Consider the following 51237-nt stretch of genomic DNA (forward strand, 5'->3'; position numbering starts at 1 on the left):
AACGAATTCATAGTAGCATTGGTTATAAAACTCCTCAAGCAATAGAAGATCTAGCTAAAAAGGTAGCTTAGATTTAACTTTTTTGTGTCCAAAATATTGACTCAAATCCACAACTACTGGTTGAAATTCATGAATAGAATATTTAATTGGTACTCCAAAATCTCTTTGTAGTCTATCTACAAAAGAATCAATCCTAGTTTTATCTTTTAAAGAAATTATATAATTTCCCCCAATTGATTTATCTTTAGGAAACGCTCTTAATGGTTTAATACTAAAATTAATATCTTTTGTATAAGAGAATATTTTTCCTGTTATCATTTTATTTTGTATTGTAGAAAGATTAAACTCATCTACTTTATTATTATTAGGTAAATCCCCAACTAATAAAGGGAAATGTGAAAAGTAAGATTCTTCATCATATGTTAAATAAATATATTCTGTTGAATTATTATCAGAATATATTAGCTTAAAAATATTAGCTTTATAATCATCAGCTGCAATGAACAATAAAGATAAAAACTTCTCAGAATTAATTTTTAAAGAAGTTTCATTAATAGTTATATTAAAACTATTATCTTTTCCCGCTCGTTTCATTGAATCCTCTTGTTTACCTGAAACCAAATCAACAAATACAAAACAAGAAAATGAAAAAATTATTATGTACAAAAAGAATAATATTTTCTTCATATACTCTCTCTTTCTTTAATTTAATAGTCATAAATGTATATAATGTAATTCAAAATATAAAATTATTTTTCCTAAATTTAAAAATTCTATGTCAAATCTATAATAAAACAAAAGAGAGAGTAAAAAATCACTATAAAAAATAGGACTTTTACACACTCTCTTCTGCTTATAATTAATTAATTTTCCAAATAATCACTTCACATCATAATAAGATTTATAAGAAGACAGCGAGTAAAAATATGGTGAAGTCGTATAAGCTTGAACTCCTGGATCTTTCCACTTACCATAAGTAGTCTTTCCATTTGCCATAGCTGACGCCTTATATACACGAGAACCATGATCATATTGAGAATATTGTGCCCAATCTCCCCTCCAACCCATAGTTTGACCTTTACACCATCTTCCACCTTCTATATTATCAAAACACTGTCCAGCACCGATTCTAGGAACTTCCTTACCTTGAATAACATGCTGAGGTCCAGACTCAACATTTGTATAACCAAATTCTGTATAAATCATTTCTGGCCCAGAAGATACATTATTTTCTGCTGCAAAACTCGTTACAGGGGCAGCTAATAAAGTACCAAAAGCCCTAATGATAAAACTCCTTTAGTTAAAACCCCTTTACTTAACATAAAATTCCCTCATTTCCCTAAAGTATTTTTTACTAGTTTAACTAGCACAAAAATAAATTATCATTATTTGTTATAAAAGTCGAATTTTTACAAAAAATGATAATGATAATATATAACATACATCATAATAAGTTATACATATGTTTTTTGTCATATGTTGTCGAAAAAACAAAAGAGGAATCATATGATCCCTCTTTTGTTAAGGCATAAATGACAAGTATGGAGACAGCTAACTTTTTCAAAAGTTTATTAGGGGTAGTAATTTGAAAAAGAAAGTCTTTTCAAATTCAATGTAACACCAATGGAAGATATAGTAAATTGATAATATTTATACGGAAGATTGCTAATGTTTAGTATAGATATTTATTCCTATTCTTACAGTGAAAACCAATAGCATCCTTAGTCTAAAATTAAAAAAAGCCCCTCTTATCGAGATGCTCCTTTCTCTATTTGTACCTCGTCCTATAAAACAGAATGAGTTGACAAGAGACCTAAGCTAACTAACCTATCAAGAACCATTCTGCTTTATCGTGCATCTACAAATCCAAGTTTTTTCTCTTCCTCCCATTTTTCACTTTATTTTAAGTGAAACTTTAATCAGTGGACGTTTTCTTCATCCCCCACTGATTATGAGCCCTCACCTATCTTCCTTGCTTCTCTCTGGATCTTGAAGTGGGAGTCTTATTACCCTAACTAAAATAGCGGGATAAATAGAAAAGACACTCCGTAGAGTGTCCCAAACCATTTTACTTTTAATATATCGCTTTGAATACATTGTATCATATTATTCCATACTATTTATTGAGAAAATTCTAAATCCTCTTTTTTCTAAGGACTCTCTTTTTCATCATGTAATATAATCTTTGTGATAAAGTGAAACTTTAATCAGTGGGGGTTTTCTTCATCCCCCACTGATTATGATCCCTCACCAATCGGGCTGTTACGGGCAGCCCTACTCCCACCTATCTTCCTTGCTTCTCTCTAAATCTTGAGGTGGGAGTCTTACTGCCCTAAAATAGCGAGATAAAGTGGAGCTTTCTTCATCCTCACTGATTATGGTCCCTCATCAATGATGGTTACCATGAAATAGCGGATCAATTCACACAAAGATTATAAAAAATGAGGTGTATATTACTTGATTATTTTTGGGATGATTCCTCTTATTTTATTCATTATTTTTCTTTATTCTTATTTAAAAGATCCAAGAAAAATAATAAATGGCTTTTTATTTAATACGTTTTTCTGTTCATTTCTCGTTTTTTGTCTTATTGTCGCTTTTCAATTTGATAATGAAAAAATACATTGGATTATTGCGATACCTTTTTTAGCTTTTATACTGATGTTACCTTTCGGCATAATTGCTTTAGTAATAGGATTATTTCTTAATGCAAAAACATTAATGAAAAAAGAAGGACGACGCTTTTCTAATTGTTTAACACTCTTTTTAGGTATATTCATTTTACTATGGATACTACTGGCTATTTTTGACCCAACAAGCTTGTTTTCTTCTCATTTTCAACCTATATTCGGCGCAATTTCGCTTATTATTTTGTACTTTTTTATACATGTTTTAAATTTCTTCACTGCCTATCTTCTTTATCAATTTAATAGGCCAAAATGCAATCAAGATTTCATTATCGTTCTCGGCAGTGGTTTAATTCGTGATAAAGTTCCGCCACTACTAGCAAGTCGTATTCATAAAGCAATTGATTTCTATCATAAGCAAGCTGCAGTTGCTTCACCACCTACAATTATTTTCTCCGGTGGACAAGGACCTGATGAAAACCTTCCTGAAGCTGAAGCAATGCAAAAATATGCTGTGGAACAAGGAATTCCAATTGAACATACAGTACAAGAAAATCGATCAGTTAATACGTATCAAAACATGCTTTTCTCAAAACAAATTATGGATTCATTAAAACCAGATGGAAATTACAACAGCATCTTTGCAACAAATAACTTCCACCTATTTCGCGCTGGTTTATATGCCAAACAAGCTGGTCTAAATAGCCAAGGAATTGGTTCAAAAACGGCATTTTATTATTGGCCAAACGCAATGATTCGTGAATATATCGCAATTGTTGTCATGGGGAAAAAGCGCCACATGACAGTTGTAGGGGGTATTTTAGGATTTGCGATATTCTTAACTGTTCTAAGTTTTATATTTAATTAATATACAGCCAAGGCCATTCTTAAAAGCATAAGAATGGCCTTGGCTTCTTTATTGCTATGTAATCTTATGAAGTGACCGATAATTGATTACACGTAAAAAAAGCCTCAATTATCGGTACCCTTTCTTTAAAAGCTAAATGAATATGACGATATTGTTTCTGCCTTAATCTTTTTATTTCAATGTCCTTATGCGATTTAAAAAACAACTCAGGTCCCATTGTAATTCCAATATTTTGTGAAACCATATTCACAATCGTTTCGCAATTTAGTACTTCTAATATAATATTTGGATGCACTTGATGATCATCTAAATTTTTTATCACTAACGACTGATAGGGCCCTTTCGGCATTATAAAGTCCATTCCATCGATTTGTTGAATATCTACTATTTTTTCATTCATCAACGAATGATTCTTTGGTAATCCTAATACAATTTCATCTTTGCTAACTGGAATTGATTGGATTTTTTTATTTACATTTGATTCTAAAACGAACCCTATGTCCACTGTTCCATTATCAATCCATTCTCTAACTTCCTCATATGTACCCTCAAATAATAAAATTTTAATACCAGGGAAACTTTGTTTAAGCTGCAATAACATAGACGGTAATATTTGTGCTGCCGCGCTTGTAAACGCCCCAATTTTGAGTGTACCTGTCAATCTCTTATTTTGCATAGATACTTCTTGCTTAATTGCCGATTCACTCTTTAATACATTTTGAATATGTGGAAAAATACGATTTGCAAACTCAGTTCTTCTAATTTCAGCTTGCTTATTTCTATGTAATAAAGGATGACCAAACTCTTTTTCTAAACTAGCAATCGCATGACTTACAGCTGATTGTGTCATATTTAATTGCTCTGCTGCTCTCGTGAAATTTCCTAACTCCACTACTTTTTGAAGCACTTCATATCTCGCTATCGTCATGAGTTTTACTCATACCTCCTATTCAAAATATGAATTTCACTAATCTCATTATACCTTTTACGATAACAATAGACCAATTTACCAAAAGGAGGATTCACCTTGAATAAAATATTATTATTAACACTTGGAATGTTTGCATTAGGAATAGATGCTTATATAATGGCAGGGATTTTGCCACAAATTGCGAATGATTTTCATATTTCCATTGGAACAGCTGGGCAAACCGTCAGCATATTCACAATCTGCTATGCCTTTACTGCACCTCTATTCGCTACATTTATGAAAAAGACAAATGTAAAACATACATTATTAGCCGCTTTATTTCTTTTTACAATTGCTAACTTTATAACCGCTGTAACTCATCATTTTATCATTCTATTCATTTCTAGAGGTCTAGCAGGAATAGGTGCTGGTCTATATTCACCATTAGCATCATCTGCTGCTGTTACATTCGTTTCTGAAAAAAGAAGAGGAAGAGCTTTAAGCACTGTTTTACTTGGAATGAGCGCTGGCACTGTAATTGGTGTTCCACTTAGTATCTATATTGCTTCCTTGTATGAATGGCGCCTAGCAATCTGGCTTATTGTTATCATTGGAATGATTGGGATATGTGCTCTCTTCACGAAATTTCCTATAGTAGAATCCAGCCCTTTGCCAACATTAAAAGAGCGACTAAGTATGTTCAAAAACAAACAAGTTTCTCTTGTCATGCTGATTACAATGATCTTGAGCTTTTGTAGTTTAGGTTTGTATACGTACTTATATTCCATCATTACAGCATATGGTTTCCACAAGTTTATCGTATTTATTTGGATGTGGGGAATCGGCGGAATTGCCGGAAGTTTTCTCATCGGGTTTATCATAGATTTCTATAGAAAGCCAAAGGTCCTATTACTGTATGTAATAGGAATTATGTTTCTCTCATTTATATGCATGGGGATTTTCCATAAATCTGCATTATTAGTAGCTATCTGCTTAATTCTTTGGGGGAGTACAGGATGGGCAACACTCGCTATCCAACAAAAAACGCTTGTAGAAATTAGCCCAAAACATGCTACCATTTCAATTGCTTTGCTTAGCTCTATTAATTATTTTTCTGGTTCGATCGGGACAATGGTAAACGGAATTCTTTTAGAAAAAGGAATCTCCCCGATTACCTTACCTTATGTAACAGCTGTTATGTTGCTGTTAGCTATAGGAGGACAGATTTTTTTTATCAGCAAGAGAACTGTAATCTCACATCAGTCTCATTGAATTATTGTTTCCAAAACGAAAGCCCTATCTTCTAAGAGAAGTACTTTTCTCTATCCCGCATGCCTCTAATATAAAAATTCCGCTTCAACATTCGAAGCTATCGTTATATTTATAAAGTGAAATTGCCCTAAAATAGCGGAATAAACAAGCTACTGAATAATCCAAGAAATAACACGAAATCTTTTATAAATTGTAATTGACCGCTTCCTTCTTATACAAAAAAGCCCAAGAAGCCGCTAACACTCTTCTTGGGCCTTTCTCACTATCTTCTTTTCGTAATTTTCCCTGCACCACCAACCCGTGTTTTAGGGGGAGATGTATTCTTTGGCGGAGTTTTAATGGATGATTTTGGCTTCACATCTGAGCTATTACCGCCTGGCGATTTTGTAATTGTTCCTTTCTTTCCTGTAGATGGTGGAACTTTCTTACTCTCTTTTTTCGTAATACTTCCTTGATCTCCTACAGATGGTTTGGAATCAATTTTATCACTTCTTTTAATAATCGATCCTTTTCCCTCTTTTGTAATAGGCGGTGGTGTTTTCTTTTCCTCTTTTGTAGGTGGTCTTTCCGGGATAACTGGCTTATGATTTTGTCTATCATTATATCCGCGATAATCACCACGCGACGATTTATACGAACCAAATATATCATTTAAAATACTTCCGACAATATACCCTTGTAAAAAAGATGGTTGATAATTTTGGCGAACAAATTCTTTATTGCTAATTTCAACCAGTGTATCCGATGGTTTTTCTTTATCTTTTTGAAGGTTATAAAGCTTATCAGAATACACAAGAAACATTTGATTTTCGTCTTCTTTTGACACTTGCTTTGGCTCTTTTTCATCCATCAATTCCTTTGCAACTTGAGGAACTGTTTTATTGGCAGCCCTGTATACATATGATTCTTGCTTACCATCTTTTGCAACTGATTCTAATGGGTAGCGGTCTTGAATGGACTGTTCATTTCCCGCTCCCAATAATATGTAGCCAGCAACTATAAGTATTCCAATAATTACAAAAGTAGCAATACCGAGCGATTTAATCATGGTAAACAATCGGTTTGACATGATTATCGCCTCCTTATGTTGCCCTTATAATTTGTACATCCGCAGAAAGAATCGCTTCTCCCTCATACATCATTGTGCGTCCATCTTGCCATTCGATACGAAGTAAATTTCGATTATCCGATTGAAATTCCCATACATATTGCTCATCTGAAACAGCAAACGGTGTTTTTCCCATGACAACAACACGTCCACTATAGCGCTCTTCTAGATGATACTCGATACCATCCATTTCAATTGTTGTTGGAATCTCATCTATCGAATCTAAACGTCCATCAATCGGTGTATATAATTTATAATGCGTACTTTCACGATTTTCAATTTTTAAATAACGAATTGTTTTCCCATCTTGCAAAGTTAGTACAATTTCATTACGAGAATGCATGCTTGTTTTTCCAATTAACTCATACATCATTAATGAAACTTCAATCATATCTCCAGGTGCTAACGTTAATAACGATCGTTCTGGTTTAGCAGGTTCTGGACTTTTTATTATATTTTTAATTCGTTTAAATAAACTCATACTTTCTTCCTCCTCTTTCCGTTATAGACATGCTGCTAAAATAAGTGCGCCAACAATATGTAATGAACCCGCTAATAAAGCATGCGCAACATGCCCTTGCTTTGTTCCTTCTTCTAAATCTAATCCGATTATTTTTCTTAAAATGAATTCAATCAACATTTCTACAACTAATAAAATGACAAATGATACAACTGAGGCTAAAAGCGCTTGCCATAAATCATTCGATTTTGTAATCGATTGTGACAAAATATATCCTTGTGCAAATAATTTCATAATAAAGCGTGTTGTCACAGCTATATTTCCTTTTTTCATTTCTGCTACGTCGTTATATTTTGTAAAAATAGAATCAATCCACATCAGTACAAATAAAAGAATAGCGCTTGCTCCTGTCCAAACAAACATCGCTAACACATTCATCCACGTCATACAAAAACCTCCTCTAAGAACATAATAAGAAAACCGACATGATTACTTTTCATGTCATGTCGGTTCTTTTATCTTTATATCTATGTTCATTCCCTGTATCGAAATACAAATAAAATAAATTACTTTTTTACAGCATGAAATGCTGCGTCTATATAAAGCTAAACACTCTTTCTCCTAAAAAAGAAAGATTTTTCTTCTATATTATTTCTCGTACTGCTTCATAATACGCGCTAATTCGTCCTCTACAGCTGAGTTTTTATTTAAAGCTGCAAATTCCTCATCTAGCGACTTTTCTTTTTTATAAATTTCACCGCTTGCCTCTGCTTCTGCTTCTAATTGAAGAGCTTTTTCTTCCATGCGGTTAAGCCCTGCCTTTGCAGTATTAGCATCGAATCCAGACATTGCTTGATTGATACTTTTTTGTGCTTTTGCTGCATTTACACGCGCAACAAGTGTTTCACGTTTATTTTTCAATTCTGTTAATTGCTTGCGCATTTCTTCTAATTTAGCACGAAGGTTATCCGCAGCCGCTTTATTTTGTTCATAACTTGCTTTATATTCATTCATTTTTTGCTCTGCATTTTGCTTCTCTTCTAAAGCGCGACGCGCAAGGTCAATATTGTTTGCTTGAACAGCCATATGCGCTTGTTCTTCACGTTTTTTAACAAGTGCTTCTTGCTCTTCAAATAATAATTTAAACTTTTTCTCAAGCGCAATTTGAGCTGCTACACTTTTCTCAGCTTCTTGTACATCCTCTTGCATATCGCGTAAATATTGATCCGTCATCTTAACTGGATCTTCCGCTTTCTCAATGAGTGCATACACGTTTGACATCGTTAAATCTCTTAATCGCTTAAATAAAGACATTTCAATTCCTCCTATATATTAAACCATATTTCAAATCCCCTACTTAGAAACCTTAAAAATCTCCCTTTACAGTAAAAATATTCATTTTTATACCCTTGTGTACATTATATCAAACCCAACATGCCCTTACATCTTATTTTTCAAATATACAAGCAATAATCTGACATTCTTATTACAACATATGTATACAATCTCTTATGTTCGATTTTCCCACTCCTTCTTTTTGTTACTCCATTACATATTTGTCATGTTGCTGTAAGAAAAATCGATCGTTCATATAAAGTTATTCTTATAAAATGAAATCAGAAGTTCAGATTACATTTTATAAGAGAAGTTTGCTTCTTATAATCGGGACTTTATACAATAGATTTTTATTTTTCTACAATCACATCATATTGAATATAAAAAGGAGATAGGAAACATGAAAAAATTAATCGGAATTGGATTGGCTACAGCAATATCTTTTGGAGCATTATCAGGTTGTTCATTATTGGGAGAAAAAGCAAATGGTTTCATATTATATGGTACTGAACAACAAGTTCAACAAATAGCAGACAAAAATAAAAAAGATGTAACGGAAAAAGATGTTTATAAAATGAAACTTGTAACATTAGAAGGAAAGAAAGTACTTGTAATGGATAAAAAAACAGGTGAAGCGCTAGTAAAAAAAGAATTGCTAAAGAAAGTTGAAAAAGATGATGAAACAAAGGCACTTGATACATTACCAACTGTAACGGCAGAACAAGGTGTATTATTTGCGAAAGAAAAGATAGAGAATACGAGCATTGATCATATAAAACTAAAATATGAAGGAAACACAATTATTGGTGATGGCCGCAGCTATGCAGATATGTTTGCAATTGTAGAGAATGCTGCATATGACAACGTAAAAGGGGAAGAAAAAACTGTAGGTGTGCTGAAATTTGATAAAGACCCTAGCAAAGAGTTTCCAGGAAGAAATGGAGTAGACGCGGCGCAGCTTGTTAAAATGAAATAATAAATAAAAAGCTTTGCGATTTTCGCAAAGCTTTTTATTTATTCACAGTATGATTTCTATTCGGACTACAAGTTTTCGACTGACACGATTGATTTAAGGAACATGCTGCACATTTTCCTTTTTTACTTCGCTTTACAAAATGAAATAACGTATATCCTGCATAACCAAAAATGACAGCTCCAATAACAAGATTGACTACCATTATGATACATCCCCTTCTAGAATCCGAGTAAAGACCCAACTTGGTATATGACAAATGTTAATACATAAGCAACAATAAGTGGATACACAACAGAGAAAATCGTCCATTTTACAGAACCTGTTTCACGACGAATCACGGCTACTGTTGCTAAACATGGAACGTATAATAAAATAAAAAACATAAACGCATAAGCTGATAACGCAGTATAGTGTGCTCCCATTACATTTCCTAGTACATCTTCTTTTACCGCATAAATAATCGCCATCGTCGACACAACAACTTCTTTTGCTAAAAATCCAGTTAGAAGTGATGCTGCTGCTTGCCACGTTCCAAAACCGAGCGGTGCTAACAGCGGTGCAACGACTCCACCAATCATCGCTAAGAAACTATCTCCCATATCAACGCCAAACCCAGATGGACCAGCATAATTTAATAACCAAATCATAACCGATCCACCAAAAATAAACGTACCCGCTTTACGGACAAAGCCTTTTCCTTTTTCCCATGTGCTAAGCCATAATGTTTTCGCTTGCGGCATGCGATAAGGTGGCAATTCCACAACAAAAATAGACTTTTCTTCTTTTAAAATCGTCATGGACATGATTTTCGTAACAAGTAATGCAAGTATAATACCGGCGATGTATAAAGAAAACACAACAGTCGCCTGGCTGTGAGGAAAGAAAACCCCTGCAAATAATGCATATACAGGTAGACGCGCTGAACAAGACATAAATGGTGTTACGAAGACCGTTAACAGTCGTTCTTTTTCTTGTTCAATTGTTCTTGCTGCCATAATTCCTGGAACATTACAACCAAAACCGATAATCATTGGAATAAACGCTTTTCCGTTTAAACCAAAGAACTCCATAATGCGGTCCATTACAACCGCTATTCGCGCCATATATCCAGAGTCTTCTAATAATGAAATAAAAAAGAATAAAGCAAAGATTTGTGGAACAAATACTAATACAGCACCAACACCAGCAATAATTCCTTCTGTAACGAGAGCTTGAATAAATTCAGATGCGCCAATACTTGTTAAACCCGCTGTTACCCAATCCGTAAGCTTTCCAGCGAAAATTTCATCAAGTATATCTGACAAAGGCGTTCCAATCCACGTAAACGTAACCTGAAAAATAAAAAACATAACCGCTAAAAAAATGGGAAGTCCAAACACTTTATGTGTGATTAACTTGTCTATTTTTTCTGAAAAAGGAATTTTCCCTTCCTGTTCATGTTGAATGACACATGTTTTTAACTTTTCAATATACGCTGCACGTGTGTTATACATATGCGTTTCTAACGTACAATCCAGTTTTTTCTCTAACTGAGAACGCATTGTTACTAATTCATGATAAATGGGCAATCCCATTACCTCTTGTTCCACCACTTCGTTATTGCTCAAAAATTGAAGCGCTAGCCATCTTGGATGCTCATAATTTTCTTTCACCAAAAGTGTCATTATATTTGCAATTGCTGCGTCTACTTGTTCACCATATGAAAGAATAAATGACTTCATTTCCTTATTACTACTTTCATGAAGAGTAGCTAGTAATTCATCACAGCCTTTGCCACTTCTTGCAACAACAGGAACAACTGTTACTCCTAATATTTCTGATAATCTTTTTACATCAATCACAATTCCGCGTTGCTTTGCCACATCAATCATATTTAAACCAATAGAAACGGGCTTACCAAATTCTAAAAGCTGTAATGTTAAATGCATATTGCGTTCAAATTGAGAAGAATCGACTATATTTAACATATAATGAAATTCCTCTGTTAATAAGAAGTGAGTCACTACTCCCTCATCTCGAGAAACAGGATTTAAATCATATACACCTGGTAGATCAATTAATGTCCCTTGTTTCCCTTTCAATTTCCCAATCTTTTTTTCCACCGTTACTCCGCTCCAGTTTCCTACATATTCATAAGAACCTGTTAACGCATTAAATAACGATGTTTTTCCTGTATTCGGATTCCCTAGCAAAGCAACCTTATTCACACTAATTCCACCTTTATCATTTTCGCATCGCAATGACGAATACTAATGAATTGTCCGCGGCACTCTAGTGTAAACGGTCCTTTGAACATCGCCTTTTGTTTCACACGCAATTCACTTCCTTCCGAAAGACCAAATGCAGCTAATCTCCGTTTTAACAATTTATCTAATGCCTGCATACTTTTCACTAATACTTTTTCACCGATTTGAATGTCAACCAAACTCATAATCTTCCTCCTTAAAAGAGAATGATAATTATTTTCAAACAAATTATAGCATACTGTATAAATCGTACACTATAGCTTTTTCTATTCTATTTGTTAACATTTTCGTACACTTATATTGAAATAGTAGCAATACAAGATTCATTTGCCATTCTCATCCATTTCGATTAAAATAAATCTAACAAATAAAGAATTTCGTTATCACAGGGGGAGCTATATTGCTGAGAGGGAACAATTTGTTCCGACCCTTAGAACCTGTTAGTTAATGCTAATGTAGGGATTGTGCAAACGTTAAAATACATATGCCTCAGCATCTTCTTCATTACGTATTTTATATCTCCCTATGATAATAATTCTTTTTTGTGCAACTTGGATTTAGGGGGAATGACAACATGCGTAACACCAATTTACAAGCGATGATTGAATCTGCAATTCTCGCAGCCTTCGCCTTAATCATCGACATTTTACCATTATCAATTAAAATCCCAACAGGCGGTTCTGTTTCATTTGCTATGATTCCTATTTTTATTATTGCGTATCGCTGGGGATTCAAAATGGCTTTTTTAGGAGGGCTTATTTGGGGGTTATTACAAATTGTCGTCGGAGATGCCTATATTTTAACGCCAATACAAGCATGTATTGAATACTTCATTGCTTTTGCTTTTATTGGATTTGCTGGTTTATTTTATCGCCCGGTGCAAAAAGCTATTGCAAATAACCAAGGAAAAAAAGCTCTCTTGTATATAATCCTTGGAACATTTATCGGCAGTTTTGCACGCTATTTTTGCCATTTTATTGCGGGAATTATTTTCTGGGGACAATACGCACCAAAAGGACAATCAGCCTTTCTGTACTCTTTCATTGTAAACGGTAGTACAATGCTTGCTTCTTTTGCATTATGTACAGTATTGCTATTACTTCTATATACAACGTCACCACGGTTATTCCAAAGCATTCGTGCTTATCATAGTAATTCAAAAAATAAGAGCGCCTAAATGATATTCTTTAGGTTGTAGGGAAAGCATTCTCTACAACCTTTTTTATTAACAAAATGGAAAAGGCACTGTAGATTTTCTCTATAGTGCCTTTTCGTGTCTCAGTACTTACTTGTTACTTTCATGTGATTCTAGAATAGGAGAATCCGAAGAAAATTGTCTCGGCTCAGTTTTCTTTAAGTGATTTTTGACGTTACACTTATGATATTGAACACTCCATGCTTCAATCGGGTTAGTAAAGATGAGTCTTTGCTCTTGATTAGGGGTCCCTTCTTCCAAATTACAATGTTCGCCCCATTTACACCACCTCATTGTAAATGTTGAAGAAGAATCATCATCTGATTGATCAAATAAGTGAGAAAGAGTCATCTCTCCATCTAGTATGATAGTATTACTAGTAGATAGAAAAGCAAAAGTTGTCCAACGTTTCTTCATTCCCTCCTACTCCTTTTCGCATAGAATGCCTAAAACTACATTTACCTAAAATGAGTTTGTCTTTTTCTTTACACTTTCTATGGTACCTGAAATAATATCACTCAACTATCGATTATTCTTACAAATTACCTTACATTTTTGTAAGAAATGCAAAAAGCCTCCATCTCTTATAAATGAAGGCTTTACATTATACTTTATTTTTTATTATCATTTAATCCCGCTTCATATAATTGACGCATCATTCCATGAGAAATAGCTCCAAGAATTAAAGTCATTCCAATTAACGAAACTCGAAGCACAGGAATATCAATTATATAAGCTAGCAACCCAAGAACAATTGTTAGAAATAATGCTTTTATAAATGTAACACTTGTGTACTGTTTCTTTTTCATGACTCTCACCTTTCATGAAAACGTTTTCTTTATTGTTATTATATCATATCATCAGACCTTTTGCGGAGGATTTTGTTAAAAAATATTGAATTTTCACTTCTTATCATCATTTTTTGACTTTTCTTTCTCTATCCTTTACAGTCGAAATGTTCATAAGTTTTATAACGCAGGAGGCTTCTCATGAATATAAAAATAAAAGATACATTAATCTCCGAAGAAACACTACAGGCAAAAGTCAAAGAATTAGCACACCAAATCGAACGTGATTTTGCTGGAGAAGAAATCATTATTATTGCTGTATTAAAAGGTTCTTTCGTCTTTGCCGCTGATTTAATTCGTCATATTAAAAATGACGTAACCATTGACTTTATCTCTGCATCTAGTTATGGAAACCAAACGGAAACAACTGGTAAAGTTAAATTATTAAAGGATATCGATGTAAATATTACCGAAAAAAATGTCATCGTTGTAGAAGATATTATTGATTCTGGTTTAACACTTCACTTCTTAAAAGATCATTTCTTCATGCATAAACCAAAAGCATTGAAATTCTGTACATTACTGGATAAACCAGAACGTCGTAAAGTAGACTTACAAGCAGAATATGTAGGATTCCAAATCCCTGATGAATTCATCGTTGGATATGGTATTGACTGTGCAGAGAAATATCGTAACTTGCCATACATCGCATCAGTTGTAACAGAGAAATAGGTTGAAAGCTTATTCATATCATTCACTACTGTGAAAGTAACAAAGGGAGAGATACAAATGAACAAGACAGAGTTTGAAAAAGTTCTACTCATTGTCAATCCAAAAGCAGGACAAGGTGATTTACATACAAATCTAGAAAAAATTGTCCCGCCACTAGCAGCTACTTTTCCCGACTTACGAATCCTTCATACAAAAGAGCAAGGAGATGCGACGAAATATTGTAGAGAATTTGCAAGTGAAGTTGATTTAATCATTGTCTTTGGTGGTGATGGAACCGTTTTTGAATGTACAAATGGACTGGCTCCTCTTGAAATAAGACCAACTCTCGCCATTATTCCAGGAGGAACTTGTAATGACTTCTCTCGTACACTTGGCATTCCACAAAATATTGCTCATGCAGCAAATATGATTGTAAAAGGAGATACAAAGCCAGTTGATGTGGCAAAAGCAAATGACCAATACTTCTTAAATTTTTGGGGAATTGGACTTGTTTCGGAAGTATCTCATAACATTGACGCAGAGGAAAAAGCAAAACTTGGGAAAATTGGTTACTATTTAAGTACACTTCGTACCGTTAAAAATGCTGATACTTTCTCTGTCAAGATTACGTATGATGGACAAGTATACGAGGATGAAGCTGTCTTAGTAATGATAGGAAATGGAGAATATCTTGGTGGAATTCCTTCCTTCATTCCGAATGTACAATGCGATGATGGTTTCCTTGATATTTTTGCTGTAAAATCAACAGGTTTCCAAGCATTTAGAGATTATATTAACAAGAAACTCTTTGAAGACACTGATGAAAATGATATTTTTCATGCAAAAGCAAAATCTATTCGCATTGAAACGAAAGAGGAAAAAGAAGTTGATACAGATGGAGAAAGTGCCCTGCACACACCATGCCATATTGAATTGTTACCTGGACATTTTACAATGATATATAACCCTAATACAGTGCGATAAAGTGAAACTTTTATCAGTGGGGATTTTCTTTATTCCCCACTCATTATGAACCCTCATCAATCGGACTGTTACGAGCAGCAAGACGCCCACCTATCTTCTTATCTTGAGGTGGGCGTCTCATTCCTATTTATTTACTACCGTACTTTTTTTCTGTATGCACAAATACGAAATACTAGCAATGATAAACATGATACCACTAAAATAGATTCCATACTTCGTCGTCATTTCTACAATTGTTTCAATATGTTTTCCAAACAAAGAACCCAGTATAAAGTAAAATAGTGTCCAAACAAATCCTGTCGTATAAGAATATAAGACATATATTTTAAATGGCATATGATTCATCCCAACTAAATAAGGTACGATATGTCTAACAACAGGTATAAAATAACTTATTACTAATGCATAATGTCCATACCTTCCAACCATGTCTTTTGATTGGAAAATGTATTTCGTTTGTTTCTTTTTCAAGAACTTATCAAGTACTTTTGTGCCAAATATCTTTCCTAGCACATACCCTAAAGAAAGGCCCGAAACAACGCCTAAATAGGTTATCAAAAAAGCAGAAATGATATGTAATATCCCCAGTGACGATGCAAACCCACCGCTCATCACAATCATTTCGTCTGGAATCGGCATTCCAACAATCCCAAGCCATAAACAAAAGAAAAGCGCCACATAACCATACTGCTCTATATAAGATATGAATTCATGTAACTCCATGACTTGTTTCCCCCCTCATTCCCTTTCGACAATTGAAGACATGAGCTGGCGGAAGATTTAGCCAAACTTTTTTAAATGAAATTTCTTGAAAAAAGTTTTGAATAAAAGCTTTCTTTGCAAGTGTATATTGAAATGTTATAAACTCACCATCTTCACGTAACGATTCCATTACACTTGATAAAATGCGAGATGACACATCTATTGGTAAAGACGTAAAGGGCAACCCTGATAATATGTAATCAACTTTCTCTATTTGTAACTCTTCCATATATTTTTTTATATTTTCAGCTGATCCATGTATAACGAAAACATTTGAGACATTTTTAAACTGCTTTTGCAAATTTTCATAAAAAGCTTCATTAATTTCAATCAAAATAAATATTGTATGTTCTTTTTTTCGTTTTATAATCTCTTTCGTAAATGCACCTGTCCCAGGTCCTAGTTCTAGAATGTATTTAGCTTCTTCAAAATTAATTGTACCTACCATTTTTTTGGCTAATCGATTTGAGCTAGGCGCAATTGCTCCAACATTTTTCGGATGCTTTATAAATTCGGTTAAGAATGTAATAAATTTCATTTTCAACCTCTCCCGTTCCTTCAATATCATTTCATATAGCCAAAGTGTATCAATCATTTTTTAAAAAATAGCATCGAAAATTCTTAAGATTTTATGAAGAAGTAAAAAAGACTTTGCGCACACCCGCAAAGTCTTTCTCCATTTATAAACATTTAATTGTATGAATCAACTGAATCAAAACAGAATGATCATATTTATTCATTCCTTTAAATTTCCGCTATATGTTACAAGGGTGACGCTAAATAATGTCACGGGCCGATCCTCCAGAAATAGCAGACATTACATCTACAACTTGTTGAAAAAATTGTTTACGCTCTAACTCACCACGGTGTAATTCTTTATATAATTGTCCATCCTTCATGAAGATAACACGTTTACAGTAACTTGCCGCAAAGGCATCATGCGTCACCATTAAAATTGTTGCATGATCATATTCATTCAATGATTTCATACTTTCTAATAAATCAGTCGCTGATTTTGAATCAAGCGCTCCTGTTGGCTCATCACCCAAAATCATACTTGGATTTGTAACAATGGCACGAGAGGCTGCGCAGCGTTGCTTTTGTCCGCCAGATATTTGATAAGGAAATTGATGTAAAATATGATCAATTCCAAACTTCTTCGCAATTTCAAGCACGCGTCGGTCAATTTCACTTGCTTTTATCTTCGATAATGCAAGTGGTAACGCAATATTCTCTTTTACCGTTAACGAATCTAGTAAATTGTACTCTTGGAAAATGAACCCTAAATGATTGCGGCGAAATAAAGCCAATGTATCATCATTCATCTTTACAATATCGTTTCCATCAATGAAAATCTCACCGCTCGTCGCATGATCAATTGTAGAAAGAACATTTAAAAGAGTCGTCTTACCGGAACCAGATGGTCCCATAATTCCAACGAACTCCCCTTCTTTTACTTCCAAATGAATGCCCTTTAACGCTTCAAATTGATTTCCACCTGTATCATATATTTTTTTTATATTTCTTGCTTCTAGCACTGTTTTCATCTATCATCCCTCTTCTCTTCTTTCTTTCCACTCTATCTACTCTCTACTTTTGCCACTATCGATGTTTCGTACAAAAAGAGGTCAGTTATGTAACGGCTTTTAGTAGAAGAAAACGAAATGTAACTTTGTAAAATGACTACTTTACCACTGTAACATCCGGGATCAGGAACCATCCATTCATTCTTCTTACAGGAATATTACATTTCTGTAAGATTAAAAAATCCGGTACTGATGATTCAGCACCGGATTCCTTATGAAAAAGTAATATGAGTGATATACTTGCGACCTGTTGACGAAGCTATATAGCAACTAACTCCTGTGCTTGATTTTGAAGACCTCACTCTCGAAATTCGCCATTCTTTCCAAAGTTATTCTTTTACAGGAATAACTGCACCTTTATATTCCTTATTAATAAAATCTTCCATTTCTTTCGAATGCAATACTTCTACAAGTGCTTTCATTTCTTTCTTATCTTTATCGCCTTTACGAACCGCGACTACGTTTACATATGGAGAATCATTCCCTTCAATCGCGATTGCATCTTTCCTTGGATTTAATTTTGCATCCATTGCATAGTTAGCGTTAATTAAAATCGCATCGCCTTCTTTATTGTTATACATTTGTGCTAATAAACCAGGCTCAATGTCCGTTTTAAATTTCAAATTTTTTGGGTTTTCTGCAATATCATTTACGGTTGCTTTTACAGGTTCTATACCATCTTTAATTTTCAAAATACCTTCTTTTTGTAAAATCGCTAAGCCACGTCCATGATCGGTAATTACATTACTCATAATAATTGTTGCTCCATCTGGAAACTCTTTTAGATTTTTATATTTTTGAGAATATATACCGATTGGTTCGATATGGATTTTCCCAGCTACTTCAAAATCATATTTTTTATCTTTCATTTCCTTCTCTAAGTATGGAAGTCCTTGGAAATAGTTTGCATCTAATTCTTTATTCGCTAATGATTTATTTGGTAATACGTAGTCTTGGAATTTTTCAATTTCTAGTTTGACACCTTTTTTCTCAAGTAACGGTTTTGCTTTTTCTAAAATAACTGCATGCGGTACATTAGAAGCACCAACAACAAGCTTATTTTCACTTTCCCCTCCACAAGCAGCTAAACCAAAGACTGCCGTTGTAATAAGTGCTGATAGTAATCGTTTTTTCATGTTGGAAACACCCTTCTTTTTTTATGTATGTTTGATCAATTCATGTTGAAACGAAATCACAAATCCATCGCCTATATCAATCGCTCTGTTTTCTTACAGACTTTCCTTCCCTCTCATTCGAACAACAAAAAACCTTTCCGCTTTTAGAATGAGCAGAAAGGTTTCTATGCATATATCAACATAATCCTTCCTCTCATCTCTCAAAGCACTTGCTTTGCAGGAATTAGCACCATTTCAACGTAAAAGTTGATGGTTGCCGGGCTTCATAGGGCACAGTCCCTCCACCTCTCTGGATAAGAGAAATCAGATTTAATTTTCATCCGATTTTAAATTTATGGAATTATCTACATTTTATAAATCGAATTCTATCAATATACACTTGTTATGTCAATAGGAATTTTCGTCAAACACAAACCTTCAAATACACTCCCTATACTTTTAGTGTTTTCCGTCTAACTCTATTTCTTCTTTATAAATCGAATATGATTTTATTGTGGAGATAATAACACATAATAATATAGATCCAACTGCACTAAGTATATTAATAGGATTAGGAAATGCTGCAGTAACATACATGAATATTGCCCCAATTACAAATACCTTTGAAGCAAATCGGTGCGTTTTACGCCATACTTCTGGATTTTCTAATGTCCAGTACATTCGAATTCCTACAAAACCATTTGGCTTTGTCTGCTGCATATAGTTACCTAGGACAAGAAATATCGTTCCTAACCCAAAATTAAATGCTACTGAGCCTGAAATAATATATCCAGATGAAGCTAATAATGAAAATATATTACATCCGAAAACCACAAAAAGAATAGCATGATTTGTCATAGACAATACTTTAGCATGTTGTTTATGATTCCTCTTCGTTAAGTCGATTTTCCCTATAAATATCCATATCACATAGAACAATATCATGCTTCCCATTGAAACAGAGGTCGCTTCTACTTTAGAAAAATATCCGTCTACCTCACCAGACGCATTATAATGACGCGGGATTTGCTCTGGTAAATGCGGCCAAACAATATACCAACCAATTGCAACCGCAATAATGAAAATCCACGGTAATAAATGCTTCCTCATTTTCCCTCTCCCCCTTTATTCGTAAACGTAAACACCCACGCTAATAAATCTTGAAATACAGTCGTGTTTAAAGAGTAAACAACGAATTGTCCTCTTTTTTCATCTTGAATAAGCTCAGCATTTTTAAGTGCATTTAAGTGATGCGAAATACTTGGTTTTGTCATATTGAAGTGTTCGGCAATTTCCCCAGCTGTTAAATCACCTTCTTTTAATAAGTCTAATATTTTTCGTCTTGTTGGATCTGCTAATGCTTTAAATGCTTGGTTCAATGTCTTTCTTCCTTTCAATAATTAGACATTTAGATATTTATCTAAATATTAAACCAATACTAAATAATTGTCAATTATTTACATGAACCTTTTTGCTTTTTCCACTTTTGTCCTATACTGTTGATTAGCACTTATTGCAACATAATGAAAAGACAAGAAACACATGTTACACTATAGCTACAATGGCTTTTGAAGGAGGAATATACATATGTATAAAGTTTTAATCGTTGAAGACGATCCAAATATTTCATCTTTGCTTCAATCTCATATTCAAAAATATGGTTATGAAGCTGTTATTGCGGAAAATTTCGATGATATTCTAGAATCGTTTAACGCTGTCAATCCACATCTTGTCTTACTTGATGTTAATTTACCAAAATTCGATGGTTTTTACTGGTGTCGTCAAATTCGTCATGAATCAACTTGCCCTATTATTTTCATCTCTGCTCGTGCAGGTGAGATGGAACAAATTATGGCAATTGAAAGCGGTGCGGATGATTACATTACAAAACCATTTCACTATGACGTTGTGATGGCAAAAATAAAAGGACAATTACGACGGATTTATGGCGATTATGCACCAAATATTTCTGAGCGAATCGTTGAAGTAGAAGGTTTAAAATTATTCCCGGAACGACCAGAAATGCACTTTAAAGCTGAGCAAGTTCTTCTTACAAAAAAAGAGGCCATTTTGGCAGAAATGCTTCTAACGAAGTTCCCACGCACAGCAAGCCGCGAAGATTTACTAGCTGCTCTTTGGGATGATGAAAGCTTCGTGGAAGAAAATACATTAAACGTAAATATTACACGCCTTCGTAAGAAGTTTAATGAACTTGGCATTGAAAATGGAATTGAAACGGTGCGCGGATTAGGATATCGCTTAAATGCAACTTGGAGTGAATAAGCATGAAGTTATTTTTACGTGATCATTTTGCATTTTTTCTACTATATGCTTTAAATTTCGGTATCATTTTCATATTATATGATGCTGTCGATGGATTTCAAAATAACAAATTTTATTTTATCGTATTAAGTTTATATTTATTTATTTGCTTCCTTGCTTATCGCTATGTTCGCAATCGGAGAATGTATCATCGGTTAAGTGAACCACCCGATAAACTGGAAGATGCATTTATTGAAAGAGCAACGGCTCCTATGCCTCATAGTGTAAACGAGCTTGTTCGCACACAATATCGTTTGTTTCAAAAAGAACTGCAAACGTATGAAGTAAAACAACAAGAACATCAATTATTTATTAATCACTGGGTACATCAAATGAAAACGCCCGTTTCTGTCATGCAGCTTATGGTTCTAGAAATGGAAGATGAACACTTAATTCCTAAGTTTAAAAAGGAACTCGATAGATTAAATCAAGGTCTTGATATGGCTTTATATATGGCAAGATTAAATAACTTCCACGAAGACTTCCATGTTGAAACCATATCATTGAAAGAGCTTGTAACGAAAAATATTAATGGATTAAAAGAGCTATTTATTCGCAATGGAGTCTTCCCCGTGTTAGAAGTGCACTCTGATCTTAAAGTTGCTTCTGACGCGAAATGGCTAAATTTCATCATTTATCAATTAATGACAAATGCTGTGCGCTATTCGGGCGAGCATGGGAAAAAAGTTTTCTTATCTGCCTATCCTAATGGAACAGACATTGTTTTAGAAGTGCGCGATGAAGGTGTCGGTATTCCAAAAGAAGATATTCGCAGAGTATTCGAACCATTTTATACCGGAAAAAATGGTCGTACATTCGGAGAGTCTACCGGTATGGGCCTTTATATTGTAAGCAAAATTTGTGATTATTTAGGCCACTCTGTAACACTCGATTCTGAAGTAGGCAAAGGTACTTCTATTAAAATTATTTTCCATCATGCTGGAAATAACGTATCTGATGAAAACGAGACGGTGAGGAGTACATGACAATAGCATATTCCACAAAAATGTATGAGGACTCATTCTCATACATTTTTTACAGCAAGATTGTTTGTTCTTTTATGAGGAGGTATACAGCATGACATTTTGGCAATTCGCATTAAAGAATGTAACGCGTAACTCAAGAGCTTATTTCGCTTATTTTGTAAGCAGTGCATTTTCCATTGCCACGTTCTTTTCATTTGCAGTGTATTTATTTCATCCTCGATTACAAAATCTGAGTACATTAGATGAAGTGACAGGCTTAATGATTTTATCAGAAGTGATTATTGTCGGTTTCTCATTTTTATTCCTGCTTTATTCAGTCGGTACTTTTTTAAAAGTCCGCAAGAAACAGTTTGGTATTTTAACCGTCTTAGGAATCTCACAAAGACAATTAAAGCGGCTTGTATTTATGGAAAATATGCTAATTGGAGTATTGTCTATCTTTTTTGGGATACAATTCGGACTCGTTTTTTCACAATTTTTCTTGCTTGTAACAGCTAAAATCACACACGCATCTGGGCTATATTTATATTGGCCCACCGGTGCGATTCTTTTAACAATAATAATCTTTCTTAGTCTCTTTATTGTTGTCTCAGCTTTTACTCCTATGCTTATTCGAACAAGAAAAGCAGTACGCTTACTAAAAGAAGGAAATATGAAACAGAAGGAACGTAAGCCTTCTATATTGATTTCTCTTTTTGGTATGACTTGTTTACTTTTCGGATATATATTAGCTGGCAATCCAAAATACTTTCTATCACTTAGCTTAGAAATCGGGACCATATACATTGCTTCTAGCATTTTTGTTATTCCAGCACTCGTGACGATTGGAACATATCTTTTCTTTTCTCAAATTAGTTTCCTACTAATTCGCATATTAAAAAAACAAAGAACATTTTATATGAAACGGATTAATATGCTGTGGATTTCTGATTTAGCAAGTCGTATTCGAACAAATATTAATATGCTCTTTATTGTAGCGATGCTCTCTACTCTTGCATTTACAATGATTACATTCATATATGGATTAGGAAAATTTATGAAATTTGATGTAGCAAACAATAAACCATTTCCTTTCACCTATATTTCATATGACGCCAATCCATTTGCCTCACAGCATATGAATTGGCTAGAAAAACGACTGCATGAAGAGCAATTTTCCTATAAGAAATTGAAAACGGATCTATATGAAACTTCATTGCAAAAAGACGAAACGATCCCATACGACCGGACCGCATACGTTCTAAAAGAAAGTGATTATAATAAACTGGCAGATGCTTTAGGCTTGCAACATCTTTTTGTAAAAGACAATGAAACATATATACTACCTGGATATGGTTATCAAAATGTATTAAGTCCTCTGCAAGAAGAGCTCAAGCAAAAAAACGTTACGCTGTCTCAAGCTTCACTTACATTACAAATAAAAGGATATAAAAATTTCAATGTAATCCCTACTGGATTCACATCACAATTACTCATTTTATCTGATGATACGGTACATGCCTTATCCACCCGTATAACGCATATGACACTATACAACTTTACTGTACAAGATTGGGAAAGGACACACGTAATTGCTGGGGAATATCTTCATAAATTAAGAGCAGATCGAAAAAGTATTGCATCAGAAGAGCCTTTATATAAGATGGAAGAAGCCAGTGATACATTATATCAAATTAAATTAGGTGCTGCTTCCTTCTTCTTAATTGGTACGTTCCTTGGTGTCATTTTCTTTATTGGAGCTGGAAGTGTTCTTTATTTCCGTATGTACACCGATTTAGCAAATGAACATGAAAAATATATTACCATTACTAAAATTGGTCTAACCGAATTAGAGATGCAGCAATCGGCTACGATTCAACTTGCTATCTTGTTTTTTGTTCCTTATATTATGGCTTCCATCCATACAATGTTTGCAACGAAAATGCTACAAGAAGTGATAAACTTATCATTATTTACTGAAGTTACAGTTGTGCTCATTATATTTGGAACGGTCGAGATTCTCTTTTTCTTCTTAATTCGTTCCTTGTATATGCAAAAGTTATCACAGCACATTAAGCTTTAAAAAATAGAAAGGTGAATTCTTATGGAAGAAGTATTGCATATTAAAAATGTCTCAAAAGTGTATGAGGGTAAAGTCCCTCATACTGCTTTAAAAAATATTAATTTACATGTAGATAAAGGAGAATTTGTTGCCATTATGGGGCCTTCTGGGAGTGGAAAGTCCACTTTCTTAAATGTAATTTCAACGATTGATTCTCCTACTGCTGGTGAAGTATTTATTAATAGCAAACAGCCGCATACGTTCCGGCGTGAAAAGCTTGCTGTATTCCGCCGTCAAGAATTAGGGTTTGTCTTTCAAAACTTTAATCTTCTAGACACATTAACAATTGGAGAAAATATTGTCTTACCATTAACGTTAGACAATGTTCCTTTAAAAGAAATGGATGAAAAACTTGATAGTATTTCAAAGAAACTGGGAATTGATCATATTTTAAATAAACGAATTTTTGAGGTTTCTGGTGGACAAGCACAGCGAACCGCAGTAGCTCGTGCGGTCATTCATCATCCATCTCTTCTACTTGCAGATGAACCGACGGGAAACCTAGATTCAAAAGCAGCCATCGATGTTATGGAATTGTTTACAAAACTCAATAAAGAAGAAAAGGCTACAATTTTAATGGTAACGCATGATCCTTTTGCAGCAAGTTATTGCAATCGCGTTATCTTCATTAAAGACGGAGAGCTTTATAATGAATTACATCGCGGATTGTATCGCGAGAAGTTCTATCAAGAAATATTAGATGTATTAGCATTACTTGGAGGAAGACGTAGATGACGTTTTTGCAATTTGCATTTAAAAATGTAACGCGCAATTCGAGAGCTTATTTTGCTTACTTTGTAAGCAGTGCATTTTCCATTGCGATTTTCTTTTCATTTGCTGTGTATTTATTTCATCCAAAACTTAAAAATAGTGAACTCAATCACGCTCTTAACATCTTGATAGCTATTTCCGAAGTTGTCATTGTCTTCTTTTCCTTTTTCTTTTTGCTATATTCTATTGGTACCTTTTTAAAAGTGCGCAAGAAACAATTTGGTATCTTAACCGTTTTAGGAATATCACAAAAACAATTAAAACGGCTTATATTTATGGAAAATATGTTGATTGGTGCTTTATCTATTTTTTTCGGAATGCAATTAGGACTTGTATTTTCACAATTCTTTTTATTACTTACTTCTAAAATTACTCATATACCAGGTCTTTATTTATATTGGCCAACGAAGGCTATTATGTTAACTATAATCGTTTTCCTTGTCCTCTTTATCATTGTATCGTCTTTTACGCCGATGTTAATTCGCACAAGGAAAGTGATCCGATTATTAAAAGAAGGAACTATGAAACAAAAAGAACGAAAACCGTCCATGCTCATTTCTTTATTCGGTGCCTATTGTTTGCTATCTGGATATGCTTTAGCTGTAAGCTCTAAAGTCTTTATATCTTTCGGTGGTTTTGTTGTGATTTTTTATATTATTTCTAGCATTTTCATCATTCCACCACTTGTTGCAATCGGAACCTATTTTTTCTTTTCACAAATTAGCTTCTTGCTAATTCGCATTTTAAAAAGTAGACGGAAGTTTTATATGAAACGAATTAATATGCTATGGATATCCGATTTAGCAAGCCGTATACGGGCGAATATTAATATGCTCTTTATTGTAACGATGCTCTCTACGCTTGCCTTCACAATGATTACCTTTTTATATGGATATGGGAAATTTAACAAGTTTCATGTTGTACAAAAAGATCCATTTCCATTTTCATATTTATCACACGATGAAAATACGTTCTCTTCTCAACATTTAAAATGGTTGGAACAACGACTACATGAAGAACAATTTCAGTATCAAAAGTTTACAGTACATTTATTTGAAGTATTTGAAAGCGGACAAGAATCCACCCCTTATTACGCTATAAAGCAAAGTGAATATAACAAACTTGCTACTGCACTCGGACGAGAAAATTTATTTGTCGACCATAATGAAGCGTATATGTTTTTAGGATATTTACGGGAAGGAATCTTTGGAACGATTGATGAACGATTAAAACGAAAGACCATTACACTCACCCAAAACTCATTACAATTGCAAGTAAAGGGTTACAAAAGTGATAATGTAACACCATCTAGTCTCATTCCGTATTTACTTGTGTTATCTGATCAAGATGTATCTCATTTACCAAAAAATGCAAAGCATATGACATTGTATAGTTATCGCGTTCAAAATTGGGAAAAAGCTAACAATATTGGAGCTGCATACATGAAAAACGTCCAGCATGATCTCGAATCGGTTCAGACGGAGCATCCTCCATTTCATGCTACTGAGGCCAGTAATTCACTGTATCAAACCAAATTAGGAGTTGCCTCTTTTTTCTTAATTGGTACATTCCTTGGTGTGATCTTTTTCATCGGTGCTGGAAGTGTTCTTTATTTCCGTATGTACACCGATTTAGCAACTGAACATGAAAAATATATTACCATTACCAAAATCGGTTTAACAGAATACGAGATGCAACAATCTGCTACCATTCAGCTTGCCATCTTATTCTTTGTTCCATATATTATGGCTTCTATTCATACATTTGTTGCAACGAAGATGCTGCAAGATGTATTAGGCTTATCCTTATCTGCTGAAATCACAGTTGTGCTAACGATTTTTGGATCGGTCGAAATTCTCTTTTTCTTTTTAATTCGCTCTCTATATATGCAAAAATTATCAAATCATATTAGATTATGAATAAAATAGCCTTGTGCGTCACACACAAGGCTATTTTTAATAGTTTTTGTTAGCAACCGTAACCATATCCACAATAACCACCGTAGCCACCACCGCCGAAGCAGCTAGCTCCGATAATAATTAATAGGATAAACAATACAATTAGAAGCGCAAAGCCGCCTCCGCAACCATGATGTCCATGACCATGTCCATGTCTGTTATCGCACTTTTCACTCATTTGCTCTATTCCTCCTTTAATATCATTCGTAGCAAGATCTCCAATCTTGCTCTAAATGAGGGGATTCAATTTATATTATGTTTTTGGGGCAAATGGGAAGCTTGTTTGGTACAAAAACGGGCTTGTACTCTTATATATAAAGAAAAAGAGGATTCGCTACAATGAATCCTCTTTTTATCTCTTATATATAATATGCTGCTTTGTTATTTCCTCTAATCTCTCGCGATCAACAGCATATCCAAATCCAGCAGCTTTCGGAACGATCACTTTTCCATTCTGAAGCGTTACTTCTGGCAAAATAATATCCTTCTCCCAATGTCTATTAGAAGCAGAAATATCCCCTGGAATCGTAAAGTTTGCAAGCGATGCTAATGCAATATTTTGCGCGCGTGAAATTCCCATTTCAACCATACCCCCGCACCAAACTGGAATGTTATGCTTCATACAATAATCATGAATTTGAATGGATTCCGTAAGCCCTCCAACTCGGCCCGGTTTAATATTCATAATGCGACAACTTCCAAGTGTAATTGCTACTCTTGCATCTTCCAAGCTATGAATACTTTCATCTAAACAAATTGGGGTTTCCATTTGTTTTTGAAGCTTAGCGTGATCCAGAAAATCGTTATCCGCTAACGGCTGCTCAATCATCATTAATTGAAATTCATCAAGCCTTTTTAACCGCTCAATATCCGCTAACGTATACGCAGAATTCGCATCTACCATGAGTGGTATCTTTGGAAAAGCTCTTCGTATTTCCTTTAGCAATTCATAATCAAGTTCCGGCTTAATTTTCACTTTAAAGCGCTGATACCCTTCTTCTGCATACATTTCAATTCGTTTTAACATATTGGGAACTGTATCTAATCCAACTACAACCCCTACTTCAATTTCTGACTGTGTTCCTCCAAGTAAAGTTGCTAATGACTGATTATCGCGTTTCGCATATAAGTCCCATACAGCTCCTTCTATTCCCGCTTTCGCCATATGGTTCCGTTTTATATGTTGAAAGAGGCTAGGAATTTCATTTGGGTGCATCATTTCAAGCTTTAGCAAATCTGGCAATAAAAAATCTCGAAGCATATGAAGTGCTGTTGTTATTGTTTCTTCCGTGTACCATGGTTCTGAAAAGGCAACAACCTCTCCAAAACCGATATATCCGTCCGTATCCTCCAGTTCAACTACAATACTTTCCCGTCTTTCATATGTGCCATAACTCGCAGCAAAAGGAATAACAAGCGGCATTTCTGTTACATAGAGCGTTGCCTTGTTAATTCTCATTTATCTCTCCTCCAAAAGCTGCCTTAGTTCACGTCTTAATAATTTCTTTGAAGCATTACGCGGTAGCTCATGTAAAAAACAAACCGCTTTTGGCACCTTATACTTTGCCAATTTCTCTTCACAAAAACGAATCATTTCTTCCTCGGTAACATGCCCCGCTTTTACAACAAATGCAGCTGGTACTTGTCCCCACTTTTCATCAGACTTTCCAACAACACCTGCTTCTAAAACGAGCGGATGAGAAAGTAATACCTCTTCAATTTGCGCTGGATAAATGTTTTCTCCGCCTGAAATAATTAAATCACTGCGGCGATCTAATACATATAAAAATCCTTCTTCGTCTAAATAACCAAGATCACCCGTATGAAGCCAGCCATCTACAATTGTTTCACGCGTTGCATCTTCACGTTTAAAATATCCTCGCGTGACGTTAGGACCTTTCACAACAATTTCTCCTTCTACATTTGCAGGCATAACCTTACCATCCTTCTCAATACGAAGTTGACACGGGAAAAGAGGTTTCCCTGCAGAACCAACTTTTGTTAACATATAATCAGCAGAAAGCGTACAAATTTGTGAAGATGTTTCTGTCATTCCATATGTTTGATATACGGGAATTTCCTTCTCTACACATGCTTCTAAAAGGGGCTTTGGTGCTGGTCCCCCGCCTAATAACATGCAGCGTAAAGAGCTTGGATATGTTTCATTTCCTAGTCTTTCTAACAAATCTGTCAACATCTTTGCAACAACTGATATAATTGTTACCCCTTTTGTTTGAATGGCTTGATGAATAAAATCCGGGTCATATTTTGGAACTAGCAATACTCGCATACCGTACATAATGTTTTTCATTAAAAGAGATAATCCGCCTACATGAAACATTGGCATACATGCTAACCAACAATCATCATCGCGAAGCCCTAAATTCAGCGAAGAGCCTATAGCACTTGCCCAATGGTTCCCATATGTTAAAATAACTCCTTTTGGCTTGCCAGTTGTTCCAGATGTATAAATGATTGTCATTGCCTCTGCTAAAGAAAATTCCTCTTGAATCACCACAGATTGCTTTGGTCCGTTCTCCACTTCCTCAAAGGTGTAGACAGGTACCTGCTCTGTTTCAAATGTTTGGTCTGTTAATAAGCAAATCACTTCAGCATCTTCCATTTGCCAAAGTAGCTCTTCTCTTGAAAGACGTGTATTTAGTAATACAGCTACAGCTCCTATATAAGATAGCGCATGAATTACCGCAATCATTTCCATACCATTTTTCATCAGAACAGCCACTTTTTGACCTTTTTTTATTTGTAAGTAAGCAAGATTTTCACAAACAGATACTACTTTTTCATGTAATGCGAAGAAAGTAATTTTCTCCTCTTTTGTTTCAATTGCGATGCGATCAGGTGTTAAAAATGCACGTTGCATTAGCCAATTGGGCATTGTCTCCATTTCCTATTCTCCTTCCATGAAAGAAAGAGACTTGATGTGTATCAAGTCTCTTGTTCTGAACGAGCTGCTTCCGCATGAGAAAGTAACAATCACTTGCTGCGCGAAAGAATCTTAGCCGTCAGGAATAAACAGTCGGCTCCGCTTTTGATCAAGGGAAACGAGGGAATTGACCGAAGTCTGGACGGCGTTTTTCTTTGAACGCGTCGCGACCTTCTTTTGCTTCGTCAGTTGTGTAATACAATAACGTTGCGTCTCCCGCTAGTTGTTGAATACCAGCTAGGCCGTCTGTGTCTGCGTTGAATGCAGCTTTTAAGAAACGTAATGCCATTGGGCTCTTTTCTAAAATTTCTTCTGCCCATTTTACTGTTTCTTCTTCTAATTGATCTAATGGTACAACTGTATTAATTAAGCCCATATCAAGCGCTTCTTGTGCGTTATATTGGCGACATAGGTACCAAATTTCACGAGCTTTCTTATGACCTACCATGCGAGCTAAATAACCAGCACCGTATCCACCATCAAAGCTTCCTACTTTTGGACCAGTTTGTCCAAATACTGCGTTGTCTGCTGCAATTGTTAAGTCACATACGATATGAAGTACGTGTCCACCACCAATTGCATAACCTGCTACCATTGCGATAACTGGTTTCGGAATTGCACGGATTAAACGTTGTAAATCTAATACGTTTAAGCGAGGGATTTTGTCTCCTCCTACATATCCACCATGACCGCGAACTTTTTGGTCGCCGCCAGAACAGAATGCACGTCCACCTTCACCAGTTAAAATGATAACGCCGACATTTTCATCATCACGCGCATGTGCAAAAGCATCGATTAACTCCATTACCGTTTCAGGACGGAATGCGTTATGTACTTCAGGGCGATTAATCGAAATCTTTGCGATACCATTGTATGTGGAATAAATGATATCTTCGTAATTGCCTTCTTTTATCCATTCGATAGCCATTACTCTTACCTCCTTTTTATTATGCTAATGATTATATTAGCCACTTTATAAGTTCAACTTTCTCTAAAAAAAGAAAGCATCACTGTATGGTTTTTAGAAATCCCTCTACTATTGTACCAAACTTTTGCGGTTGTTCCACATGAATTGCATGACCTGCTTTATCAATTTTGACAAATTTCGCGTTTTGGATGCATTTTTGCATATTTTTTAAAATCAAAAGAAACTTTTTGTCATACTCTCCACTTAGTAACAGAACAGGCATCTTCAGTCCTACCAGCTCATTCCACCAAGAAGGCTGAGCGCCTGTCCCCATACCTCTTAAACTATTCGCAAGTCCCCTCGGATGATTTAAGAGCCGCTCTTTTCTTACTGCCTGCTTTATAGATTGTGGCAATATTTTTTGCGTTTCAAATAAAGGTATGTTTTCCCAATGATTTACAAAGGCTTCGATTCCTTCTAATTCAATTCTCTCTGCCAATTGTTCATCCTTCATACGGCGCGCTTTTCTATCCGCCTCTGTTTCGAGTCCAGCTGTACAGTTTTCTAATATAAGCGATTTTACGCGCTCCGGATACAAACACGACATTGTAATGGCAAGTCTTCCGCCCATTGAATATCCAAGTATATGTGCCTTTTCAATTTGCAAGTGATCGAGCAACTTTATCATCTGCACCGCCACATTTTGAATGTCATAATGAACTAGGTGTTCAGGGCTTTCCGTTTTCCCATGTCCTACAATATCAACAGTAATCACTTGAAATTGTTTGCTCCATGAAGGAAGAAATGAACGCCACGTTTCCATGCTTCCTGTAAAACCATGAAGGAGCAATAATGGCTCTCCACTTCCAGCTACTTCATATTCATACGCCACACCTTCTAGCATTACTTTCATTCCGCGTCACCTTGCAACATGTCTTTGACTTCTATTGCAGATTTTGCCCACAATTTACGATGCAACTGTAAGTTTTCTTCTCGATTCGTACAAATTTCCACAACATGTAATCCTCTTTCTATTGTTCCTTTTTGTACTTCCTCACGAAATGCTTCCCAGCCACTTACGCGAACAAATGAACCACCGTACATTTTTACAACATGCTCATAATCAAGGCCAAGCGGTGTTCCAAATAGCGATTCAAAATGCTCTTTTGACTCATATTGTGGTAAAAATGAAAAAATGCCACCACCATCATTATTCACAACAACAATAGTTATATTTAAATCATGTAATTTCGCTGCTAAAAGACCATTTAAATCGTGGTAAAATGATAAGTCACCAATCACTAATACAAGCGGTTCACAAACAGTGCTTGCCCCTAATGCTGTGGAAATAATTCCATCAATACCATTTACACCACGATTTGCCATCACATGAATTTTTTTATCGTTTGTAAATAAAAATGTATCGGTATCACGAATTGGCATACTGTTACTTGCAAATAATGTTGCACCTTCTGGCAATACACGAACAATATCTGTAATCACTTTTCCTTCAAAAGCAGTTTCATATGTTTCAACTTCACGAAGTGTTTCCTTTGTTTTATCGTTTATATGTTTCCATTTTTTGAACCAATCATTCTGTTTTCGTTTTTGCATAGGTTCTGTCATCGCTTTGCAAAATGCCACATCGCTTGCACAAACAACTTCTGTTGCCATTAAAGCTGGGTCTCGCCAAGTTCCAGATTCATCTACAATAATATGAACAGCAGTCTCTTGTTTTTTTATATATTGCGTTAATGCTTTTGATACAGGCATACCACCAAAACGGATGATGATATCTGGCTTCCACGTATCTTTTAACAATTCATTGCGCAAAAAGGTGTCATAGCAATCGATAATCATTGTTTGATCATGGCTTCCAGTCCGAAGATTTGAAAGTGGGTCCGCTAAAACTGGGTATCCTGTTTTCTCCGCAAACTCCGCAATCACTTCCACAAGCTCTGGGTGACTATCGTCTCCACAAACAATAAGCCCCTTTTCTATATGTGAAAGGCGCTTGATCAGAGAACGGATATATTCACTCGTTAGCGTCATGCTTCCTTGTTGAGCCCTATTCATATATTCTCCGCGTCCTCGTTCCCACAATCCATCTAACGAAAAGTCTGGAATGAGAGGTTCGCGAAGTGGGAAATTCATATGGACAGGTCCCATTGGTGCAAAAGATGCACTTGCCACAGCACGTCCAGCTGCCATGCGAACATATTGATACATTGGCTCTCTTGCCTCTGGAAGTGCCATTTCCATAAATTGTTTCACAAACGAACCGTATAAATTAAATTGATTCATTGCCTGCGGTGCTCCTACACCTCTCAATTCATGCGGTCTATCTGCAGTTAAAACGAGTAAGGGTACTCTTGCATGATATGCTTCACAAACAGCTGGATAATAATTCGCTGCAGCTGTTCCCGACGTACATAATATCGCTACAGGCTGTTTTTTCGCTTTCGCCATACCGAGCGCGAAAAAGGCAGCGGATCGTTCATCTACATGTAAATACGTTTTTATTTGTTCATGCTGCTCCATTAATAAGGCTAGCGGTGTTGATCGCGAACCTGGACTAATGACAACATCACATACATTTAGACGCGCTAGTTCGTCAACAAACGCGCCTAAATAATATGATAATGCTTCTATATGATTATTCATTTCATCAATTCCTCCAAAGCACCAAGCATCGGTCTAAACTTCAAACTTGTCTCTTCATATTCCAGCTGTGGGACAGAATCCATTACAATGCCACAGCCCGCAAATAAGGATGCCTTTTCACCATTTAATAATCCACAGCGCAATGCCACTGCAAATTCTCCGTTCCCTTGCTCATCCATCCAGCCGATTGGTGCCCCGTACAATCCTCTATCTAACAGTTCGACATCACGAATTAATTTCATCGCTACGTGACGAGGTGTGCCACCAAGAGCTGGCGTTGGATGTAATTCTTCTACCAATGTTAACAGGGAAGCATCCCCCTCCGCTTCAACAGGCGTATATAAATGAATTAAATTTTTCGTTGTTAACAATCCTGGACTCTCTGGAATATTAACAACTTCGCAATGTTCCTGTAATACACTGCGGATCATATTTACTACATAACCATGCTCCACTAAATTCTTTTCATCATGAAGGAGCATTTCGCCATTTTTTTCACTCTCTTCTATAGAACTCCCCTGTCCGATTGATCCAGCAAGGCACATAGAAGTAAACTGATTCCCTTCTTTACGGATTAATCGTTCCGGTGTCGCTCCTAAGAAGCACGCTCCTTTATAATCAAAAGAAAATACATAGCAATCCGGCTGCCCAATACGAAGTGCTTCTAGCACGCGAGCAGAATCAATTTGTTGGTCCATTTCTAATTTAAGTTCTCGCGCTAATACAACTTTCTGTACGTTTCCTTTTCGCATTTCCTCTTGCACTTTTTCAATGGCATGCATCCATCCTTGCGGGTCTACTTCCACTTTAGAAGCAACCACTAATCGCGATTCTTCAAGCGAATATTCACTTTCTTGTAAAATTCTTTCCTCTAAAGAAGAAATTTCTTCATATTTCTTATCCGCAGAATCTTTAGCCGAAACAAAAGTATTTATCGTAAGCCATGCTTTTTCATTTTTTACTGTTAATAAAAAGGCTGGTAATGAAAATGTTGTATCTTTAAATTCCTTCCAAAGTTCCGTTTGTTCCTTTTCTGGATCAAATGAAAAACCGCCAAATAAAAGCGGACCTGTCCCAAATTCATACGCTTCTCTTTGAATAACCGCCTTCTCTTGTACTCTGTTCCACTGCTGACGAGCATCTTGAAAGCGTTCATTTGAAGAATTTGCTATAGTGAAAACAGAACCAATCCCCGCAAATATAACGCGCTCTGCTGGATCTGCAAAATAACATCTATGCTCGGATGCAATCCTTTTTCCTGCCGCATAAAACAGCAACGGATCTATCCAATCTATTTGTTTTACAAAACTAACCAATGTTTGTTCATCTGTACTCTTTTCAATTGCTGTAGTGAGTACTTCTTGCAAGTCTTTTTGTTTCGTTTGAATCACAAAGTCTCCCCCCTATGGGCGAAAAATAGTCATAAATACGCTTGATTTTAAGATACACCTCAAACGAAAGTCATGTCAACGATTAGCATTTCTGAGAAATTCGTCTTCTCTTCCTAAAAAATAAACGTTGACACTATATGATGCTTTTTTCTACACTTAAGTGTGTACATTATGTGACCAAGGAGGAATCAACATGGAAATGAAAGTCGAAACGAATTCCTCTCCTATGGCGCCAAAACCAAACAAACAGACAGGTTGGCGCATTTGGTGGAGTTTATTACGTCCTCATACATTAACTGCTGCGTTTGTTCCTGTTTTTATTGGAACAGCTTATGCAATGCAAGTCGGCGGTATAAATCAAATACACCTTCCTCTTTTCTTTATCATGCTTCTTGCTTGTCTTCTCATTCAAGCAGCAACAAACATGTTTAATGAATACTTTGATTACAAAAGAGGATTGGATCATGAAGGTTCAGTTGGGATTGGCGGAGCAATTGTCCGCGACGGTATTAAACCAAAAACGGTATTGAACTTAGCCTTTGGATTTTTTGGTATTTCCATTCTATTAGGCGTTTATATTTGTATGAATTCTAGCTGGTGGCTTGCTGCAATCGGTCTTATTTGTATGGTTGTTGCCTACCTTTATACAGGAGGCCCACTTCCAATTGCGTACACACCATTTGGGGAATTAACAGCTGGATTATTTATGGGCGTTATTATTATTGGAATTTCATTCTTTATTCAAACTGGAACTGTAACATCAGAAGTTGTTCTCTTATCTATCCCAAATGCGATATTAATTGGTGCTATTTTACTTTCAAACAATATTCGCGATTTAGACGGAGATAAAGAAAACGGTCGTAACACCTTAGCAATTATCGTAGGACGTGAAAAAGCAATTGGTGTTCTCGCTTCAATGTTTATCGTTTCTTACATTTGGACAGTTGCACTGATCATCGTTGGAATCGTATCTCCATGGATGCTCATTGTATTCTTAAGTGCCCCGAAAGCATTTAAAGCAACAAAAGGCTTTATTGGAAAGAGCATCCCAATGGAAATGGTACCGGCAATGGTAGCAACAGCGAAAACAAATACAATTTTCGGCTTCTTAATGGGAATCGGATTGCTACTTGGATATTTCTTATAAAAAATGAGCTGCTTATGCGGCTCATTTTTCATTTATCAGCGATTCTACTCCTCTTATCGGCGATTCGGTGCAACTTATCAGCGATTCGACACGACTTATCGACCAACCGACAAATTTCAACATAAAAATCCACCTCATAATTCCTACATGCAAGGCTCATACTACATAAGGAAACCGAATTGTAGGAAGGTGGATACGATGTTAACTCCACAACAAATCAATCATTTTAGAGGCATATTAGAAAAGCAAAAACAAGAATTAGAACAGACGTTGCAAAATCATGAAAATGAAGATCGCGCTTCTGAGCGGGAATCAGTTGGCGAACTATCCGCTTATGATAATCATCCAGGGGATATGGCAACAGAATTGTATGAACGTGAAAAAGATTTTGGACTCATTGAATTTTGGAACAAACAGCTCCAAGATACAAATCATGCTCTAGAAAAAATCGAAGCAGGCACATATGGTATTTGCGAAGTCTCGGGCGAATCTATTCCGCTTGAAAGGCTAGAAGCAATGCCTACTGCCACAACATGCATCGAGCACACAACAAATCAATTCAATACAAGAACGCGGCCAGTTGAAGAAGAAATTCTAAAACCGTCATTTAGTAGACACGACAAAGATCGTTCTGTCCAATACGACGCGGAAGATGCTTGGCAAGATGTCGCCAATTATGGAACATCAGAAACACCTGCTGATTTAGAAAGACGCGATTCCAAAAACTATAATGAAATGTACATCAATGGCGAAGAACACGTCGGATATGTCGAGGATTTCGAAAACTTTATCGGGACGGATATATATGGAAAAAACCCACAAGTTTTTGCGACAGAAGAACATGAAGAATATGAACAGATGCTGGATGATTTTGAAGAGCGTACTTTTAAAGGTGAATTATCTGTTAATGAATCGAGCTCTAAAGAATAATTAAAAAAGCATTCCGAAAGTCGGAATGCTTTTCTTCGCTAGCTAATTAGTTTTTTGTAACGTTAGCAGCTTGTGGTCCACGGTTACCTTCAACGATTTCGAAAGATACTTCTTGACCTTCTTCTAAAGTTTTGAAGCCTTCGCCTTGGATCGCTGAGAAGTGAACGAATACATCGTCTCCACCTTCAACTTCGATAAAACCGAAACCTTTTTCGCTGTTAAACCATTTAACTTTACCAGTTTGCATGTTCATGTACCTCCTAATTAAAAATGAAACTATGAATCCACATGAAAAGGTGGATATAAAGGACATGAATGCATAACAAGCGTAAAGCTAGAATTCCACGTGCTTTATTTCCGTACCACATTATGTAGCTCAATAGTGATTTCACTATATCACGCTATGCCGAAAACGTCAAATGACAACACTTTCATTCTCAAACTTTTTTATACATTCCGTAGCAGATTACTCCGTGCAAGTGTATATTTTCTATAAATTTACAAAATATTCATTTTATTATCGACTTATTTTTTTGTACAATAATACTATCCATTACATATGAGGTGAAAAAAATGAGAGCTCATGAAATTGAGTATAAACTATACGGCGATGATATGCAGTTTGTAGAAATTGAATTAGATCCAAAAGAAAGCGTCATTGCAGAAGCTGGCGCAATGATGATGATGGAAGATCACATTGAAATGGAAACAATTTTCGGTGATGGTTCCGGCCCTTCTCACGGTCTATTCGACAAACTAATGAGCGCTGGTAAACGTCTTATTACAGGTGAAAGCATGTTCATAACTGTGTTCACCAATACTGGTCATGGTAAGCGTCACGTATCATTTGCTGCACCATATCCCGGAAAAATCATCCCTGTCGATTTAACAGAATATCAAGGGAAAATAATTTGTCAAAAAGATGCGTTTCTTTGTGCAGCGAAAGGCGTTTCCATCGGAATTGAGTTTACAAAAAAACTAGGAAGCGGTTTCTTCGGTGGCGAAGGTTTCATCATGCAAAAACTTGAAGGTGATGGCCTAGCTTTCATGCATGCAGGGGGTACAATCTATAAGCGAGAGTTACAGCCTGGTGAAAGATTACGTATTGATACAGGTTGCCTTGTTGCAATGACAAAAGATATTCATTATGATATTGAATTTGTTGGTAACGTAAAAACAGCACTATTTGGTGGAGAAGGTCTATTCTTCGCAACGCTAGAAGGCCCAGGAACAGTTTGGATTCAATCTTTAACACTTAGCCGCTTAGCAGGACGAATTGCAAGCCCTGCGGCTCAAAGCAGCGGTGAAGGTAGCGTTTTAGGTGGATTAGGTCGACTTTTAGATGGAAAAGAGTAAACATAAGAGCCCGCCAAAAGTATAACTTTTGGACGGGCTCTTCTTCTATTTTTTTTAGTAGCTGCGAAACAAAAAATTTGTTAATTAGTCAACACATTGCTTCATTTGTTTTTATCCCGCTATTTTAGGCAGTAACAGCCTGATAATCAGTGGGGACGAAGAAAACCCTACTGATGAAAGTTTCACTTTATCTTAAAGCACGCAAAGAATGATTTCCTTCTCCCTCTCATATATTGAATTATACTTCTTCTTAAGGAGGGCTTCTTACATGCGAGCTCCTTTATCCTTCGACAAAGATACTGCTATATTGCTAGCCTCTTGCTGTGAGCTAGCATATGAGCAATATAAATATAATGGGATTTTCAAAATACCTGACGGGTTTCAATATGTACAAGGCATTCAAGCAAAAGCGCTTCAAACGACAGAATGGTTCGGCTTTATAATAGAGTCTGAAGATACGATTATCGTGGCATTCCGAGGGACACAAACAGAAACAGATTGGATTACAGACTCACTTGTCCATCAAAAACCATATCCATATGCGCTAAATAGTGGCCATGTTCATCATGGTTTCTTGACTACTTATGAATCTTGCCGCGACACGATTATGGATATGCTTGTTTCCTTACCGGCACATAAAAAACTTCTCGCTACAGGGCATAGCCTAGGAGCAGCACTTGCTACACTACACATATTAGACGCACGCATGAACACTGCTTTTTCCCAGTACGGTCTCTATAGCTTTGCCTCACCAAAAATTGGTGATATGACCTTTCGCAACTACTATAAATTACAAGTCGCTAGCAGCTTTCGATTCGTAAATTTATTTGATGTAGTCCCTCTTCTTCCCCCACGAAAAGTACATTTTAATGAACAAGATTGGGAATATACACACGTTCATCACAATATGACATTTACTAAAAATACAAAATCCATTACAAATAACCACTCTATTACAACATACAAAACTTGTCTGACTTCTCATTTTTAACCAGGTGATAATTGGAAATGATAGCTCAGTATATTATAATAATATATGTAACTACTTTTGGATGAGGGGATCACGCATGGTTAAATATTTCTTTGCACTTTTTCTAATCGTCATTTTTGTTGTTACAGGTTTCTTTACATTCTCATATTTTGCTACAGAGGAATATAGTGGTACTGGTATATTATATTCTATAGTAAACAACACAAAACCAGCTTTGTAACTCTAAAGCTGGTTTTATTTATCATTTATAAGAACAAATCAAACGATTAAAGTGTACTCAAATAGTAAAGTACAAGTATCATATACTTCTTATGATTGCGTTACTTTATCCCCTATTCCCCAAATCTCCTTACTATACTGTAAAATGGTACGGTCACTTGCAAAATGCCCTGATTGTGCAATATTCATAATCGACATTTCACGCCATTTTCTTCTATTTTCATACGCTTTTCCAACATCTTCTTGTCTTTCAGCATACGGGCTAAAATCACGAAGAACAAAATATTCATCATTTTGGATGATGAGAGAGTCATAAATCACTTCGAATTCTGCTCCAGCTTTTGCAAAGAAACCATTTGTTAACTGATCGACTACCTTTTTAATATGCATGTTATGATGATAATAATCGTTCGCACGATATCCACCATTTTGGTAATAATGAAGCACCTCTTCTGCTGTTAACCCAAAAATAAAGCACGCCTCATCACCAACACGATCTCTTATCTCAATATTGGCACCATCTAACGTTCCGATTGTAATCGCACCATTCATCATAAACTTCATATTCCCTGTTCCTGATGCTTCTTTACTCGCCGTAGAAATTTGTTCACTTACATCTGCTGCTGGAAATATGTCTTCTGCTAAGGAAACTCGATAGTTTTCTAGAAAAATAACTTTCATATATCGACTAACATAAGGATCATCATTTACTTTTCTAGCAAGTTCATTTATTAATTTAATAATCTTTTTTGCATAGTAATAACCTGGTGATGCTTTTGCTCCAAATATAAATGTACGCGGATAAAATGAAAAACTAGAATCTTCCTTTAAACGATTATATAGATATAAAATATGTAAAACGTTTAAAAGCTGCCTTTTATATGCATGTAATCGTTTCACTTGCACATCAAAAATAGAATATGGATCAACAGGAATCCCCATTTTATTTTGAATACGTTCTGCCAAAATATTTTTACGCTGCTGCTTAACTGCATGTAATTTTTCTTGAAAAACAGTATTATTTTTAAAGCTTTGTAATGCTTCTAACCGAATCGGTTCTTTTTTCCATCCTGTTCCAATCGCTTCTGAAATAAGGGTAGTCAGCTCTGGATTTGCTTTCATAAGCCAGCGCCGATGTGTAATCCCATTTGTCTTATTATTAAACTTATCCGGGTAAAACTCATAAAACAAACGCATTTCACGCCTTTTTAAAATTTCCGTATGAATTTTAGCTACACCGTTTATACTATAACTTCCGACAATCGCTAAATGAGCCATCTTGACAAGATCATGCGCAATAATCGCCATATCTTCAATCCGCTTCCATTCATATGGATATCGCTCCCAAAGTTCGTGACAAAAACGCTCATTAATTTCTTCAATAATCATATAAATCCGTGGTAATAGTGGCTTAAAAATATGAACAGGCCATTTCTCAAGTGCCTCTGATAATGTCGTGTGATTCGTATAAGAAATAGTATGCGTTGTAATATACCATGCCTCTTCCCAAGAAAGCTTCTCCTCATCTAGCAGTATACGCATAAGCTCTGGAATTGCTAAAACTGGATGCGTGTCATTAATATGAATTGCAATTTTTTCATGTAAATTCTGCAGCGTTCTATTGCGTTCCCTATGCATGCGAATAATGTTTTGTAAGCTGGCGGATACTAAAAAATATTGCTGTTTCAAACGCAATATTTTCCCCTCATCATGAGTATCATCGGGATATAAAAATTCTGAGACAACCTCAGTATCACGCTTATACTTTAAAACATCTTTACAATGTTGCGGAAACGGAACTGGCTCTGCATTCCAAAGCCGCAGTGTATTTACTGTATCTGTTTCATATCCTACAACCGGAACATCATAAGGAACAGCCATAATTACTTCAGCACCTGTATGCCGAAACTCGAGACGACCATTTTGTTCTATCGGCTCTACATGTCCAAAATAACTCACTTCTACTGCTTGATCATACCTTCTTACTTCCCATACATTCTCATGAAGAAGCCATTGTTCTGGTAATTCCACTTGGTAACCATCGACAATTTTTTGATCAAATAAACCATGCTTATACCTGATGCCACATCCATGTCCTGGAAGATTTAACGATGCTAATGAATCAAGAAAACAAGCGGCAAGGCGTCCTAATCCTCCATTTCCTAACCCTGCATCTGCTTCACTTTCTTCTAACTCCTTTAATGAAATCCCAAGTTCCTTAAGTCCTTGTTCACATATATTACGGATGCCTAGATTAAGCATATTACTTCCAAGTAAGCGTCCCAAAAGAAATTCAATAGACAAATAGTACACTTGCTTTTGATTTGCTGCTCGATATTTTTCATTCGTCGCAATCCATTGCTGATTCATATACTCACGTACCATGTGACCAAGTGTATGATATTGATCTCGACTTGTAGAATCTTTGAAACTTTTTCCGTACATCGTTTCTAGTTTTTCTAAAAAAGCTGCCTTAAAGCTTTCTACATGAGTAAACATGTTTTCACCACCTAAGAAAGTTTCAGCAAACGATTATATAAATCCTTATAGGCAAGAGCTGATGTTTTCCAACTATGGTCTTCCGTCATCGCTTGCTTAACAAGCTGATTCCATACTGCTTGATCCTCGTAATACCTCAGTGCACGCCTCACTGTATACAACATGTCATGTGCGTTAAAGTTTGTAAACGTGAAACCATTCCCAGATTTCGTCTCCACATGATACGACTTTACAGTATCATTTAATCCCCCTGTCTCCCGCACAATTGGAATGACACCATATGCTAATGCAATAAGTTGTCCAAGCCCACATGGTTCGAATAACGAAGGCATTAAAAATAAATCACTGCCTGCATATACTTGATGTGCTAATTCTTCATTAAATCCGATGTACACCTTTACCTTTTCTGGATATTCATACGCCATCCACTCAAAAAATTGCTCATATTCTGAGTCTCCTGATCCTAAAATAATGCACTGCACATCTTCTTCCATGATTTCTTGAAAAACAGCGCGTACTAAATCAAGGCCTTTTTGCTTTGTCAGCCGCGTTACCATTGAAATAATCGGTGTATCCTCTTTTTCTGGCAAACCGAAATAACGCTGTAATGCCCATTTATTTTCCTGTTTGGCATATAATGTATCCACATCATAGGTGGCTGTAATATAAGGATCTAGACGTGGATTATATACACTCATATCAATTCCATTTACAATGCCACTCAATTTATCATTGTATTTACGCAATAAACCATCTAACTTTTCACCAAAAAATTCATATTGAATCTCTTCCTTATATGTTGGACTAACTGCTGTAATATGGTCCGCTGCAATAATGCCGCCTTTCATAAAATTAATATTCCCATAAAACTCTAGCTGTTCACTATTGAAATATTCATCACCAAGCTCTAATAAATCGTGGATCACTTCCCGCGGAAACACCCCTTGGAATTGTAAGTTATGGATAGTATACACTGTTTTGATTTTTTCATATAACGGGTTATCTCTATACTTTTCATGCAGTAAAAAATTGACCATCGCAGTATGCCAATCATGACTATGAATAAGATCCACTTCAAAATCAAGATATGGAATACTTTCTAATACAGCTTTTGAAAAGAAAGAAAACCGCTCTCCATCATCGTAATGACCATAGAGAGAATCTCTTTTAAAATAGTATTCGTTGTCGATTAAATAATACGTAATCCCGTCTTGTTCCCCTTTTAAAATACCGCAATATTGATTTCGCCACCCAAGCGGCACATTGATAACTTTATGAAGTTTGAAAGATTCTCGTAAGTTTGCAGGGATAAGACTATAATTTGGAAGCATAATCCGAACATTTACTCCAAGCTTCTTTAATTCTTTTGGGAGCGCACCTGCAACATCTGCTAATCCTCCCGATTTAATAAACGGTACACATTCTGATACTGCAAATAAAATATTCACGTATTATCCACTGCCAAAATGCGTATATTTATTCCGCCCTTCTAGCAGCTTCCTCCCTTCACATTTTCATTCCATTCTTTATGAGCAAGTAAATCCCTATTTCATAGGGATTTACTTGCTAGAATATTTACGAATAGCTCTTCATTGTTTGACTTCTTATTTCTCCCTTCTCTACAACAAGCGGAGAATCAGACGCCCCTGTCAGTACTACACCATCCTCGATTTTAACATCCTTATCAATAATAACTCCATCTAATATACAGTTATCTCCAATTTGACTCTTTTGCATAATAATACTATTACGAATGATTGAACCTTTTCCAATCTTTACAGAACGAAATACGACACTATTCGCAATTTCTCCTTCAATCATGCTGCCATTTGCAATCATTGTATTTTTCACTTTCGCTCCCTTTAAATAACGTGTTGGCGGTTCATCTTTTACCTTAGTAAAAATTGGAGCTTCCTTTGTGAATAATTGTTTCCAAATAGCAGGCTGCAAAATTTCTAAACTATGTTTATAATAACTTTCAATTGAATCAATTATCGCGACATACCCAGTATGCTCATATGTAGCGATATATAATGATTTTCCTCGTTTCTCTTTCACTACATCAAATAAACTATAATGTTCTTTATCTTTATATGTCTCAAATAAATCTACTAATAGCTGTTTCTTCAGCACGTAAGTTTGCAAAGAAATACCTTCGTGGCATACTTCAGTAATATCTGCCCCTATATGTATATGCCTCTCTAACACTGCTTGAAAATTGAAAGACGTAACAAGATGACTATTTGTAATCACCACATACTCTTGTCTACTGCGTAAAAAATAATCAATATGTCTCCGAAAATGTGCAAAAGATCCAAATTCCTCTTGATCACATTGGCAATTCGGGGGAAATAAAAATAAGCCGTCACGTTTTCTATCTAAATCCCATTGTTTCCCTGATCCGAGATGATCCATTAAGGAACGATTTTTATGACTTGTAAAAATTGCTACACTATGGATATGGGAATTAACCATATTAGAAAGCATAAAATCAATCAGACGATAACGTCCTCCAAACGGTAATGCTGCAAGCGAACGATGCCCTGTCACGTTCCTTAAAGAAGGAAAGCTTCCTGTTGCATTAATAATTCCTAACATTGTTTCTCCCATCCATCTCATCCCCCTTATCTATATTCCTTCTGCAATCAATACAACATCATCGATATTTTTCTCTGATCGAATCACCTCTCCATCTTCAATGACCATACCGGGCCCAACAATTGCTTTTTCAACGACAACATTTTTACCGATATGAGCCCCAGGCATAACAACTGAATCGATTACTTTGCTTCCTTCGTCCACTGTTACACCTTGAAAAAGCACAGAATGCCTCACTATCCCCTCAATCACACACCCTTCATTAATCAATGATTCTTCTACTTCGGCTGTCTCAGAAATGAACTGCGGTGGTTCATTTGGGTTAACAGAATATACGCGCCATTCATGATCATTTAACTGTAATAAAGACTCATCACGAAGTAAGTCCATATTTGCTTCCCATAGGCTCTTTACTGTACCAACATCCTTCCAATATCCTTGAAATGGATACGCAATTAATTTTTTCCCTTCCTCCAATAAAAGTGGCAGTACGTCTTTTCCAAAATCATTACTAGAGTCCGGGTTTCGTGCGTCCATCTCTAAATATTCTTTTAAAATGGCCCAATGAAAAATATAAATGCCCATTGAAGCTAAATTACTTCTCGGAAATTGTGGTTTTTCTTCAAACTCCACAATTTCCATCTCCTCGTTTGTATTCATAATACCGAAACGACTCGCTTCATCCCATGGCACTTCAATAACAGAAATCGAAACATCCGCTTCTTTCGCAATATGGTAATCTAGCATTTTGCTATAATCCATCTTATAAATATGATCCCCTGATAAAATCAAAACATATTCAGGATTATATTGCCGTAAGAAATTCAAATTTTGATAAATGGCACTCGCTGTGCCCGTATACCATTTCACCCCAGATGATTCTGCGTACGGAGGCAAAACCGTTACTCCGCCATTCACTCGGTCTAAGTCCCATGCATTTCCAATCCCTATATAATTGTGTAGCTCTAATGGTTGATATTGCGTCAAAATCCCCACTGTTTCAATTCCAGAGTTGGAGCAATTACTTAATGTAAAGTCAATAATTCTGTACTTACCACCAAAAGGAACAGCTGGCTTTGCTAAGTTTTTTGTTAATGCACTTAAACGACTACCTTTTCCTCCTGCTAGTAGCATTGCTACGCAATTCTGCTTTTTTACCATCTTGTTTTTTGCTCCCCTTTCTCGTTTTCACTGGTCTTAAAACGGATACGCCAAATGGTGGAATGGTAATTTCTACATGAGCAGTTTGATTATGATATGGCTCTGAAATGCTTTTTAAACGCTTTTTGTTTATTCTTCCTGAACCACCGTATGCTATCGCATCACTATTTAAAATCTCGTTATAATATTGAAACTCTGGTACGCCAACCTTATACTTTTCATACACAATGTTAGTAAAATTACATATCACAATTAGAACATCATCTTCTCTATCTCCTTTCCGAATAAACGAGAAAATACTTTGCTCTTTATTATCAGCATCAATCCATTGGAAGCCTTCACGGGAATAATCGAGCTGCCAAAGTGGTTTAGAACGCTTATACAATGCTATGAGTTCTTTAAAGTAATCATGCATATTACGATGCATTTCAAATTCATGTAAATTCCAATCTAAATCTTCAAGATCTTTCCACTCATCAAATTGACCAAATTCGCCTCCCATAAACAATAATTTCTTTCCTGGATGTGTAAAAAAATATCCATATAATAAGCGAAGCTGTGCAAACTTCTCCCAATAGTTCCCTGGCATTTTGTTCAACAATGATTTCTTTCCATGAACGACCTCATCATGCGAAAGAGGTAAAATAAAATTTTCTGAGTAAGCATATAATAAAGAAAATGTCATTTTTTCATGAATATATTTTCGATACTCTGGGGCACACTCCATATATTTCAAAACATCATTCATCCAACCCATATTCCACTTATAATTAAATCCTAATCCCCCTTCATAAGTTGGAGCAGTTACAAGGGGCCAAGCTGTTGAATCTTCAGCAGTCATAAGAAATTCTCCATCTTCTGCAAATATTGCTTCATTTAATTCACGCAAAAAAGAAACTGCATATTCATTACTCTGTGTTTTTCCCTCTTTCTCCCAATACAGCATATTCGCAACTGCATCAACACGAAAACCATCGATATGATAATATTTCATCCAAAATAGTGCATTTGAAATTAAAAAATTCCTTACCTCTCGCTTTCCTAAATCAAAGTTTACCGTTCCCCAAACACGATTTTCTTGTACGTCTAAATCTCTATATTCATAGGTTGGTCTCCCATCGAATAAATATAAGCCATGAGCATCTTTGCAAAAATGTCCCGGTACCCAATCTAAAATGACACCGATTCCATATTTATGACATTCATCGACAAAATACATAAAATCATGCGGCATGCCAAAACGACTTGTCACTGCATAGTATCCCGTCCCTTGATATCCCCATGACCGATCATACGGATGTTCAACAAGCGGCATAATCTCAATATGAGTAAAATGATGATTTACCATATAAGGAATCAATTCCTCTGCCATTTCACGATATGAGTATAAAGAACCATCTTCTTTCTTTTTCCATGATCCAAAATGCAATTCATAAATTGCCATTGCTTCTTTATAAATTGATTTTTTTTTCTTTTTACGAAACCAATTTTTATCATTCCATTCGTATCCCTCTATATCAAAAATAACAGATGCCGTATTTGGTCTTACTTCTGCATATGTTGCATAGGGATCTGCTTTCAGAATCACTTCACTATTGACGGTCTCAATAGCATATTTATATATTTCTTTTTCTTCTATTTGAGGAATAAATAGCGACCAAATCCCCGCTTCTGTCACTTTTTGCATTCCATGTTGCTTTTCATTCCATTCATTAAAATCTCCAACAACACTTACATTTTTAGCATGAGGAGCCCATACAGTAAAACGTACACCTTGCACTCCATTTTCTGCTGCGAGATGTGCTCCAAATATTTTATAACTCTCATAACTTTTCTCTGTATGAAATTGTTCGAAACTTTCTTCTAAACAATATATAACACGCAATATGTTCACCTCACGAAGATGACAGAATTTTTCAATACCTTCAACATTCGCTACATAACTGAAATATCCTTGTTCCTTTTGAAATAAATATCCGTTTTTTCATAATAATTGAGAGAAAAAATATCACCTTATAAGGAAGTATATCGAAATTTGACGAACATTCACTGAAAGCGTTTTAAGAAAAAATGACCATGATATATCGGCAATTTCAACAATTTTCGTTACTTGGCTACCACTCAAAAAAGAGTCCGCCCAAAAGTTATACTTTTGGACGGACTCTTTTTCATCCTTCTCCAGCAAAAAGGGGGTATATTTTGGGGATATACAATGAGAACTAGAAAAGGAATTTATATGAAAATTTAGAAGCAGGAAGCAGTTCCCGCTTCTAAATCATTTATGAACTATCTTATAATACTGGTGCCATTGTTTCTTTTAATACTTTTACAGAATGAGCGAATTTTGCTTTTTCTTCTTCATTCAGCTCAAGCTCAACAATTTCACGTACACCTTGACGATTAATAATAGCTGGAACACCTACATAAGCATCTTTCTCACCGTATTGGCCTTCAAGATATGCAGATACAGTTAATACGCTGTTCTCGTTGTTTAAAATTGCTTTCGTTACACGAAGTAGTGACATACCGATTCCGTAGTAAGTTGCGCCTTTACGCTCGATGATATGATAAGCAGCATCACGAACATTGACAAAGATATCTTCTAAATCTTTTTGGCAATATTTCTCTTTGTTATCAGCCATAATTTTTTTAATCTTTTGAACGCCTACTGTCGCATGGCTCCAAACTGGAAGTTCAGTATCACCATGTTCCCCAATGATATATGCATGAACATTGCGTGGGTCCACATCGAAGTAATCGCCTAACATGTAGCGGAAACGAGCAGAGTCAAGAGTTGTACCAGAACCAATTACACGCTCTTTTGGTAATCCAGATTCTTTCCAAGTTACATAAGTTAAAATATCAACTGGGTTAGTTGCGATTAAGAAAATACCATCAAAACCAGTATCCATAATACTACGAACGATCTGCTTAAAGATTTTTGCATTTTTCTCCACTAAATCTAAACGAGTTTCACCTGGTTTTTGTGGTAATCCAGCTGTGATACAAACAATGTCAGCATCCTTACAATCTTCATAGCTACCTTTCCAAACCTTTGTTGGTGATGGAGCAAATGGTACCGCATGGCTTAAGTCCATCGCTTCTCCTTCTGCCTTTGCTTCATTCACATCTACAAGTACGAATTCTTCAGCTACACCTTGGTTAATCATGGAATAAGCGTAACTACAACCTACAGCTCCTGTTCCTACTAATACTACACGATTAATACCTTTTTTCATTGTGAATTCCCCTCTCTATGATTAACATTTATTATTGTTGTTTAACTAATTAATTAAAGTACTAATTTAATGTTGTTTAACTTCCTTACACTCATATTGTAGCATAAGTATTTGTGAAATTATTCACAAATTATGACCTATTTGTGAACTTTTTCACACATAGTAGAAAATTATACTATTACCTATGAAATCAATTTCATTTTTCAATCTTCCTGTTAATTGTAAAAAACCAATTAGTATATACATATACTTCTTTTTCTATTTGCTTGCAATATCTCGATACCTTCCTCTACTATGACATGGAAACGAAGGCTTATGTTTTTTATGGAACACCCACTTTATATTCCATTTCTTCTCAATCATCTACAAACAAAAAAGAAACTGCACTTTCTTCCATATTAGATCTGATATAATAAAAATGAGGTGAAATAATGAGGGATTCGCGAGAGAGCAAAAAAATAGCCATTCCTATTCTTTGGAGTATTTCTTTAATCACCGCTGCATTTCTAATATTTTCCACAACAAGATTAGTACGAAATGTGAATTTATGGACTTTAATTATTTTATTTTCTATAATCGATGCTGGATTTATTATCGCTTTCATCTTAGGAGTTAAAAGCAAAAAACTTAGCATCATGATCTTCAGTATTATATTAAATAGTATATGTTTTATGCTATTATCCATTATTATATTTTTACTACTGGTCGCTAATGGCATTTCAGAAACATGAAAAAAGAGATAGCAATTATGCTATCTCTTTAAATATGACCCGTACGGGATTCGAACCCGTGTTACCGCCGTGAAAGGGCGGTGTCTTAACCACTTGACCAACGGGCCAAATTTCTGGCAGAGAAGAAGGGATTCGAACCCTCGCGCCGCGTTAGCGACCTACTCCCTTAGCAGGGGAGCCCCTTGAGCCTCTTGGGTACTTCTCTATATAATGGCTCCGCAGGTAGGACTCGAACCTACGACCGATCGGTTAACAGCCGATAGCTCTACCACTGAGCTACTGCGGAATAATGGTGGGCCTAAATGGACTCGAACCATCGACCTCACGCTTATCAGGCGTGCGCTCTAACCAGCTGAGCTATAGGCCCACAGAAGAAAAAGCGGGTGAAGAGAATCGAACTCTCGACCAGAGCTTGGAAGGCTCTTGTTTTACCACTAAACTACACCCGCATAAAATTGTAAATGGTGAGCCATGAAGGACTCGAACCTTCGACCCTCTGATTAAAAGTCAGATGCTCTACCAACTGAGCTAATGGCTCATTTTGAAAATGGTGCCGGCTAGAGGACTTGAACCCCCAACCTACTGATTACAAGTCAGTTGCTCTACCAATTGAGCTAAGCCGGCTTGCTATTTCAAAATGGTGGCTCGGGACGGAATCGAACCGCCGACACGAGGATTTTCAGTCCTCTGCTCTACCGACTGAGCTACCGAGCCTTTATATAATGGCGGTCCCGACCGGGGTCGAACCGGCGATCTCCTGCGTGACAGGCAGGCATGTTAACCACTACACCACGGGACCTTGGTTGCGGGGACAGGATTTGAACCTGCGACCTTCGGGTTATGAGCCCGACGAGCTACCAGACTGCTCCACCCCGCGATGATATATGATATTAAAATGGAGGAGGTAGAGGGATTCGAACCCCCGCGCGACTCTCGCCGCCTGTCGGTTTTCAAGACCGATCCCTTCAGCCAGACTTGGGTATACCTCCATATAATTTACTTTAAATGGTGGACCTTGTAGGACTCGAACCTACGACCGGACGGTTATGAGCCGTCTGCTCTAACCAGCTGAGCTAAAGGTCCTTTATGGTAGCGGCGGAGGGGATCGAACCCCCGACCTCACGGGTATGAACCGTACGCTCTAGCCAGCTGAGCTACACCGCCATAAAAATCATATAAAGTGGAGCCTAGCGGGATCGAACCGCTGACCTCCTGCGTGCAAGGCAGGCGCTCTCCCAGCTGAGCTAAGGCCCCATGTTTTTTAAGTATCGGGAAGACAGGATTTGAACCTGCGACCCCCTGGTCCCAAACCAGGTGCTCTACCAAGCTGAGCCACTTCCCGTTAATGGCGCGCCCGAGAGGAGTCGAACCCCTAACCT

General features: G+C 36.0%; 49 protein-coding genes, 15 tRNA genes and 2 riboswitches. Of the genes, 16 read left to right on the forward strand and 48 right to left on the reverse strand.

Translation table 11 applies throughout. From position 1 onward, the window contains the following. Positions 1 to 54 precede the first annotated feature (54 nt). Both MR063_RS19115 and MR063_RS19120 read right to left on the reverse strand, forming a co-directional pair. Positions 55 to 687 carry a hypothetical protein gene (locus MR063_RS19115; RefSeq protein WP_242200814.1) on the reverse strand — a complete coding sequence of 211 codons (633 nt, stop codon included), beginning with the start codon at positions 685 to 687 and terminating at the stop codon, positions 55 to 57. A gap of 192 nt (positions 688 to 879) precedes the next feature. After that, a complete protein-coding gene (locus MR063_RS19120) occupies positions 880 to 1206 on the reverse strand; it encodes a hypothetical protein (protein WP_242200816.1) in 327 nt (108 codons plus the stop codon). A 1251-nt stretch (positions 1207 to 2457) separates the two neighbouring features. Here MR063_RS19120 and MR063_RS19125 point away from each other — a divergent pair. Then, complete coding sequence (locus tag MR063_RS19125; protein ID WP_242200818.1) at positions 2458 to 3495, forward strand: YdcF family protein; 1038 nt, start codon at positions 2458 to 2460, stop codon at positions 3493 to 3495. 64 nt (positions 3496 to 3559) lie between these two features. Here MR063_RS19125 and MR063_RS19130 read toward each other — a convergent pair whose 3' ends face one another. Beyond that, positions 3560 to 4423, reverse strand: a complete 864-nt coding sequence (locus MR063_RS19130; RefSeq protein WP_242200820.1) for a LysR family transcriptional regulator — start codon at positions 4421 to 4423, stop codon at positions 3560 to 3562. Between the two features lie 99 nt (positions 4424 to 4522). On the opposite strand from MR063_RS19130, the gene MR063_RS19135 reads away from it, so the two are divergent. Continuing rightward, positions 4523 to 5677: an MFS transporter gene (locus tag MR063_RS19135; RefSeq protein ID WP_242200822.1), complete on the forward strand. Its 1155-nt coding sequence runs from the start codon at positions 4523 to 4525 to the stop codon at positions 5675 to 5677. 262 nt (positions 5678 to 5939) lie between these two features. On the opposite strand, the gene MR063_RS19140 is transcribed toward MR063_RS19135, so the two are convergent. The 4 genes from MR063_RS19140 to MR063_RS19155 form a co-directional block, all read right to left on the reverse strand. Continuing rightward, positions 5940 to 6746 carry a DUF4247 domain-containing protein gene (locus MR063_RS19140; protein WP_242144248.1) on the reverse strand — a complete coding sequence of 269 codons (807 nt, stop codon included), beginning with the start codon at positions 6744 to 6746 and terminating at the stop codon, positions 5940 to 5942. A gap of 13 nt (positions 6747 to 6759) precedes the next feature. Then, a complete protein-coding gene (locus MR063_RS19145; protein WP_242200823.1) occupies positions 6760 to 7266 on the reverse strand; it encodes a DUF4178 domain-containing protein in 507 nt (168 codons plus the stop codon). Between the two features lie 21 nt (positions 7267 to 7287). After that, positions 7288 to 7692, reverse strand: coding sequence for a DUF350 domain-containing protein (locus tag MR063_RS19150; RefSeq protein WP_242144250.1), 405 nt, complete (start codon positions 7690 to 7692; stop codon positions 7288 to 7290). A 201-nt stretch (positions 7693 to 7893) separates the two neighbouring features. Next, positions 7894 to 8559 carry a PspA/IM30 family protein gene (locus MR063_RS19155; RefSeq protein ID WP_242144251.1) on the reverse strand — a complete coding sequence of 222 codons (666 nt, stop codon included), beginning with the start codon at positions 8557 to 8559 and terminating at the stop codon, positions 7894 to 7896. A 421-nt stretch (positions 8560 to 8980) separates the two neighbouring features. On the opposite strand from MR063_RS19155, the gene MR063_RS19160 reads away from it, so the two are divergent. Continuing rightward, positions 8981 to 9556 (forward strand): lipoprotein BA_5634 family protein, encoded by a 576-nt coding sequence (locus MR063_RS19160; protein WP_242200824.1) that lies wholly within the window; start codon positions 8981 to 8983, stop codon positions 9554 to 9556. A 34-nt stretch (positions 9557 to 9590) separates the two neighbouring features. Here MR063_RS19160 and MR063_RS19165 read toward each other — a convergent pair whose 3' ends face one another. From MR063_RS19165 to MR063_RS19175, 3 genes are read right to left on the reverse strand one after another with little or no spacing between them, the layout of a single operon-like run. Further along, entirely contained in the window at positions 9591 to 9758 is a 168-nt protein-coding gene (locus MR063_RS19165) for a FeoB-associated Cys-rich membrane protein (RefSeq protein WP_242200826.1), read from the reverse strand. Positions 9759 to 9774: 16 nt separating this feature from the next. Further along, positions 9775 to 11763: a ferrous iron transport protein B gene (gene feoB, locus MR063_RS19170; RefSeq protein ID WP_242200828.1), complete on the reverse strand. Its 1989-nt coding sequence runs from the start codon at positions 11761 to 11763 to the stop codon at positions 9775 to 9777. Beyond that, complete coding sequence (locus MR063_RS19175; protein WP_242200830.1) at positions 11760 to 11987, reverse strand: FeoA family protein; 228 nt, start codon at positions 11985 to 11987, stop codon at positions 11760 to 11762. Before MR063_RS19175 ends, feoB begins: the two co-directional genes overlap by 4 nt. 193 nt (positions 11988 to 12180) lie before the next feature. After that, positions 12181 to 12282, forward strand: a riboswitch (TPP riboswitch). 94 nt (positions 12283 to 12376) lie between these two features. Between MR063_RS19175 and thiT the strand changes: the two genes are divergently transcribed. Further along, positions 12377 to 12979, forward strand: coding sequence for an energy-coupled thiamine transporter ThiT (gene thiT, locus MR063_RS19180; RefSeq protein WP_242200832.1), 603 nt, complete (start codon positions 12377 to 12379; stop codon positions 12977 to 12979). 108 nt (positions 12980 to 13087) lie between these two features. Here thiT and MR063_RS19185 read toward each other — a convergent pair whose 3' ends face one another. Continuing rightward, positions 13088 to 13414: a hypothetical protein gene (locus MR063_RS19185; protein ID WP_242200834.1), complete on the reverse strand. Its 327-nt coding sequence runs from the start codon at positions 13412 to 13414 to the stop codon at positions 13088 to 13090. 194 nt (positions 13415 to 13608) lie between these two features. Continuing rightward, the gene (locus MR063_RS19190; RefSeq protein ID WP_242200835.1) at positions 13609 to 13806 is read right to left on the reverse strand and encodes a hypothetical protein; all 198 of its coding nucleotides are present in this window, start codon (positions 13804 to 13806) and stop codon (positions 13609 to 13611) included. Between the two features lie 180 nt (positions 13807 to 13986). On the opposite strand from MR063_RS19190, the gene hpt reads away from it, so the two are divergent. Together hpt and MR063_RS19200 are read left to right on the forward strand one after the other, a co-directional pair. Beyond that, positions 13987 to 14517, forward strand: coding sequence for a hypoxanthine phosphoribosyltransferase (hpt, locus tag MR063_RS19195; protein WP_242200836.1), 531 nt, complete (start codon positions 13987 to 13989; stop codon positions 14515 to 14517). A gap of 57 nt (positions 14518 to 14574) precedes the next feature. Further along, positions 14575 to 15480 carry a diacylglycerol/lipid kinase family protein gene (locus MR063_RS19200; RefSeq protein ID WP_242200837.1) on the forward strand — a complete coding sequence of 302 codons (906 nt, stop codon included), beginning with the start codon at positions 14575 to 14577 and terminating at the stop codon, positions 15478 to 15480. A 123-nt stretch (positions 15481 to 15603) separates the two neighbouring features. On the opposite strand, the gene MR063_RS19205 is transcribed toward MR063_RS19200, so the two are convergent. From MR063_RS19205 to MR063_RS19230, 6 genes are all read right to left on the reverse strand, one after another. Next, complete coding sequence (locus MR063_RS19205) at positions 15604 to 16203, reverse strand: DedA family protein (RefSeq protein WP_242200838.1); 600 nt, start codon at positions 16201 to 16203, stop codon at positions 15604 to 15606. Then, positions 16190 to 16780 (reverse strand): class I SAM-dependent methyltransferase, encoded by a 591-nt coding sequence (locus tag MR063_RS19210; protein WP_242200839.1) that lies wholly within the window; start codon positions 16778 to 16780, stop codon positions 16190 to 16192. The genes MR063_RS19205 and MR063_RS19210 overlap by 14 nt, the downstream gene beginning before the upstream one ends. Before the next feature lie 238 nt (positions 16781 to 17018). Next, entirely contained in the window at positions 17019 to 17789 is a 771-nt protein-coding gene (locus tag MR063_RS19215; RefSeq protein WP_242200840.1) for an ABC transporter ATP-binding protein, read from the reverse strand. Positions 17790 to 18157: 368 nt separating this feature from the next. Then, complete coding sequence (gene metQ / locus MR063_RS19220) at positions 18158 to 18964, reverse strand: methionine ABC transporter substrate-binding lipoprotein MetQ (protein ID WP_242200841.1); 807 nt, start codon at positions 18962 to 18964, stop codon at positions 18158 to 18160. Positions 18965 to 19154: 190 nt separating this feature from the next. Further along, positions 19155 to 19264: riboswitch (SAM riboswitch) on the reverse strand. Between the two features lie 138 nt (positions 19265 to 19402). After that, the gene (locus tag MR063_RS19225; protein ID WP_242200842.1) at positions 19403 to 20053 is read right to left on the reverse strand and encodes an SdpI family protein; all 651 of its coding nucleotides are present in this window, start codon (positions 20051 to 20053) and stop codon (positions 19403 to 19405) included. Then, positions 20050 to 20322, reverse strand: a complete 273-nt coding sequence (locus tag MR063_RS19230; RefSeq protein WP_241814961.1) for an autorepressor SdpR family transcription factor — start codon at positions 20320 to 20322, stop codon at positions 20050 to 20052. The genes MR063_RS19225 and MR063_RS19230 overlap by 4 nt, the downstream gene beginning before the upstream one ends. A 208-nt stretch (positions 20323 to 20530) precedes the next feature. Here MR063_RS19230 and MR063_RS19235 point away from each other — a divergent pair, with 208 nt between their 5' ends. The 5 genes from MR063_RS19235 (at position 20531) to MR063_RS19255 (ending at position 27042) form a co-directional block, all read left to right on the forward strand. After that, positions 20531 to 21226, forward strand: a complete 696-nt coding sequence (locus tag MR063_RS19235; protein WP_242200843.1) for a response regulator transcription factor — start codon at positions 20531 to 20533, stop codon at positions 21224 to 21226. Positions 21227 to 21228: 2 nt separating this feature from the next. Further along, positions 21229 to 22251, forward strand: coding sequence for a sensor histidine kinase (locus MR063_RS19240; protein ID WP_242200844.1), 1023 nt, complete (start codon positions 21229 to 21231; stop codon positions 22249 to 22251). A 91-nt stretch (positions 22252 to 22342) separates the two neighbouring features. Then, positions 22343 to 24313 (forward strand): FtsX-like permease family protein, encoded by a 1971-nt coding sequence (locus MR063_RS19245; RefSeq protein ID WP_242200845.1) that lies wholly within the window; start codon positions 22343 to 22345, stop codon positions 24311 to 24313. 21 nt (positions 24314 to 24334) lie between these two features. Next, on the forward strand, positions 24335 to 25087 hold the full coding sequence (locus tag MR063_RS19250) for an ABC transporter ATP-binding protein (protein ID WP_242200846.1): 753 nt from the start codon (positions 24335 to 24337) through the stop codon (positions 25085 to 25087). Next, positions 25084 to 27042, forward strand: a complete 1959-nt coding sequence (locus MR063_RS19255; protein WP_242200847.1) for an FtsX-like permease family protein — start codon at positions 25084 to 25086, stop codon at positions 27040 to 27042. Before MR063_RS19250 ends, MR063_RS19255 begins: the two co-directional genes overlap by 4 nt. Before the next feature lie 49 nt (positions 27043 to 27091). Here MR063_RS19255 and MR063_RS19260 read toward each other — a convergent pair whose 3' ends face one another. From MR063_RS19260 to MR063_RS19290, 7 genes are all read right to left on the reverse strand, one after another. Further along, positions 27092 to 27259, reverse strand: coding sequence for a YjcZ family sporulation protein (locus tag MR063_RS19260; protein WP_242200848.1), 168 nt, complete (start codon positions 27257 to 27259; stop codon positions 27092 to 27094). A gap of 174 nt (positions 27260 to 27433) precedes the next feature. Next, complete coding sequence (menC, locus tag MR063_RS19265; RefSeq protein WP_242200850.1) at positions 27434 to 28540, reverse strand: o-succinylbenzoate synthase; 1107 nt, start codon at positions 28538 to 28540, stop codon at positions 27434 to 27436. Beyond that, complete coding sequence (locus MR063_RS19270; RefSeq protein ID WP_242200852.1) at positions 28541 to 29986, reverse strand: o-succinylbenzoate--CoA ligase; 1446 nt, start codon at positions 29984 to 29986, stop codon at positions 28541 to 28543. A gap of 148 nt (positions 29987 to 30134) precedes the next feature. Then, positions 30135 to 30953, reverse strand: coding sequence for a 1,4-dihydroxy-2-naphthoyl-CoA synthase (menB, locus tag MR063_RS19275; protein WP_242144275.1), 819 nt, complete (start codon positions 30951 to 30953; stop codon positions 30135 to 30137). Positions 30954 to 31032: 79 nt separating this feature from the next. Next, the gene (menH, locus tag MR063_RS19280) at positions 31033 to 31845 is read right to left on the reverse strand and encodes a 2-succinyl-6-hydroxy-2,4-cyclohexadiene-1-carboxylate synthase (RefSeq protein ID WP_242200853.1); all 813 of its coding nucleotides are present in this window, start codon (positions 31843 to 31845) and stop codon (positions 31033 to 31035) included. Next, a complete protein-coding gene (menD, locus tag MR063_RS19285; RefSeq protein ID WP_242200854.1) occupies positions 31842 to 33596 on the reverse strand; it encodes a 2-succinyl-5-enolpyruvyl-6-hydroxy-3-cyclohexene-1-carboxylic-acid synthase in 1755 nt (584 codons plus the stop codon). The genes menH and menD overlap by 4 nt, the downstream gene beginning before the upstream one ends. Beyond that, positions 33593 to 34987: an isochorismate synthase gene (locus tag MR063_RS19290; protein ID WP_242200855.1), complete on the reverse strand. Its 1395-nt coding sequence runs from the start codon at positions 34985 to 34987 to the stop codon at positions 33593 to 33595. The genes menD and MR063_RS19290 overlap by 4 nt, the downstream gene beginning before the upstream one ends. 193 nt (positions 34988 to 35180) lie before the next feature. Here MR063_RS19290 and MR063_RS19295 point away from each other — a divergent pair, with 193 nt between their 5' ends. After that, on the forward strand, positions 35181 to 36134 hold the full coding sequence (locus tag MR063_RS19295; RefSeq protein WP_242200856.1) for a 1,4-dihydroxy-2-naphthoate polyprenyltransferase: 954 nt from the start codon (positions 35181 to 35183) through the stop codon (positions 36132 to 36134). Between the two features lie 198 nt (positions 36135 to 36332). Next, positions 36333 to 37064 (forward strand): yteA family sporulation protein, encoded by a 732-nt coding sequence (locus MR063_RS19300; RefSeq protein ID WP_242144280.1) that lies wholly within the window; start codon positions 36333 to 36335, stop codon positions 37062 to 37064. 46 nt (positions 37065 to 37110) lie between these two features. Here MR063_RS19300 and cspD read toward each other — a convergent pair whose 3' ends face one another. After that, on the reverse strand, positions 37111 to 37311 hold the full coding sequence (gene cspD / locus MR063_RS19305; RefSeq protein ID WP_242144281.1) for a cold-shock protein CspD: 201 nt from the start codon (positions 37309 to 37311) through the stop codon (positions 37111 to 37113). Between the two features lie 326 nt (positions 37312 to 37637). Between cspD and MR063_RS19310 the strand changes: the two genes are divergently transcribed. The 3 genes from MR063_RS19310 (at position 37638) to MR063_RS19320 (ending at position 39631) form a co-directional block, all read left to right on the forward strand. Then, positions 37638 to 38420 (forward strand): TIGR00266 family protein, encoded by a 783-nt coding sequence (locus MR063_RS19310; protein WP_242200857.1) that lies wholly within the window; start codon positions 37638 to 37640, stop codon positions 38418 to 38420. Between the two features lie 268 nt (positions 38421 to 38688). Then, positions 38689 to 39411: a lipase family protein gene (locus tag MR063_RS19315; RefSeq protein WP_242144283.1), complete on the forward strand. Its 723-nt coding sequence runs from the start codon at positions 38689 to 38691 to the stop codon at positions 39409 to 39411. Between the two features lie 76 nt (positions 39412 to 39487). Then, the gene (locus tag MR063_RS19320; protein ID WP_242144284.1) at positions 39488 to 39631 is read left to right on the forward strand and encodes a hypothetical protein; all 144 of its coding nucleotides are present in this window, start codon (positions 39488 to 39490) and stop codon (positions 39629 to 39631) included. Positions 39632 to 39720: 89 nt separating this feature from the next. Here MR063_RS19320 and MR063_RS19325 read toward each other — a convergent pair whose 3' ends face one another. From MR063_RS19325 to MR063_RS19430, 22 genes are all read right to left on the reverse strand, one after another. Then, positions 39721 to 42129, reverse strand: coding sequence for a glycogen/starch/alpha-glucan phosphorylase (locus tag MR063_RS19325; protein WP_242200858.1), 2409 nt, complete (start codon positions 42127 to 42129; stop codon positions 39721 to 39723). Between the two features lie 11 nt (positions 42130 to 42140). Next, positions 42141 to 43577, reverse strand: coding sequence for a glycogen synthase GlgA (gene glgA, locus MR063_RS19330; protein ID WP_242200859.1), 1437 nt, complete (start codon positions 43575 to 43577; stop codon positions 42141 to 42143). A 127-nt stretch (positions 43578 to 43704) separates the two neighbouring features. Continuing rightward, a complete protein-coding gene (locus tag MR063_RS19335) occupies positions 43705 to 44739 on the reverse strand; it encodes a GlgC family sugar phosphate nucleotidyltransferase (RefSeq protein WP_242200860.1) in 1035 nt (344 codons plus the stop codon). Between the two features lie 18 nt (positions 44740 to 44757). Further along, entirely contained in the window at positions 44758 to 45888 is a 1131-nt protein-coding gene (locus MR063_RS19340) for a glucose-1-phosphate adenylyltransferase (protein ID WP_242200862.1), read from the reverse strand. Beyond that, positions 45836 to 47773 (reverse strand): 1,4-alpha-glucan branching protein GlgB, encoded by a 1938-nt coding sequence (gene glgB / locus MR063_RS19345; protein WP_242200864.1) that lies wholly within the window; start codon positions 47771 to 47773, stop codon positions 45836 to 45838. The genes MR063_RS19340 and glgB overlap by 53 nt, the downstream gene beginning before the upstream one ends. 406 nt (positions 47774 to 48179) lie before the next feature. Next, complete coding sequence (locus tag MR063_RS19350; protein ID WP_242144290.1) at positions 48180 to 49127, reverse strand: L-lactate dehydrogenase; 948 nt, start codon at positions 49125 to 49127, stop codon at positions 48180 to 48182. Positions 49128 to 49482: 355 nt separating this feature from the next. Beyond that, positions 49483 to 49731, reverse strand: coding sequence for a hypothetical protein (locus MR063_RS19355; RefSeq protein ID WP_242200867.1), 249 nt, complete (start codon positions 49729 to 49731; stop codon positions 49483 to 49485). Between the two features lie 162 nt (positions 49732 to 49893). Continuing rightward, a tRNA-Glu gene (locus tag MR063_RS19360) sits at positions 49894 to 49965 on the reverse strand. 7 nt (positions 49966 to 49972) lie between these two features. Then, positions 49973 to 50063, reverse strand: a tRNA-Ser gene (locus tag MR063_RS19365). Between the two features lie 6 nt (positions 50064 to 50069). Further along, positions 50070 to 50144, reverse strand: a tRNA-Asn gene (locus MR063_RS19370). Between the two features lie 4 nt (positions 50145 to 50148). Continuing rightward, positions 50149 to 50225 (reverse strand) — tRNA-Ile (locus MR063_RS19375). A gap of 11 nt (positions 50226 to 50236) precedes the next feature. Beyond that, positions 50237 to 50307, reverse strand: a tRNA-Gly gene (locus MR063_RS19380). 13 nt (positions 50308 to 50320) lie between these two features. Then, positions 50321 to 50396 (reverse strand) — tRNA-Lys (locus tag MR063_RS19385). Between the two features lie 10 nt (positions 50397 to 50406). Next, positions 50407 to 50482: transfer RNA gene (locus MR063_RS19390), tRNA-Thr, on the reverse strand. A 14-nt stretch (positions 50483 to 50496) separates the two neighbouring features. Beyond that, a tRNA-Phe gene (locus MR063_RS19395) sits at positions 50497 to 50572 on the reverse strand. Between the two features lie 9 nt (positions 50573 to 50581). Continuing rightward, positions 50582 to 50657: transfer RNA gene (locus MR063_RS19400), tRNA-Asp, on the reverse strand. 1 nt (position 50658) lies between these two features. Continuing rightward, a tRNA-Met gene (locus tag MR063_RS19405) sits at positions 50659 to 50735 on the reverse strand. A gap of 19 nt (positions 50736 to 50754) precedes the next feature. Beyond that, positions 50755 to 50847 (reverse strand) — tRNA-Ser (locus MR063_RS19410). A 17-nt stretch (positions 50848 to 50864) separates the two neighbouring features. Further along, positions 50865 to 50941, reverse strand: a tRNA-Ile gene (locus MR063_RS19415). 4 nt (positions 50942 to 50945) lie between these two features. Continuing rightward, positions 50946 to 51022: transfer RNA gene (locus MR063_RS19420), tRNA-Met, on the reverse strand. Positions 51023 to 51039: 17 nt separating this feature from the next. Beyond that, positions 51040 to 51112, reverse strand: a tRNA-Ala gene (locus tag MR063_RS19425). Between the two features lie 14 nt (positions 51113 to 51126). Beyond that, a tRNA-Pro gene (locus MR063_RS19430) sits at positions 51127 to 51200 on the reverse strand. Positions 51201 to 51237 lie beyond the last annotated feature (37 nt).

Source organism: Bacillus cereus group sp. BfR-BA-01492 (assembly GCF_022662815.1).
Taxonomy (GTDB): Bacteria; Bacillota; Bacilli; order Bacillales; family Bacillaceae_G; genus Bacillus_A; species Bacillus_A cereus_BD.

Excerpts from the sequence above, each read along its gene's own strand:
- MR063_RS19115 (WP_242200814.1), bottom strand. The coding sequence starts at position 687 with ATGAAGAAAATATTATTCTTTTTGTACATAATAATTTTTTCATTTTCT.
- MR063_RS19120 (WP_242200816.1), bottom strand. The coding sequence starts at position 1,206 with ATGATTTATACAGAATTTGGTTATACAAATGTTGAGTCTGGACCTCAG.
- MR063_RS19130 (WP_242200820.1), bottom strand. The coding sequence starts at position 4,423 with ATGACGATAGCGAGATATGAAGTGCTTCAAAAAGTAGTGGAGTTAGGA.
- MR063_RS19140 (WP_242144248.1), bottom strand. The coding sequence starts at position 6,746 with ATGTCAAACCGATTGTTTACCATGATTAAATCGCTCGGTATTGCTACT.
- MR063_RS19145 (WP_242200823.1), bottom strand. The coding sequence starts at position 7,266 with ATGAGTTTATTTAAACGAATTAAAAATATAATAAAAAGTCCAGAACCT.
- MR063_RS19150 (WP_242144250.1), bottom strand. The coding sequence starts at position 7,692 with ATGACGTGGATGAATGTGTTAGCGATGTTTGTTTGGACAGGAGCAAGC.
- MR063_RS19155 (WP_242144251.1), bottom strand. The coding sequence starts at position 8,559 with ATGTCTTTATTTAAGCGATTAAGAGATTTAACGATGTCAAACGTGTAT.
- MR063_RS19160 (WP_242200824.1), top strand. The coding sequence starts at position 8,981 with ATGAAAAAATTAATCGGAATTGGATTGGCTACAGCAATATCTTTTGGA.
- MR063_RS19165 (WP_242200826.1), bottom strand. The coding sequence starts at position 9,758 with ATGGTAGTCAATCTTGTTATTGGAGCTGTCATTTTTGGTTATGCAGGA.
- MR063_RS19175 (WP_242200830.1), bottom strand. The coding sequence starts at position 11,987 with ATGAGTTTGGTTGACATTCAAATCGGTGAAAAAGTATTAGTGAAAAGT.
- thiT (WP_242200832.1), top strand. The coding sequence starts at position 12,377 with ATGCGTAACACCAATTTACAAGCGATGATTGAATCTGCAATTCTCGCA.
- MR063_RS19185 (WP_242200834.1), bottom strand. The coding sequence starts at position 13,414 with ATGAAGAAACGTTGGACAACTTTTGCTTTTCTATCTACTAGTAATACT.
- MR063_RS19190 (WP_242200835.1), bottom strand. The coding sequence starts at position 13,806 with ATGAAAAAGAAACAGTACACAAGTGTTACATTTATAAAAGCATTATTT.
- hpt (WP_242200836.1), top strand. The coding sequence starts at position 13,987 with ATGAATATAAAAATAAAAGATACATTAATCTCCGAAGAAACACTACAG.
- MR063_RS19200 (WP_242200837.1), top strand. The coding sequence starts at position 14,575 with ATGAACAAGACAGAGTTTGAAAAAGTTCTACTCATTGTCAATCCAAAA.
- MR063_RS19205 (WP_242200838.1), bottom strand. The coding sequence starts at position 16,203 with ATGGAGTTACATGAATTCATATCTTATATAGAGCAGTATGGTTATGTG.
- MR063_RS19210 (WP_242200839.1), bottom strand. The coding sequence starts at position 16,780 with ATGAAATTTATTACATTCTTAACCGAATTTATAAAGCATCCGAAAAAT.
- MR063_RS19215 (WP_242200840.1), bottom strand. The coding sequence starts at position 17,789 with ATGAAAACAGTGCTAGAAGCAAGAAATATAAAAAAAATATATGATACA.
- metQ (WP_242200841.1), bottom strand. The coding sequence starts at position 18,964 with ATGAAAAAACGATTACTATCAGCACTTATTACAACGGCAGTCTTTGGT.
- MR063_RS19225 (WP_242200842.1), bottom strand. The coding sequence starts at position 20,053 with ATGAGGAAGCATTTATTACCGTGGATTTTCATTATTGCGGTTGCAATT.
- MR063_RS19235 (WP_242200843.1), top strand. The coding sequence starts at position 20,531 with ATGTATAAAGTTTTAATCGTTGAAGACGATCCAAATATTTCATCTTTG.
- MR063_RS19240 (WP_242200844.1), top strand. The coding sequence starts at position 21,229 with ATGAAGTTATTTTTACGTGATCATTTTGCATTTTTTCTACTATATGCT.
- MR063_RS19245 (WP_242200845.1), top strand. The coding sequence starts at position 22,343 with ATGACATTTTGGCAATTCGCATTAAAGAATGTAACGCGTAACTCAAGA.
- MR063_RS19250 (WP_242200846.1), top strand. The coding sequence starts at position 24,335 with ATGGAAGAAGTATTGCATATTAAAAATGTCTCAAAAGTGTATGAGGGT.
- MR063_RS19255 (WP_242200847.1), top strand. The coding sequence starts at position 25,084 with ATGACGTTTTTGCAATTTGCATTTAAAAATGTAACGCGCAATTCGAGA.
- MR063_RS19260 (WP_242200848.1), bottom strand. The coding sequence starts at position 27,259 with ATGAGTGAAAAGTGCGATAACAGACATGGACATGGTCATGGACATCAT.
- menC (WP_242200850.1), bottom strand. The coding sequence starts at position 28,540 with ATGAGAATTAACAAGGCAACGCTCTATGTAACAGAAATGCCGCTTGTT.
- MR063_RS19270 (WP_242200852.1), bottom strand. The coding sequence starts at position 29,986 with ATGGAGACAATGCCCAATTGGCTAATGCAACGTGCATTTTTAACACCT.
- menB (WP_242144275.1), bottom strand. The coding sequence starts at position 30,953 with ATGGCTATCGAATGGATAAAAGAAGGCAATTACGAAGATATCATTTAT.
- menH (WP_242200853.1), bottom strand. The coding sequence starts at position 31,845 with ATGAAAGTAATGCTAGAAGGTGTGGCGTATGAATATGAAGTAGCTGGA.
- menD (WP_242200854.1), bottom strand. The coding sequence starts at position 33,596 with ATGAATAATCATATAGAAGCATTATCATATTATTTAGGCGCGTTTGTT.
- MR063_RS19295 (WP_242200856.1), top strand. The coding sequence starts at position 35,181 with ATGGAAATGAAAGTCGAAACGAATTCCTCTCCTATGGCGCCAAAACCA.
- MR063_RS19300 (WP_242144280.1), top strand. The coding sequence starts at position 36,333 with ATGTTAACTCCACAACAAATCAATCATTTTAGAGGCATATTAGAAAAG.
- cspD (WP_242144281.1), bottom strand. The coding sequence starts at position 37,311 with ATGCAAACTGGTAAAGTTAAATGGTTTAACAGCGAAAAAGGTTTCGGT.
- MR063_RS19310 (WP_242200857.1), top strand. The coding sequence starts at position 37,638 with ATGAGAGCTCATGAAATTGAGTATAAACTATACGGCGATGATATGCAG.
- MR063_RS19315 (WP_242144283.1), top strand. The coding sequence starts at position 38,689 with ATGCGAGCTCCTTTATCCTTCGACAAAGATACTGCTATATTGCTAGCC.
- MR063_RS19320 (WP_242144284.1), top strand. The coding sequence starts at position 39,488 with ATGGTTAAATATTTCTTTGCACTTTTTCTAATCGTCATTTTTGTTGTT.
- MR063_RS19325 (WP_242200858.1), bottom strand. The coding sequence starts at position 42,129 with ATGTTTACTCATGTAGAAAGCTTTAAGGCAGCTTTTTTAGAAAAACTA.
- MR063_RS19335 (WP_242200860.1), bottom strand. The coding sequence starts at position 44,739 with ATGGGAGAAACAATGTTAGGAATTATTAATGCAACAGGAAGCTTTCCT.
- MR063_RS19340 (WP_242200862.1), bottom strand. The coding sequence starts at position 45,888 with ATGGTAAAAAAGCAGAATTGCGTAGCAATGCTACTAGCAGGAGGAAAA.
- MR063_RS19350 (WP_242144290.1), bottom strand. The coding sequence starts at position 49,127 with ATGAAAAAAGGTATTAATCGTGTAGTATTAGTAGGAACAGGAGCTGTA.
- MR063_RS19355 (WP_242200867.1), bottom strand. The coding sequence starts at position 49,731 with ATGAAAGCGATAATAAATCCAGCATCGATTATAGAAAATAAAATAATT.